52 protein-coding genes (2 of these 52 running past the window's edge) are annotated in these 57,671 nt (G+C 32.8%); 13 read left to right on the top strand and 39 right to left on the bottom strand.

Annotation, left to right across the window (positions count from 1 at the left end; all coding sequences use genetic code 11):
* From H9L18_RS07105 to hrcA, 15 genes are all read right to left on the bottom strand, one after another.
* On the bottom strand, window positions 1-159 hold the 5' portion of the coding sequence (locus H9L18_RS07105; protein WP_185847409.1) for an amidase. 1,290 nt of this gene lie to the left of the window's left edge; 159 of the gene's 1,449 nt are visible here — the first part of the coding sequence; its start codon is at window positions 157-159; the stop codon falls past the left edge of the window.
* An 81-nt stretch (window positions 160-240) separates the two neighbouring features.
* Window positions 241-774, bottom strand: coding sequence for a GNAT family N-acetyltransferase (locus H9L18_RS07100; RefSeq protein WP_185847394.1), 534 nt, complete (start codon window positions 772-774; stop codon window positions 241-243).
* 66 nt (window positions 775-840) lie between these two features.
* A complete protein-coding gene (ffh, locus tag H9L18_RS07095) occupies window positions 841-2,280 on the bottom strand; it encodes a signal recognition particle protein (RefSeq protein ID WP_126791461.1) in 1,440 nt (479 codons plus the stop codon).
* Between the two features lie 12 nt (window positions 2,281-2,292).
* Window positions 2,293-2,610: a putative DNA-binding protein gene (locus H9L18_RS07090; RefSeq protein ID WP_376765012.1), complete on the bottom strand. Its 318-nt coding sequence runs from the start codon at window positions 2,608-2,610 to the stop codon at window positions 2,293-2,295.
* A 144-nt stretch (window positions 2,611-2,754) separates the two neighbouring features.
* Window positions 2,755-4,302: a HAMP domain-containing sensor histidine kinase gene (locus H9L18_RS07085; protein ID WP_126791466.1), complete on the bottom strand. Its 1,548-nt coding sequence runs from the start codon at window positions 4,300-4,302 to the stop codon at window positions 2,755-2,757.
* On the bottom strand, window positions 4,302-4,991 hold the full coding sequence (locus tag H9L18_RS07080; protein WP_126791468.1) for a response regulator transcription factor: 690 nt from the start codon (window positions 4,989-4,991) through the stop codon (window positions 4,302-4,304). The genes H9L18_RS07085 and H9L18_RS07080 overlap by 1 nt, the downstream gene beginning before the upstream one ends.
* Window positions 4,992-5,231: 240 nt before the next feature.
* Window positions 5,232-7,016, bottom strand: a complete 1,785-nt coding sequence (locus H9L18_RS07075) for an ABC transporter ATP-binding protein (RefSeq protein ID WP_126791470.1) — start codon at window positions 7,014-7,016, stop codon at window positions 5,232-5,234.
* Window positions 7,017-7,019: 3 nt separating this feature from the next.
* Window positions 7,020-8,738, bottom strand: a complete 1,719-nt coding sequence (locus tag H9L18_RS07070) for an ABC transporter ATP-binding protein (RefSeq protein ID WP_126791472.1) — start codon at window positions 8,736-8,738, stop codon at window positions 7,020-7,022.
* Window positions 8,739-8,879: 141 nt separating this feature from the next.
* Window positions 8,880-10,307 carry an NADP-dependent phosphogluconate dehydrogenase gene (gene gndA, locus H9L18_RS07065; RefSeq protein ID WP_126791474.1) on the bottom strand — a complete coding sequence of 476 codons (1,428 nt, stop codon included), beginning with the start codon at window positions 10,305-10,307 and terminating at the stop codon, window positions 8,880-8,882.
* A gap of 101 nt (window positions 10,308-10,408) precedes the next feature.
* Entirely contained in the window at window positions 10,409-11,308 is a 900-nt protein-coding gene (locus H9L18_RS07060; protein ID WP_126791476.1) for a DMT family transporter, read from the bottom strand.
* A gap of 118 nt (window positions 11,309-11,426) precedes the next feature.
* A complete protein-coding gene (locus tag H9L18_RS07055) occupies window positions 11,427-12,365 on the bottom strand; it encodes a metal ABC transporter substrate-binding protein (RefSeq protein ID WP_126791478.1) in 939 nt (312 codons plus the stop codon).
* 124 nt (window positions 12,366-12,489) lie between these two features.
* Window positions 12,490-13,638: a molecular chaperone DnaJ gene (dnaJ, locus tag H9L18_RS07050; protein WP_126791480.1), complete on the bottom strand. Its 1,149-nt coding sequence runs from the start codon at window positions 13,636-13,638 to the stop codon at window positions 12,490-12,492.
* Window positions 13,639-13,776: 138 nt separating this feature from the next.
* Window positions 13,777-15,609 (bottom strand): molecular chaperone DnaK, encoded by a 1,833-nt coding sequence (gene dnaK / locus H9L18_RS07045; RefSeq protein ID WP_126791482.1) that lies wholly within the window; start codon window positions 15,607-15,609, stop codon window positions 13,777-13,779.
* Window positions 15,610-15,641: 32 nt separating this feature from the next.
* A complete protein-coding gene (gene grpE, locus H9L18_RS07040; protein ID WP_126791484.1) occupies window positions 15,642-16,163 on the bottom strand; it encodes a nucleotide exchange factor GrpE in 522 nt (173 codons plus the stop codon).
* Between the two features lie 21 nt (window positions 16,164-16,184).
* Complete coding sequence (hrcA, locus tag H9L18_RS07035; RefSeq protein WP_126791486.1) at window positions 16,185-17,231, bottom strand: heat-inducible transcriptional repressor HrcA; 1,047 nt, start codon at window positions 17,229-17,231, stop codon at window positions 16,185-16,187.
* A gap of 275 nt (window positions 17,232-17,506) precedes the next feature.
* Here hrcA and H9L18_RS07030 point away from each other — a divergent pair, with 275 nt between their 5' ends.
* Window positions 17,507-19,024 carry a YfcC family protein gene (locus H9L18_RS07030; RefSeq protein ID WP_126791488.1) on the top strand — a complete coding sequence of 506 codons (1,518 nt, stop codon included), beginning with the start codon at window positions 17,507-17,509 and terminating at the stop codon, window positions 19,022-19,024.
* A gap of 41 nt (window positions 19,025-19,065) precedes the next feature.
* Here H9L18_RS07030 and hemW read toward each other — a convergent pair whose 3' ends face one another.
* The 3 genes from hemW to truB are packed head-to-tail and all read right to left on the bottom strand — an operon-like array spanning window position 19,066 to window position 22,079.
* Window positions 19,066-20,199, bottom strand: a complete 1,134-nt coding sequence (gene hemW, locus H9L18_RS07025; protein WP_126791490.1) for a radical SAM family heme chaperone HemW — start codon at window positions 20,197-20,199, stop codon at window positions 19,066-19,068.
* Entirely contained in the window at window positions 20,199-21,149 is a 951-nt protein-coding gene (gene ribF, locus H9L18_RS07020) for a riboflavin biosynthesis protein RibF (protein WP_126791492.1), read from the bottom strand. The genes hemW and ribF overlap by 1 nt, the downstream gene beginning before the upstream one ends.
* Before the next feature lie 12 nt (window positions 21,150-21,161).
* Complete coding sequence (gene truB / locus H9L18_RS07015) at window positions 21,162-22,079, bottom strand: tRNA pseudouridine(55) synthase TruB (protein ID WP_126791494.1); 918 nt, start codon at window positions 22,077-22,079, stop codon at window positions 21,162-21,164.
* A gap of 238 nt (window positions 22,080-22,317) precedes the next feature.
* Between truB and H9L18_RS07010 the strand changes: the two genes are divergently transcribed.
* Window positions 22,318-23,142 carry a transporter substrate-binding domain-containing protein gene (locus H9L18_RS07010; RefSeq protein WP_126791496.1) on the top strand — a complete coding sequence of 275 codons (825 nt, stop codon included), beginning with the start codon at window positions 22,318-22,320 and terminating at the stop codon, window positions 23,140-23,142.
* 4 nt (window positions 23,143-23,146) lie between these two features.
* Window positions 23,147-23,800, top strand: a complete 654-nt coding sequence (locus H9L18_RS07005) for an amino acid ABC transporter permease (protein ID WP_126791498.1) — start codon at window positions 23,147-23,149, stop codon at window positions 23,798-23,800.
* Window positions 23,801-23,863: 63 nt separating this feature from the next.
* Here the strand turns inward: H9L18_RS07005 and H9L18_RS07000 are convergent, their stop codons facing one another.
* On the bottom strand, window positions 23,864-24,826 hold the full coding sequence (locus tag H9L18_RS07000; RefSeq protein ID WP_126791500.1) for a Gfo/Idh/MocA family protein: 963 nt from the start codon (window positions 24,824-24,826) through the stop codon (window positions 23,864-23,866).
* Between the two features lie 185 nt (window positions 24,827-25,011).
* Here H9L18_RS07000 and H9L18_RS06995 point away from each other — a divergent pair, with 185 nt between their 5' ends.
* On the top strand, window positions 25,012-26,439 hold the full coding sequence (locus H9L18_RS06995; RefSeq protein ID WP_126791502.1) for an AcpB/EbpR/MafR family transcriptional regulator: 1,428 nt from the start codon (window positions 25,012-25,014) through the stop codon (window positions 26,437-26,439).
* Window positions 26,440-26,472: 33 nt separating this feature from the next.
* Here the strand turns inward: H9L18_RS06995 and rbfA are convergent, their stop codons facing one another.
* From rbfA to rimP, 6 genes are read right to left on the bottom strand one after another with little or no spacing between them, the layout of a single operon-like run.
* Complete coding sequence (rbfA, locus tag H9L18_RS06990) at window positions 26,473-26,826, bottom strand: 30S ribosome-binding factor RbfA (RefSeq protein ID WP_126791504.1); 354 nt, start codon at window positions 26,824-26,826, stop codon at window positions 26,473-26,475.
* Window positions 26,827-26,851: 25 nt separating this feature from the next.
* Window positions 26,852-29,206, bottom strand: coding sequence for a translation initiation factor IF-2 (gene infB / locus H9L18_RS06985; RefSeq protein ID WP_126791507.1), 2,355 nt, complete (start codon window positions 29,204-29,206; stop codon window positions 26,852-26,854).
* A 12-nt stretch (window positions 29,207-29,218) separates the two neighbouring features.
* Window positions 29,219-29,527, bottom strand: coding sequence for a YlxQ-related RNA-binding protein (locus H9L18_RS06980; protein WP_126791510.1), 309 nt, complete (start codon window positions 29,525-29,527; stop codon window positions 29,219-29,221).
* On the bottom strand, window positions 29,517-29,816 hold the full coding sequence (gene rnpM / locus H9L18_RS06975) for an RNase P modulator RnpM (protein ID WP_126791512.1): 300 nt from the start codon (window positions 29,814-29,816) through the stop codon (window positions 29,517-29,519). The genes H9L18_RS06980 and rnpM overlap by 11 nt, the downstream gene beginning before the upstream one ends.
* Before the next feature lie 19 nt (window positions 29,817-29,835).
* Window positions 29,836-30,981, bottom strand: a complete 1,146-nt coding sequence (gene nusA, locus H9L18_RS06970) for a transcription termination factor NusA (RefSeq protein ID WP_126791514.1) — start codon at window positions 30,979-30,981, stop codon at window positions 29,836-29,838.
* A gap of 22 nt (window positions 30,982-31,003) precedes the next feature.
* Entirely contained in the window at window positions 31,004-31,477 is a 474-nt protein-coding gene (gene rimP / locus H9L18_RS06965) for a ribosome maturation factor RimP (protein ID WP_126791516.1), read from the bottom strand.
* A 220-nt stretch (window positions 31,478-31,697) separates the two neighbouring features.
* Between rimP and H9L18_RS06960 the strand changes: the two genes are divergently transcribed.
* Window positions 31,698-32,519 (top strand): metallophosphoesterase, encoded by an 822-nt coding sequence (locus tag H9L18_RS06960; protein ID WP_126791518.1) that lies wholly within the window; start codon window positions 31,698-31,700, stop codon window positions 32,517-32,519.
* Between the two features lie 42 nt (window positions 32,520-32,561).
* On the opposite strand, the gene H9L18_RS06955 is transcribed toward H9L18_RS06960, so the two are convergent.
* The 10 genes from H9L18_RS06955 to H9L18_RS06910 all read right to left on the bottom strand — a co-directional run bounded on the left by H9L18_RS06955 (window position 32,562) and on the right by H9L18_RS06910 (window position 45,787).
* Window positions 32,562-36,896, bottom strand: coding sequence for a PolC-type DNA polymerase III (locus H9L18_RS06955; protein ID WP_126791520.1), 4,335 nt, complete (start codon window positions 36,894-36,896; stop codon window positions 32,562-32,564).
* A gap of 79 nt (window positions 36,897-36,975) precedes the next feature.
* Window positions 36,976-38,676: a proline--tRNA ligase gene (locus H9L18_RS06950; RefSeq protein ID WP_126791522.1), complete on the bottom strand. Its 1,701-nt coding sequence runs from the start codon at window positions 38,674-38,676 to the stop codon at window positions 36,976-36,978.
* A gap of 28 nt (window positions 38,677-38,704) precedes the next feature.
* A complete protein-coding gene (gene rseP, locus H9L18_RS06945) occupies window positions 38,705-39,982 on the bottom strand; it encodes an RIP metalloprotease RseP (protein WP_126791949.1) in 1,278 nt (425 codons plus the stop codon).
* A gap of 31 nt (window positions 39,983-40,013) precedes the next feature.
* Entirely contained in the window at window positions 40,014-40,802 is a 789-nt protein-coding gene (locus H9L18_RS06940) for a phosphatidate cytidylyltransferase (RefSeq protein WP_126791524.1), read from the bottom strand.
* Between the two features lie 2 nt (window positions 40,803-40,804).
* Window positions 40,805-41,602, bottom strand: coding sequence for an undecaprenyl pyrophosphate synthase (gene uppS, locus H9L18_RS06935; protein WP_126791526.1), 798 nt, complete (start codon window positions 41,600-41,602; stop codon window positions 40,805-40,807).
* Window positions 41,603-41,808: 206 nt separating this feature from the next.
* Window positions 41,809-42,366 (bottom strand): ribosome recycling factor, encoded by a 558-nt coding sequence (frr, locus tag H9L18_RS06930; protein WP_126791528.1) that lies wholly within the window; start codon window positions 42,364-42,366, stop codon window positions 41,809-41,811.
* Between the two features lies 1 nt (window position 42,367).
* Window positions 42,368-43,090 (bottom strand): UMP kinase, encoded by a 723-nt coding sequence (gene pyrH / locus H9L18_RS06925; RefSeq protein WP_126791530.1) that lies wholly within the window; start codon window positions 43,088-43,090, stop codon window positions 42,368-42,370.
* A 132-nt stretch (window positions 43,091-43,222) separates the two neighbouring features.
* Complete coding sequence (gene tsf, locus H9L18_RS06920; RefSeq protein ID WP_126791533.1) at window positions 43,223-44,101, bottom strand: translation elongation factor Ts; 879 nt, start codon at window positions 44,099-44,101, stop codon at window positions 43,223-43,225.
* Window positions 44,102-44,217: 116 nt separating this feature from the next.
* On the bottom strand, window positions 44,218-45,000 hold the full coding sequence (gene rpsB, locus H9L18_RS06915) for a 30S ribosomal protein S2 (protein ID WP_126791535.1): 783 nt from the start codon (window positions 44,998-45,000) through the stop codon (window positions 44,218-44,220).
* A 223-nt stretch (window positions 45,001-45,223) separates the two neighbouring features.
* Window positions 45,224-45,787: a methyltransferase family protein gene (locus H9L18_RS06910; protein WP_185847395.1), complete on the bottom strand. Its 564-nt coding sequence runs from the start codon at window positions 45,785-45,787 to the stop codon at window positions 45,224-45,226.
* A 170-nt stretch (window positions 45,788-45,957) separates the two neighbouring features.
* Here H9L18_RS06910 and H9L18_RS06905 point away from each other — a divergent pair, with 170 nt between their 5' ends.
* The gene (locus H9L18_RS06905) at window positions 45,958-46,581 is read left to right on the top strand and encodes a histidine phosphatase family protein (RefSeq protein ID WP_185847396.1); all 624 of its coding nucleotides are present in this window, start codon (window positions 45,958-45,960) and stop codon (window positions 46,579-46,581) included.
* 148 nt (window positions 46,582-46,729) lie between these two features.
* Window positions 46,730-47,209, top strand: coding sequence for a DUF308 domain-containing protein (locus H9L18_RS06900; protein ID WP_187559366.1), 480 nt, complete (start codon window positions 46,730-46,732; stop codon window positions 47,207-47,209).
* A gap of 22 nt (window positions 47,210-47,231) precedes the next feature.
* Here the strand turns inward: H9L18_RS06900 and H9L18_RS06895 are convergent, their stop codons facing one another.
* Window positions 47,232-48,590, bottom strand: coding sequence for a hypothetical protein (locus H9L18_RS06895; RefSeq protein WP_126791543.1), 1,359 nt, complete (start codon window positions 48,588-48,590; stop codon window positions 47,232-47,234).
* Between the two features lie 148 nt (window positions 48,591-48,738).
* On the opposite strand from H9L18_RS06895, the gene H9L18_RS06890 reads away from it, so the two are divergent.
* Window positions 48,739-49,365: an MBL fold metallo-hydrolase gene (locus tag H9L18_RS06890; RefSeq protein WP_281391408.1), complete on the top strand. Its 627-nt coding sequence runs from the start codon at window positions 48,739-48,741 to the stop codon at window positions 49,363-49,365.
* Between the two features lie 45 nt (window positions 49,366-49,410).
* On the opposite strand, the gene H9L18_RS06885 is transcribed toward H9L18_RS06890, so the two are convergent.
* The gene (locus H9L18_RS06885; protein WP_246433322.1) at window positions 49,411-49,917 is read right to left on the bottom strand and encodes a PTS sugar transporter subunit IIA; all 507 of its coding nucleotides are present in this window, start codon (window positions 49,915-49,917) and stop codon (window positions 49,411-49,413) included.
* Between the two features lie 174 nt (window positions 49,918-50,091).
* Between H9L18_RS06885 and H9L18_RS06880 the strand changes: the two genes are divergently transcribed.
* From H9L18_RS06880 to rpsT, 5 genes are all read left to right on the top strand, one after another.
* On the top strand, window positions 50,092-50,925 hold the full coding sequence (locus H9L18_RS06880; protein ID WP_126791549.1) for an undecaprenyl-diphosphate phosphatase: 834 nt from the start codon (window positions 50,092-50,094) through the stop codon (window positions 50,923-50,925).
* Window positions 50,926-51,081: 156 nt separating this feature from the next.
* Entirely contained in the window at window positions 51,082-53,019 is a 1,938-nt protein-coding gene (locus tag H9L18_RS06875) for a heavy metal translocating P-type ATPase (RefSeq protein WP_126791551.1), read from the top strand.
* Between the two features lie 173 nt (window positions 53,020-53,192).
* Window positions 53,193-53,735 carry a DUF1836 domain-containing protein gene (locus tag H9L18_RS06870; protein WP_126791553.1) on the top strand — a complete coding sequence of 181 codons (543 nt, stop codon included), beginning with the start codon at window positions 53,193-53,195 and terminating at the stop codon, window positions 53,733-53,735.
* Between the two features lie 19 nt (window positions 53,736-53,754).
* The gene (locus H9L18_RS06865) at window positions 53,755-54,588 is read left to right on the top strand and encodes a DegV family protein (protein ID WP_126791951.1); all 834 of its coding nucleotides are present in this window, start codon (window positions 53,755-53,757) and stop codon (window positions 54,586-54,588) included.
* A 112-nt stretch (window positions 54,589-54,700) separates the two neighbouring features.
* Window positions 54,701-54,955 carry a 30S ribosomal protein S20 gene (gene rpsT / locus H9L18_RS06860; protein WP_126791555.1) on the top strand — a complete coding sequence of 85 codons (255 nt, stop codon included), beginning with the start codon at window positions 54,701-54,703 and terminating at the stop codon, window positions 54,953-54,955.
* Window positions 54,956-55,009: 54 nt separating this feature from the next.
* Here rpsT and holA read toward each other — a convergent pair whose 3' ends face one another.
* Window positions 55,010-56,026: a DNA polymerase III subunit delta gene (gene holA / locus H9L18_RS06855; protein WP_126791557.1), complete on the bottom strand. Its 1,017-nt coding sequence runs from the start codon at window positions 56,024-56,026 to the stop codon at window positions 55,010-55,012.
* 57 nt (window positions 56,027-56,083) lie between these two features.
* On the bottom strand, window positions 56,084-57,671 hold the 3' portion of the coding sequence (locus H9L18_RS06850) for a DNA internalization-related competence protein ComEC/Rec2 (RefSeq protein WP_185847397.1). 566 nt of this gene lie beyond the right edge of the window; 1,588 of the gene's 2,154 nt are visible here — the last part of the coding sequence; its start codon lies beyond the right edge, outside the window; it ends in the stop codon at window positions 56,084-56,086.

Below are 57,671 nucleotides of genomic sequence, written 5' to 3'. Positions count from 1 at the left end.
CATTTGGTTCAAATGATTTTTAGCTTTATCTAAGTCAAGTTCAACAAAAGCATTCAATTCACTATTACTTTTAGCTCTTGTATTCATTTCCTCCAAAGCCTCAATTGGTGAGATTTCTCTATTTTTTATTAAATTAGCTAAATATGTTGCGTCTTTTATCACGTAAAAGCCCTCCTTTTAATACTTCTATCTAAACAATAAACTAGATAAATAACAAGTAATTTATCTTTTTTTATTTAATCACCAAATATCACCAGCTCTAAAATCAGCTATTAGAGATAATTTATTATCTATTTCTTTTTGTTTGTTTAGAAAGAGTATAACAGGTTCAGTTGACTGCTTTATACCATCTAAATGAAATTCTTCAAGAGCACCTTCCCAAGGTAGCCAACCCAGTTTTTGATATAATTTCATTCCTTCATCTGATGGACACAGTGCTCCCATATCGAAGCTCTTTTCAATTATCTCACTCACTTTAAGCATTAATTTAGTTCCAACTCCTTGACACTGATGACTTTTTCTCACTGCCATTGCTTCAACATATCCTACATACATTGGTTTATCGCCAACTATCATAGATCGTCTGACCACTGAAACATGTCCAATTAATTCTTCTTCATGGTAAGCCAGTAAATGATACCCTCCTAAACAGTGTGACAAGTCTTCTTTAGAAAAATTTGACTCAAATGTGTCACTTAAAAAAAGCCATAATTGTTTTTTATCATCCTCAGATAATTCAAATGTTGATTTATTTAAAATAACAATTTTCTCCATTAAAATTCCTCCTAAAAAAGCTAAGCTATTCATCCAAATTGGATGAACATAGCTTAGCTTTTTTGACTATTTTTTCTTTTTATTTTTCTTGTTTTTATTTTTCTTCATTTTTTTCTTATTTTTCTTCATCATGTTATTCATAGCCATTTTTCCAAGCTTACCTTTAACACCAGTTCCCATTAAGTTTTCCATACCAGCTGGCATGTTACCTTTACTCATTTGTTGCATCATTTTTCTAGATTCATTGAACTGTTTAATCATTCGGTTAACTTCTACCACTGAATTACCAGAACCTGCTGCAATTCTTCTTCTACGGCTTGGGTTTAATAAATCTGGGTTTTCACGTTCTTGTGGTGTCATAGAGAAGACGATTGCTTTTTTACGAGCAACTTCTTTAGGGTCAACTTTGATTTGATCAAGACCTGGAACATCATTCATTCCTGGAATCATTTTAATTAAATCTTCAAGTGGTCCCATTCCCATTACTTGGTCCAATTGCTCAATAAAGTCATTGAAGTCAAAAGAATTTTCACGCATTTTTTGTGCTAATTCTTCTGCCTTATCTTCATCATATTCACGTTGAGCTTTTTCGATTAACGTTAACATATCACCCATGCCAAGAATTCTTGATGACATTCTATCTGGATGGAAGACTTCAACATCAGTTAATTTTTCACCAGTACCGATATACTTAATTGGTTTTCCTGTAATCGCACGAATAGAAAGCGCCGCACCACCACGAGTGTCCCCATCAAGTTTGGTTAAGACAACACCTGTCACATCTAATTGCTCATCGAAACTTTGAGCGACAGTGACAGCATCTTGACCTGTCATGGCATCAACAGTTAAAAGAATTTCATTTGGTTCCGCAAATTCTTTGATTCGTTTTAATTCATCCATTAATTGCTCATCAATATGTAGACGACCTGCCGTATCAATAAAAACATAATCATTTTTATTTTCTTTGGCTTGTTCTAAACCACGTCGAACGATTTCTACAGGATCAGTGTCTGTTCCCATATCAAATACAGGAATGTCAAGTTGTTGACCAATAACTTTTAACTGATCAATTGCCGCTGGACGATAAACGTCACCTGCAATTAAAAGAGGTCTTGCATTTTCATTCTGTTTTAAAAAGTTAGATAATTTACCTACAAAAGTAGTTTTACCAGCACCTTGTAAACCGACCATCATGATAATTGTTGGAATTTTTGGTGATTTATTTAATGGAGCTGCTTCAGAACCTAAAACTTTTGTTAATTCTTCATCAACAATTTTTACAATTTGTTGGGTTGGGTTTAAAGACTCTAAAATTTCAATACCAATTGAACGTTCTCCAACACGTTTAGTAAAGCCACGAACAACCTGTAAGTTAACATCGGCTTCTAAAAGAGCAAGACGTATCTCACGCATCATTTCTTTTACGTCTTCTTCTTTCACCGTACCTTTTTTCTTTAATTTACTCATCGCTACCTGTAAGCGATCTGTTAAGCTTTCAAATGCCAAATTAATTCTCTCCTAATCTTCTTCAATTTCTTGAATTTTATCTAAAATCGTTATAATTTTCTCAGTTGTTTTTTCTTCTTTTTCCAATAATTCTTTTATCTCATCAATCATTTCTTCCCTAACCACATAGTTAGAGTATAAATGAAGCTTTTTTTCATATGTCTCAAGTAATTTTTCAGTACGTTTGATATTATCATAAACTGCTTGACGGCTCACACCGTATTCATCTGCAATCTCGCCTAGTGAAAAATCATCGGCATAGTAAAGTTCAATGTAATTCATTTGTTTTTCTGTTAAAAGGGTCGAATAAAACTCAAATAAAGCGTTCATCCGGTTTGTTTTTTCAATTTCCACTTCTTTTTCCCCTCCTTTTAAACTAATTACACTCGCTTTTCGTCACCTCAACATTATAACACACTCACTTATTGTTTTTTAGTAAAATAGTTGAAAAAGAAGAAGGCTAGAGCATGATCTCTAGCCTTCTTCCATCTCTTCTTCTAAATCCTCATTTTCAGAGGTGTTTTTTTCAACAATTGGCAGTGTAAAAGTAAATGCTGCACCGTTATTGATATGACTTTTAACGCTAATTGTTCCATTATAATTATCAATTAACTGCTCAGCAATGGATAAACCTAGCCCATTTCCACCTGTATTTCTTGCTCTTGCTTTATCTACTCGGTAAAAACGATTAAAAATACGATCTAGATTCTCTTTTGAAATACCTTCACCAAAATCTTGCACCATAATTTCAATAGATTTATATGACAAAGAAGCAGAAATTAAAACTTCTTTACGGTCTGTTGAATATTTTACTGCGTTATCCAGTAAAATAATTAAAATTTGCTCTAAATGATTGCGATATATTTTAACTTCTATATCAGATGGAATATCATCATCTAGATTAAAGGTAAACTCCGGATAAAGCATTCTAAAGTTACTCACATTAGTATGAATGACTTCTCTAGCTAATGTCGTATGGTCCGAATAATGAAATTCTGATTGTTCTGCACGAGATAAGTCAAGCATCTCCTGAACCAAACTTTTCATTCTGACGATTTCTTGTAAAGAAGCTTCTAGCGATTCTTCTAAAACTTCAGGGTCATCTTTTCCCCATCGATTAAGTAAATTAATGTGTCCTTCAATAACAGCTACAGGTGTTCTTAACTCATGAGAAACATCTTCCACAAATTGTTGTTGCTGCAAGATAAATTTTTGCATTCTTTCTAACATATCATTAAATGCATTAGCCAAATCAGATATTTCATCATTTGCTTTTGGAACAGGCATCCTAACACCTGTTTTATGTGCTTCTTCAATACTATTTAATGTTTTTGACATTTTCCTTAGTGGACTAGTAAAGTAGCTCGATAGAATAAAGCCAATGACAATACTTGAAATAACACCAACAACTTCTAAAATGATCAGAGTATCCAGTAGTTTTTTACTAACTTCATAATAATTATTTAATTCGTAAAATCCTTGAGTGTAACCAACTAATTTACCCGTTTTTCCTGAATAAATTGGTTTTAATAAAACAAATCCTGTAATAAAATCAAATGTTTGTATATTCGTTGTTCGTTGTTCGTCTTCATCAAAAGGTAAGTAGGCATTTTTAGTTTCAAACAGTAAACGATGATCTGCACCATAAACTTTAGCATTTAATTCAGGTTGGGACAGTTCTGAAATAAAACTATTCAATTGCATTAAACTCGCTTCAAGTGTTTCTCTATCATAATATTGATTACCGACAAAATCTCCTGCAGACTCTTTTAAATAAAAAACAGTGCTATTTAGTGTCAACGGATCTTCTGATCGTGATAGCCGAGTTTCAATTTCATCCATCGTTCGATTAAATTTAGTTTTTTCTTGGTGAACCATAATATTAGTACTTGTTTGATAAGTCACAATAGCAAATATTGAAAATAAAATTGAAATAGCAAATGCTGTTAAAAATGTCCACTTAAAAGAAATAGAGCGCCATGAGAATTTAGATGGCAGCTCTATGTTTTGAAATGATTTCATTACGATCTCATCACATATCCTGTACCTCGAACAGTTTGGATATAACTATCTTCACCAGGTACATCAATTTTATTTCTTAAATAACGAATATAAACATCCACAACATTTGTTTCAACTTCAATTTCGTAGCCCCACACCTTATTTAATAGGACATCTCTTGATAAAACAACGTTAATGTTTTCCATAAGAATAAGTAATAATTCGTATTCTCGTTTAGTTAATTCAATAATTTCATCCGCACGACGAACCACACGATTTTCTTTTTCAATCGTTAGATCACGATAAGTAATAGTGGTTTGTTTAGTGATATTTTTATCGCCTTCAATATCAATGCGGCGAAGCAATGCTCTTAATCTTGCTAATAATTCTTCGATAGCAAATGGTTTAATAATATAATCATCTGCACCATGATCTAACCCTGAAACACGGTCAATCACAGAATCTCTTGCAGTCATCATAATAATGGGTGTGTTTTTGACTTGTCTAATTCGACGACAAACTTCTAACCCGTTTAATTCAGGTAACATTAAGTCTAGTAAAATAGCATCCCAATCTCCTGATAAAGCAGCTTCCAGACCAGTTCGCCCATTATAATGGACCTCTGTCTCGTAACCTTCATGTTTGAGTTCTAATTCTACAAAACGAGCTAAATTCTTTTCATCTTCAACAATTAAAATTTTATTGGACATAATCACACATGCCTTTCTAAGCTACTTATAATCTTCATACTTATCATTATAACGACTTTCTAAGGAAAAAGCTATTCGTTATGTTATTTTTTTTACAAAACAAGAAAACCTTTCCATTCCATGTCTTTTAATTACCTTTTCTAGTAATTATTTAACAAAAGAGTGTTTTTAATCTAATAAAAAGGACTAGAAAAAAGATTAAATCTTCTTTTCTAAGCCCTCTATTATTAAAATTGTGCCTTATTCAAAAACAAATTGATTTTCATAAAGTTCCGCATAAAAACCATGAGCTTCTAATAACTCTTCATGAGTTCCTTCTTCAATAACTTCACCTTGATTTAAAACAACAATATAATCAGCATTTAAAATTGTTTTTAATCTATGAGCAATCACAAAACTTGTACGTCCTTCAATAATATTTTCCATTGCTTTTTGGATTCTACTTTCGGTAACTGTATCAACGTTACTAGTTGCCTCATCCAAAATTAAAAGTGAAGGATCAGTCAAAATAGTACGCGCAATACTTATTAGCTGCTTTTGACCAACACTAAACACACTATTTTCATCATTAATCTCTGTATCATAGCCTTTTTCCAGAGACTGAATAAATTCATGAATATTAGCTTGTTTAGCAGCAGAAATCATATCTTCTTCTGATGCCTCTTCATTTCCAAAAACAATATTATCTCTAATCGTACCTGAAAATAGAACTGATTCTTGCAGTACTATCCCAATATGAGAACGAAGGCTAGGTAAAGAAATATCTCTAATATCTTTACCATCAATTGAAATACTTCCCCCATCAACATTGTAAAAACGATTAAGTAAGTTCATGACAGTTGTTTTACCTGAACCTGTTGGACCAACAAGAGCGACCATTTGACCTTTTCTTGCTTGAATATTAATCTTTTTCAAAATTGGTTTTCCTGGTTGATAAGAAAAATCCACATCTTTTAATGTGACATCAAATTGAATTCCTGAAATTGAGCTTGTATTTTCTCTTTCAAATTCATCGTCAACAACAAAAATTTCATTTAATCTTCTAGCTCCTGTGAAAGCAAGTTGTAGCATACTAAATTGAGATGAAATTTGTGTTAGTGGCATATAGAACTGTTGAGAATATTGAATAAACATAACAATTAGTCCCAAACCTGCAGCTTTATCCATATCTCCATTCAATACTAAAACACCACCAAAGAAGATAACGATTGCTGTATTCAAAATTGAAATACCTTGCATAGTAGGGAATAGTAATCCTGAGTATACTTGACCTTTAAAAGTAGCTTTTTTAACTTCTTGATTTAGTTCTTCAAAACCTTCGATTGTTTCTTCTTCTAAACCATTTGTTATGATTACTTTTTGACCAGATATTTTCTCATTGATATAGCCATTCAATTTTCCAATATTCTCTTGTTGAATTTCAACATTTTTTTCTGCTTGTTTAATAATATAAACAGCAATTAAAATGGCCACTGGAGAAATAGCTAAAGTTGCCCAAGTCATTTGAACATTTTCCCTAAACATCATAATCAATACACCTATCATCATTGATATGTTTGTTAACACTTGAATCAATGCTTGATTTAATGTGTTTGAGATATTGTCCAAATCACTTGTAAAACGGCTTAAAATTTCTCCATCTTGATGGTTGTCAAAATACTCTATTGTCATTTTTTCTAACTTTTTAAATAAGTCTATCCGCATATGATTTGTTGATTTACCAGTTACAGCAGACATTAAAATATTTTGAACAAACATTGAAATCCAGTTAAGTAAATATAAACCTACTAGAAGTTTAATGATACTCACAAAAGGACCTTTGTCTGCGTCATGCATAGCAAAATAAGTTCCTGCATATTTTGCTAATTCTTCAATCGCTTTACCTGTATATTGTGGTGCTTTTACTTGTAAGTAAGTTGAAAAAATAATCGCTACAGTAATAACAAAAAGCTGCCATCTGTAAACACTTAAATAACGCCAGAAAAATTGAGCTACACTTTTTTTCTTATTTGATTTTTTAGACATATTTTATTCAACCTCCTTAGCTTTTTGGGTTTCATAAATTTCTCGGTAAACATCACTTGTTTTAAGTAACTCTTTATGTGTTCCTTGAGCAACTAATTTACCATCATCTAAAACTAAAATATTATCAGCTTGAACCACTGATGAAATCTTTTGAGCAATAATAAATGTTGTTGTATCAGTTAATTCATTCGCTAGAGCTTCTTTAACTAATTTTTCAGAGCGAGCATCTAAAGCACTTGTGCTATCATCTAAAACTAAAACCTTAGGATTACCAATGACACCTCTTGAAATAGATAAACGTTGTTTTTGACCACCCGAGAAATTTGATCCCCTTTCTTCAACATGACCATAATAACCATCAACTTGCGTATCAATAAACTCAGTTGCTTGAGCGATAGTAGAGGCTCTTTTCATTGCTTTGTCATCAGCTTTTCTATTTCCTTGTCTCAAGTTATCTGCAATCGTACCTGAAAAAAGAATAGCTTTCTGTAATACCAATGCGACATTTTCTCTTAAGTCTGTTTTATCAACATCAACTAAGTTAGCTCCACCGACATGGATACTACCTTCCGTCGGGTCATACATTCTAACAATCATTTGAGCTAACGTTGATTTTCCAGCACCTGTTGCTCCAACAACACCTATTGATTGACCAGATGACACCTTAAAGTTGATATTACTTAAGGTTGGTTTATCTGCTCCATCATAAGTAAAACTAACATTTTCAAATGACACTGCTCCTGTTTCAATTGGTTGAGTGCCTTCTGTTTTAAACGTTAATGTTGGTTCTGTTTCCATGATTTCATTTAATCGCTTCAAAGAAACCATCCCACGAGAAGCCATCATCATCATCATACCTCCGATGATAATACTCATCATGATTTGCATTAAATAATTCATAAATGACACGATGGCACCAATAACTTCTAAATCTGTTTTAGCATAATCAGCCGCAAAGAAAATAGAAGTAACAATTGCTAAATTAGCAATTAACATAAATGTTGGAATCATTACTGAGAACAAGTTTCCAACCGAAATAGTGTGTTTAGCTAATTTATCTGACACACTTGTAAATTTTTTAATTTCATTCTTTTCTTGTACAAAAGATTTGACCACACGGATACCAGCTAAATTTTCTTTAGCAATACTATTAACTCTTTCAATATATCCTTGAATTTTAGTAAAGTGTTTACCCATTAATCCAAATAAAGTGCTAACCGTTAAGAATACTAATACAACTAATAGAATAATAACCCACCACAATTTAGGAAGTGTAATCATAGCTAAAATGAAGCTCCCTATAAATAAAATTGGAATTCTTAAAATAGTTTGAAAAGTCATCATAACAATATTTTGTACTTGGTTCACATCATTTGTTAAACGAACAACCAGGTTACTTGTTGAAAATTTTTCAACGTCACTAAATGAGAAAGTTTGAATTTTTTTAAAACCATCTGCTCTCATACCAGATGCAACTTCTTGAGAAACTTTTGCTGCTAGAACGGTGTTTACAATTCCTGCAAGTAAGCCGATTATCGCAACGATAATTAAGACAATTCCCACACTTTTTAATTCTTGATTGTCTTCATTCATAACCGCAGTCATTACTTTTTGCAGTAATTTTGGCTGCCACAATTGTGATGTTACCATAATAACCGTCATCAAAAACGACAGAAATACAAAGCGGCCTTGTTCTTTGATTTTCTTCATCAATAATGCCATACATTACCCTTCTTTCATAAAATAAGTCAGAACTATATGTTATACGAATAAACGTTCTTTTGCAACTGATTAACACTTGATTTCAATCAAAAAACAAAAAAACTTTTACTCTTTCATTATAAAAGAGCAAAAGCTTTCATTTTATTTATTTTCTTCTGAATACCAATCGTAATGGAACACACCATCTCTATCTTTTCTTAAATAAGTATGCGCACCAAAATAATCTCTTTGTGCTTGAATGATATTAGCTGGTAAATCTGCTGTTCGATAAGAATCAAAATAAGCAATAGCTGAAGAGAACGTTGGTGTAGGCACACCTGATTGAACTGCTAACGCTACAACATCTCTCACAGATTGTTGATATTTTTCAGTAATATCTAAGAAATACTCATCTAATAATAGATTTTTAAGCTCAGGATTACGGTCATAAGCGTCAGTAATTTCTTGTAAGAATCTAGCACGAATAATACATCCTTCACGGAATATTTTAGCAATTTCACCGTATTGTAAATCCCAACCATACTCTTCACTTGCCATTTTATACTGAGCAAATCCTTGTGCATAACTCATAATTTTACTAAAGTAAAGAGCTTGACGGATTTTTTCGATGTACTCTTTTTTGTCTCCGCTAAATTCAGCAAACGTAGGTGCTGGAATAATTTGACTAGCTTCAACACGTTCTTCTTTAAGTGCTGAAATATAGCGAGCGAAAACAGATTCTGTAATCAATGGCAATGGAGTTCCTAAATCAAGTGCATTTTGGCTTGTCCATTTACCAGTTCCTTTATTTCCAGCTGCATCTAAAATAACATCAACAATTGGTTTACCTGTTCCTAAGTCATCTTTTCTAGTTAAAATATCAGAAGTTATTTCCATTAAGTAACTATCCAATTCACCTTGGTTCCAATCAGCAAATATATCAGCTACTTCATCAACTGATAACCCTAAAACGCGTGTTAATAAATCATATGATTCAGCAATTAATTGCATATCTCCATACTCAATTCCATTATGGACCATTTTAACATAGTGTCCTGCTCCATTTGGACCAATATACGTCACACACGGCATGCCGTCATCAGCTTTAGCTGCAATTTTTTCAAAGATAGGTCTAACTAATTCATAAGCTTCTTTTTGACCACCTGGCATCATTGAAGGGCCTTTTAATGCGCCTTCTTCTCCACCTGAAACACCAGTTCCAATAAAGTTAATACCTGAGTTTGCTAACTCTTCGTTTCTTCTAATTGTATCTTGATAGAATGTGTTTCCTCCATCAATTAAAACATCTCCATTATCTAAATGAGGTAACAAGCTTTGGATCGTTAAATCTGTTGCTTTTCCGGCTTGAACCATTAACATAATACGACGTGGTTTTTCTAAAGAATCAACAAATTCTTCAACAGTATAAGTTGCTACCAATTTTTTATCAGGATGTTCTTTGACAACCTCTTCAGTTTTAGATCCTGTTCTGTTAAAGATGGAAACTGAATATCCTCTGCTTTCAATATTTAAAGCTAAATTTTTTCCCATCACGGCCATTCCTACGACACCGATTTGTTGTTTGGACATGAAACTACCTCCTAATATTCGTACCATCTTATAATAAGATTTTTTTAATCTATTTTATTATAGCTCATTTTTCATTTAAATTAAAATAATTATTACCTTTATTACATATCACTATTTCTAGAAAGTAAAAAGACTGAGAAAATAATGATAACCATACTAATTATTTCAATTGGTAAAATCACTACTCCTAAGAATAAACTCGAAAAAAGAGCAGAACTTAACGGTTCAAACGATGTTAATAAACTAGAAAATTGCGCAGGAATATATCTTGTACTTTTCAATAAGCAAATATAAGAAAGAATAGTACCAAAGACAACAATAAAACAAACTAAACCAAATGTTTGTAAGTCAAGCTCTGGAACATCCTTCCAAATTGGATGATACAATTGGAATAGCAAGCCACCAAAGAACATACCCCACCCAATAATAGTTGTTGTTCCATACTTTGCCATGATTCTTCTTGGTTGAATAATATAAAAAGCACCAAAGAAACCTGCCATTAACCCCCAGAATAAGCCTAAGACTGAAATTGATAATGTACCAAAGTCACCTTTTGTTACAAGTAATGCTGTTCCAAACAAGGATAAAGCAATACTTATCATGCTCATCACATTCGGTATCTTCTTTGATTCAAATATAAAATAAATGACAATAAAAATAGGTGATAAGTACTGTAGAATAGTTGCTGTTGCCGCGTTAGATACTTTAATAGCTGCAAAAAAAGCATACTGTAAAAAAATAACCCCAAACACACTAAAGATCAATGTGCTCAGCATATCTTTTTTATTCTTTAAAATAGTAAATAATTTATTTTTTTGTGAAAAATATAAATAGAATAAAATTAAAATACCTGCAAACAACATTCTAACGCTAACTAACCAGCCTGTTGATGCACCTTTATTTTGCATAATGTATTGAGCACAAACTCCTGAGCCTCCCCAAAAGATTGCTCCTATAATAGCTAATAAAATACCTTTTGTTTTATTTCCAACTTTGTTCATAAAAATCTAATCCCCCTAACTGTCCTCCATTATAGTGTATTTTGACTAAAATAAGCAAAAAAAATCTAAGAATATTAATTCAATTGAAAAAAGAATTAATATTCTTAGAGTTAACGTCTTATTTAATAGATAGTTTTAAAGCATCTAAATTTTGATTCATGATAGATAAGTAATCCTCACCAGCATCTCTCTTACTTTTTGAAACAGTCTCCATTGGATTTAATACAGCAAGTTCAGCACCAGTAGCATCAGAAATTGTTTTAGCAATTTTAGGTGAAGCAGAACTTTCAGTGTAGATAGTTTCTATTTTTTCGTTTTTAACAAAATCTTCTATTTTCTTTAATTCTTTAGGCGTCGGTTCTTGATCTGGTGAAATACCAGAAATTGGTCTTTGTTCTAAATTATAACGATGTGCTAAATATGAAAATGCCATATGTTGCGTTACAAATTTTCTATTAGTCACATCTTTAAAACTTTTTGCATAGTCTTGATCAAGTTTGTCTAAATCCTTTTTAAAATCATCAGCATTTTCTTTGTAAAAAGAAGCATTTTCCTTATCAACAGCTGCAACTTCTTTTGTGATTGTATCAACTTCTTGTTTTACTAAAATAGGATCTAACCATACATGAGGATCTACCGCATGAGAATGTCCTTCATGCTCATCAGACTCTTCCTCATCATCGTGAGCACCTTCTAGTAATTCAATACCTTTACTTGCTTCAATAACTTTAATTTTTGATGTATCAATATTTTTTAATACACTTTCTACCCAAGTTTCCATCTCATGAGAATTGTAAATAAATACATCAGCATTTTGAATTTTTGCCATATCTTTTGCACTTGGTTCATAATCATGTGGTTCTACTCCACCATCGATTAACATTGAAACATTAGCTTTATCTTTCGTTACTTTAGTCGCAAAATCATACATTGGATAAAAAGTCGTAACCACGTTTAATTGGTCTTTTTTTACCTCTTCTTTTTTTTCTGCTGGGGAACACGCAACAAAAGCCATTGCTGCTCCTAATATAAACGTCAAACTTAAAAATTTCTTCATCTAAACTCTCCTTCAAATCGTAATTGTTACTATTTAGATTTTTATTCTATCCTTTTTCATTCTTAATTGCAAGTATTTTTAATAAAAAAGAAGTTAATCATTTTTCAGATTAACTTCTCATTGTTTATTTACGTTTTTTTTTATTCCCTGAAGAAAAAGCATCTTTCATTTTATCAAAAAAACCTTCTTCTTGCTCAATAACAGCTTTATCTCCACTAGCAACTGCAAATTCACGGAGAGCTTTCTTTTGGTCTTCATTTAAATCAGTAGGTGTTTCAATCACAACAGTTACTCGTTGGTCACCATTACCACTTCCACGAAGTTTTGTAGCACCTTTACCTTTTAGTCTAAAGGAAGTACCTGTTTGAGTTCCTGCTGGTATTTTTAACTTAACTCTACCATGAACAGTTGGAACTTCAATTTCATCACCTAGTGCTGCTTGAACAAAAGAAACAGTCTGTTCATAATAAATTTCTGAGCCTTCACGTTCAAAGATTGGACTTTCTTCTACACGGAAAACCACATATAAATCGCCATAAGGTCCGCCATTAAATCCTGCTTCACCTTGTCCTGCTAAACGCATTTGTTGTCCGTCTTCTACACCGGCTGGTACGTTAACCTTAACAGAATGAGATTTAACCATTCGACCTTCACCATGACATGTTGTACATTTTTCCTTAATTGTTTTACCTGTTCCATTACATTCATCACAGGCTTGACGACTCATCATTCGACCAAGTGGTGTTTGTCTTTCCACATTGATTGTACCTGAGCCATGACATTTACTACATGTTTCAGGTTGAGTACCAGGTTTAGCACCTGTTCCGTTACATGTTGTACAATCATCTTCACGGTTATAACGAATATTTTTTTCCAAGCCAAAAATTGCTTCATTAAACGTTAAATCCAACGTATATTGTAAATCAGCACCTTGTCTTGGTGCATTTGGATTAGAACTTCTACCAGATCCACCACCAAAGAATGACTCAAAGATATCTTCAAACCCACCGAAGCTACCTCCGCCACCAAAGCCACCGGCCCCAAAGTTAGGGTCAGTACTTGCATGACCATACTGATCATAGGCAGCACGTTTTTGAGAATCACTCAACACTTCGAAGGCTTCGGATATCTCTTTAAACTTATCTTCTGCATCTGGCTCTTTGTTAATATCTGGATGGTATTTTTTTGATAATTTACGATAGGCTTTTTTTAATTCATCATCTGTCGCTGTTTTTTCAACACCTAAGACTTCATAATAATCTCTTTTGGCCATTTTACGTAACCCTCCATCTTTTCTACTATCAGAATCCACTAAATCATAACACAAATCAGATGTCTCTGAAACCTAATTTTTATTATGAAGAGAAAAAGCCTAAAGCTCAACGCTTTGGCTTTTTCTAAAGTTCATTCTTTATTTGTTTTCGTCGTCGTTGATTTCTTCAAAATCTGCATCAACAACATCATCAGCGCCACCAGCTGCTGCTTCTGGGTTTTCAGCTTGAGCTTGTTGAGCTGCTTGTTCATATAATTTAACAGTTAAAGCTTGAACGATTTCGTTTAATTCATCGCGCTTAGCTTTCATGTCTTCTAAGTTATTAGCTTCAACAGCTGCTTTTAATTCATCACGAGCTACTTCTGCTTTTTTAACTTCTTCTTCGTCTACTTTACCTTCTAATTCTCCTAAAGTTTTATCAACTGAGAATAATAAAGCATCGATATCATTTCTTAAATCTACTTCTTCTTTACGTTCTTTATCCGCTTCTGCATTTGCTTCTGCATCTTTAACCATTTTTTCAATTTCTTCATCAGTTAAACCTGAAGATGATTTGATTGTAATAGTTTGTTCTTTTTGAGTACCTAAATCTTTAGCACTTACGTTTACAATACCATTTTTATCAATATCAAATGTTACTTCGATTTGAGGAATTCCACGTGGTGCTGCTGGAATATCAGTTAATTGGAAACGACCTAATGTTTTGTTGTCTGTTGCCATTGGGCGTTCACCTTGTAATACGTGAATGTCTACTGCTGGTTGGTTATCAGCTGCAGTTGAGAATACTTGTGATTTACTTGTAGGAATTGTTGTATTACGATCAATTAATTTAGTAAATACTGATCCCATAGTTTCAATACCTAATGATAATGGTGTTACGTCTAAAAGAACAACGTCTTTAACATCTCCAGTGATAACTCCACCTTGGATTGCTGCTCCCATTGCTACTACTTCATCAGGGTTTACTGATTTGTTTGGTTCTTTACTAGTTTCTTTTCTTACAGCTTCAACAACTGCAGGAATACGAGTAGATCCACCAACTAAGATAACTTCATCAATTTCTGAAATTGAAATGCCAGCATCTTTGATTGCTTGACGTACTGGAATTTTAGTTCTTTCAACTAAGTCTGAAGTTAATTCGTCAAATTTCGCACGAGTTAAGTTCATTTCTAAGTGAAGAGGTCCAGCTTCTCCAGCAGTGATAAATGGTAAGCTTATTTGAGTACTTGTTACACCTGATAAATCTTTTTTAGCTTTTTCAGCTGCATCTTTCAAACGTTGAACAGCCATTTTATCTTGAGATAAGTCAATACCATTTTCTTTCTTGAATGCTTCTACTAAATGAGCGATGATTTTTTCGTCAAAGTCATCCCCACCTAAGTTGTTATCTCCAGCTGTAGATAATACATCGAATACCCCATCGCCCAATTCAAGGATAGAAACGTCAAATGTACCACCACCAAGGTCAAATACTAAAACTTTTTCTTCTTTGTCTGTTTTGTCTAAACCATATGCTAAAGCAGCTGCAGTTGGTTCGTTAACAATACGTTCTACTTCAAGACCAGCAATTTTACCAGCATCTTTTGTTGCTTGACGTTGTGCATCATTGAAGTAAGCAGGTACAGTAATAACTGCTTTATCTACTTTTTCGCCTAAGTAATCTTCAGCAAAACCTTTTAAGTATTGTAAAATCATTGCTGAAATTTCTTGAGGTGTATATGATTTTCCTTCGATTTCTTCTTTAAAGCCAACTTCACCAATATGACGTTTAATTGATCCGATTGTATTTGGGTTTGTTACTGCTTGACGTTTAGCAACTTCCCCTACTTGGATTTCGCCATTTTTAAATGATACAACAGATGGTGTTGTTCTATTACCTTCTGGGTTTGTAATAATTTTTGCTTCTCCACCTTCTAATACTGATACAGCAGAGTTTGTAGTTCCTAAGTCAATACCGATAATTTTACTCATATTTATGATCCCCTTTGATTTTAATTTTTAATTTATTGTGCAACAATTACCATTGCTGGTCTTAAAATTCTATCATGTAGAATGTAGCCTTTTTGTAAGACTTGAACAATCTCATCTGACTCTTGACCTTCTGACAACGGAATTGTTTGAACCGCTTGATGTTTGTTTGGATCGAATGTTTGTCCAAGAGAGTCAATTTCTTCAACTCCTGCTTCTTTAAATGCATGAAGCATGCCTTCTCTAACCATTTCGATTCCTTTTTTCATACTTTCGCCATGCTCATCATTTGTTTCAATTTCCAAAGCACGGTCTAAGTTATCTAATGCTGTTAACAAGTCTTTTGCTAAATTTTGTGCACGATACTTAGCAGAGTCCTCGCGTTCTTTATTATGGCGATTTCTCATGTTAACAATTTCAGCTTGAGCACGTAAGAATTTATCTTCCATCTCACTCAACTCTTGTTTTAATGTTTCTTCAACTGAAATTTCTTCTACAGCTTCTTCTGTTGTTTCTTCTAATTCTTCGATTTCTTCAATCTCTTCGTTTTTACTCAAATCATCCGTCTCCTTCCAACACTATTTTTCTAATGGACTTTCTAAACTTCTATAATAAGAATCTAGATGTCCCGATAATTCGTCTTTAAATACATTTACTAAACCTAGTAGTTTCGAATAGGACATACTGGTTGGTCCTAAAAGAGCAATAACACCTTTACCATGCTCAGGTACCTCATAAGAAGCTGTAATTAAGCTCATGTTCAACAGTAATTCATTTTCAATTTCATCACCTATTTTAATATCGATACCTGTTGTATCAGGTAATAAAATCTCAGTTAATTTGTCTGAATCACTTATTAAAGAGTAAATTGATTTAAATTCAGCTACATCCGTTAAGACTTCTGAATTTAATAAATTCATCCCCCCGCTAATATAGATTTGATCATCAAAAGCTTGATTAAAGACTTCCTCAAACAAGTATAATACATTAGACGAATTTGAGAAATACTTCTGAAGGACTAAAGGTATTTCCGTCCTTAGTTTATGATAGACCGTTAAAAGATTTTCTCCAACGAGTCGATCATTGATAATTCGAATCATTTTTTCGATGTCCTCTGATGAAATGTCATTAGGAATAGAAAAGACTTGGCTTTCTACATAACCTTGATCCGTTACAATAATGGCAATCAATTGATTTCTATTTAATGGAACAATTCTAAAACCTGTTAACTTTCTTTCCTTAACTTCTGGACCTAATGAAAAGGCCGTATAACTAGTTAAGTCAGATAAAATCTTGGCAGATTGTTCAATGATTTCATTGGTTGCATTGTAGCGTTGATTTAGCATTTGCCTAATCTTAATCACTTCATGATTGGTCATTTCAACTGGTGTCATCAAATGATCCACATAAAAACGATATCCTTTAATAGAAGGAACACGCCCTGATGATGAATGCATCTTTTGAATCAACTCGAATTCTTCCAGTTTTGCTAAGTCATTTCTTATTGTAGCTGAGCTGGCATTGATACCATGATTCATCAGAGTTTTAGAACTGACTGGTACACCCGTTTCAGTATAAATTTTGACTAACATATGCAATATATTCAGTTGTCTTTCACTTAACACAATCATCACCTTCTTTTTTAGCACTCTTAACAAGCAAGTGCTAACTACATGTATTAATATATCAAGTTACTAAAAAATTGTCAACAATAAACCTTTAAATTTTTAGCACTCTTTACACTCGAGTGCTAACCTTTGTTTTCATTAAATCTTTATGATGTTTTAGTTTCATATGATTAACAAACTCACATGTTATTCTAAATATATTCTTTCTTTCCACCAGTTGTTTCTTAGAATCCGATATAATAGAAGATATCAAACAAAGGAGATGGAAAACGATGAAAAAAAAGTTTAGCTTTCCCAGTGCGTACACGGTTATTTTGATTGTTCTTTTTTTGGTACTTGTATTAACTTATTTTATTCCCGCCGGTAAGTACGCCACATTAGGTTATGAAGCAGAGAATCAAGAGTTTGTTATTACTCAGCCCGATGGAGAATCATCTAAAGAACCTGCTACACAAAAAACATTGGACAAATACAAAGTAAACACAAACCTTGAAAAGTTTACAAACGGTGATGTTTACAAACCCGTTGCTATCCCTGGTTCTTATGAAGAGTTACAGCGTGAAAAAAGAACACTTTTTAGTGCGCTAAAAGAATTCTTGAGCGCTCCCGTTCAAGGTTTAGCTCAATCCATTGATATCATTACCTTCGTTTTAATTCTTGGAGGAATTATTGGTGTTATCAATAAAACTGGAGCCTTTAACGCTGGTATGAATTCCCTATCCAGGAAGCTTCAAGGAAAGGAGAAATGGCTAATTATCTTAACCTTGACCCTAATCGCCATTGGAGGAACAACTTTTGGATTTGCTGAAGAAACAATTGCTTTCTATCCAATACTAATTCCAATTTTCATGGCAGCTGGTTATGATGCGTTAGTTGCCATAGCCACGATTTATCTTGGTAGTTCTATAGGTACCTTGGCTTCTACAATTAATCCTTTTTCAATTGTAATTGCTAGTAATACAGCAGGTATCAACTTTACGGACGGTATTGGTTTGAGACTTGCTATGTTAATCATTGGTACTATCATGAGTATTTGGTATACAGTTCGTTATGCTGAGAGAGTTAGAAAAAATCCAGCTGAATCATTAGTATATGATCAAAAAGATGAACTTGAAGAAAAATACTTAAAATCTAACAGTGATGAAGAAATCCCTGTTTTTGATTTACGTAAAAAATTAATGCTTATTATCTTTGCTGCTGGCTTTGGTGTAATGGTATACGGTGTAAAAGAATTAGGTTGGTTATTTGTTGAAATTTCTTCTTTATTCTTATTAATCACTTTTATCATTGCTGCACTTTCTGGCTTAAAAGAAAAAGAATTTGTTAGTGAGTTTGTTACAGGAGCAAGTGATTTACTAGGTGTTGCTTTAATCATCGGTTTAGCTCGTGGTGTAACAATCATCATGGAAAACGGAATGATCAGTGATACATTAATGTATTGGTTAAGTAACAGTGTGTCAGGTATGCATGGCCCTGTCTTCACAACGATGATGTACTTCATCTATATTTTATTAGGATTCTTTATTCCTTCTTCATCTGGTTTAGCGGTTCTTTCTATGCCTATCATGGCACCTCTAGCAGATGTTGTGAATGTAGATCGTGCTTTAGTAATTGATGCTTATAACTGGGGACAAGGAATCATCTCTTACGTTGCTCCAACTGGTTTAGTTTTAGCTTCTCTTGAAATGGTTGATGTAACCTTTGATAAGTGGTTAAAATTCGTTTGGAAACTGATGGTAGCGACAATTATCGTCTCAATTGTTCTTCTTGCAATTGGTGTATTCTTATAAATAAAAAAACAAAAGCGACTGGAAAAAAATCCAGTCGCTTTTTAATTGATTAAAAATTCTTTGAATACTTCATTACCAAGAATTAATCCTTTACTTGTTAAAGAAACATAACCATTTTCTTTTTTAATCAGTTTTTCTTCTATTAATTGTTGTATTATTTTTCCATAAACTGCGTCTAAAGAACGGTTAAATTTTTGTTCAAACTTTTTGATTGAAACGCCTTCTGTTTTTCTTAAACCTAAAAACATTTCTTCTTCCATCTGATTTTCTATAGATAATTCTTCAATCGTAATAGTTGGCAATTCATCGTTTTCAAGAGGTTTTAAATAGTGTTGAATAGGCCCATGATTTTTATAGCGTATATTTCCTAAATAGCCACTAGCACCAGCACCAAGTCCATAATAATGTTCATTGTTCCAGTAAATTAAATTATGTTGACTTTCTTTTCCTGGTTTAGCAAAATTACTGACTTCATATTGATGTCTTCCTGCTTTTGTCATCTTATCAATAGCCAGCTCAAACATATCACCTTCCACATCAATGCCAGGCAAATGCAGTCTCCCTTGTCTTGCCCAATTATAAAACATGGTTTTATTCTCAAGTATTAAAGAATACATGGAATAATGCGGTAAATCTAAAGACAAAGCTTGATTTAGCGTATCTTCAAAATCCTCAATTGTTTGGTTAGGCAAAGCGAAAATTAGATCAATACTAATATTATCAAAATTAGCTGCTTCAAAAATTTTCATAGTGTCGTAAACATCTTTTGCAGAATGTTTTCGCCCAATTTTTTTTAAAAGTCTATCATTAAAAGATTGAACGCCCATTGATACTCGGTTTACACCGTAATTCTGTAACACATTTAATTTTTCTAAAGTCAAATCTCCAGGATTAGCTTCTACTGTAAATTCATCACCATCTTTAAAAGGTAACTCCTCACGAACCCCTTTTAATAATACATCCAATTGATTCGCAGAAAGAGAAGTTGGTGTGCCTCCTCCAATATAAATGGTTTCCGTGTTATCTGATGGAAATTTAGCCTTGGTCAATCTAATTTCTTTTATTAAAGATTCTATATAGTCATCTACTGGTTGCCCTTCAATAAATACTTTATTGAAGTCACAATAAAAACAGATGTGTTCACAAAAAGGGATGTGAATGTAAGCTGAAGTCATTATAAGACTCCTTTATAAGTAAAATACTCTCTTGTATCTTCTTCATCTTTTTTCAATTGGGCAATTAAGCCTTCTACACCATCAAATTTCATTTCTTTTCGTAAGTAATGACACCACTGAACTGAAACATGTTCGCCATAGATGTCTTCATCAAAATCTAAAATATTCACTTCGATTGTCATTGGACGATTTTTTTCAAATGTTATATTATAACCGATTTGAGACATTCCCATGTACCATTGATTGGCTACTTTAATTTTAACAGCGTAAACACCACCAACTGGTAATAAAGATTGATTAGATATTTTAATGTTTGCAGTTGGAAAACCAAGAGTTCTACCACGCTTATCCCCATGAACTACCATTCCGGATAACTCATACGTGTAACCTAAAAATTCATTAGCACCTTCCATATTACCTTCTGCCATCATTTTTCTGATGTTAGTTGAGCTAATTTTTTCGTCACCTTGTTTTTGTTTAGGTACTTCAATAATACTAAAACGGTCTTTACTATAAGTTGGAAGTAAATCCATACTCGCAATATCTGCTTTACCGTATGTATAATCAAATCCTGCAACTGCAGTGACCGCATTTAAGCCAACAATATACTGGTCCACAAAATCTTGTGGTTCTAAACCAGCAAAAGCTGAAGTAAATTCAACAACATAAAGAATATCTACACCGTTTTCTTCCATGCGTTTTATTTTTTGATCTACTGTAGTAATGTATTTCATTTTTTTATGATCTATCTTTTTAAAAACAACTGAAGGATGATGATTAAACGTCATGACTGCTAATTTTTTTCCTTTTTCAATTGCTTCTTTTTTTCCTGCTTCAATTACTTTTTGATGACCTAAATGCACACCATCAAAAAAGCCTAGTACTAATACCACCTCTTCTTTTGGTATCTGTGACTTTTTATATGGATGATGTATTCTTATGACTTCCATGTGCTTTCCCCTTTAATCATTTCGTAAGACTTTAATTGGTTTTAACATACCCTCTTTATAAGGATGCTCCCCATAAATACTAACAACTTTTTCCTGATAAAACAAAGCAATTGGCTCAGTAACCACAATATTTTCAAAAAAAGACGTTGGAACGACTGAACCGTTTCGAATGACTTGGTACATTTCCTTTGTTAATTCAACTTTTGGAAAATCCTTAACGCCTCTTTCAACTGGATATAAAAATTCTGACTCTCTTTCTAAATCCATTAACAAAGCTATTTCCTCAAGAGTGAAGCACTCTTCTTTTGTAAATCCACCACTTTTAATTCGTGTTAGATTTGACATATGTGATGCAACATTTAAATTTTTGCCTGTATCAACTGCTAAAGTTCTAACATAAGTTCCTTTACCACAGTCCACTGTGAACTCCCACTTCATCAATTGATTTTCTTTATCATATTCTGGTAAAGTTGTTCTCTCATATGAATAAATCATAGCTTTTCTTTGTGGTCGCTCAACTTCTTCATCATTTCTAGCATATTCATACAATCTCTTACCATTAACTTTTACAGCAGAATACATTGGTGGTATTTGAGTGATTTCTCCAACCAATTGCCTCATCGCCTCATCAACCATTTCTGTTTCAATCTCTGAAGTAATAGGTGTTCTTTCTACAATTTCTCCACTAGCGTCTTCTGTTTCAGTTGAGAAGCCTAGTGTTATTTCTCCCATATAGATTTTATTTGAATCCTGGATGTATTCTATTACTTTAGTTCCTTTACCAATACAAATAGGTAAAACACCATCTACATCAGGATCTAATGTACCACTATGTCCTACTTTTTTCATTTTCAAAATTTTTCTTAATTTAAATACGCAGTCATGACTTGTCATACCACGCGGTTTCCAAACAGGAATAATTCCTTCCATATTCATGCTCCAATCTTTAAATATACTTTGATATTATAACATATTTTCAGTCATTCATAGAACTACAATAAAACTCTTAAAAAACAATTTTGTCTGTATTTTCAATTAAACAAAGAGCAAAATCAAGCTTTTACCTTGCTCACTCATTTACTTGTTATCAAAAAGTTTCTAAACAACCTAAATTTGACTATAATCGAAGCGGATTAAAAATTATTGTTTCGAAAGGAAAGAAATAGAGATGAAGAAAAAAGGATTTTTAGGGACTTTACTAGCAGTTGGATTGATTGCTTTAATGGGATGTACATCAAAGAATGAGCAGTCAGTAGATGATAAAAAGGAATGGGTTGTAGCTACATCTGGTACACTATTTCCATCATCTTATTATAATGATGACAATAAGTTAACTGGCTATGATATTGAAGTTGTTAAAGAGATTGCCAATCGAATGGATAAAAAAGTGACTTTTAAAGAACTAAACGTTGATGGAATGCTTGCTTCTATCCAAAATAATTCTGTTGATTTTGCAGCAAATGATTTTTCTTTAAGTGATAGTCGAAAAGATAAGTTTCTAATATCTGAACCTATTAAATATTCATTTGGTAGTATGATTGTCAGAAAATCAGACCAATCAGGAATTAAAAAATTGGAAGATTTGAAAGATAAAAAGGCAGCTGGTGAAGCGACGACAAGTTATATGAAAATAGCAGAAAAGTACGGAGCTGAGTTAATCAGTTATGATAATGCCACCAACGATCAATATTTAACTGATGTCGCTAATGGAAGAACTGATGTGATTCTAAATGACTATTACTTACAAAAAATGTCAGTAAACGCTCTACCCGATATTCCTGTTATGATTTTAAAAGATGTTTACTTTAATCCATCAGAAAGTGGCTTACTATTCAACAAAAAAAATCAAGAGTTAAAAGAAGAGATAGATAAAACAATTAAAGAAATGAAAAAAGACGGCACAATGAAAAAAATATCTGAAGATTTCTTTGGCGAAGATGTATCAAAAAAAGTTGATATTCCGACAGTCGAGTCTGTTTCTGTAGAAGAGTAAGTTTATGTACTTTCCAACAATTGATATTTCATTAATCATTGAATCCTTTCCTTTTGTTTTAAAAGGACTTCCTTTTACATTAGTGATTAGCATTGCTTCATTCATTATTGGCAATGTCCTAGGGATTCTACTCACGTCTATTGGTTTACTTGACATTCCGATTATTAAATATGTCATTCAATTTTATTTATCTTTTTTAAGAGGAACACCGGCTCTTGTTTTACTTTTTATTTTGTATTTTGGACTTCCTATTCAACTAGATCCTGTACATGCTGCTATCATTTGTTTCTCACTAACCAGCAGTGCTTTTTTAGCAGAAATTTATCGCGGAGCTATTTTAGGAATCGACTTCGGTCAGTGGGAGGCGTCAAAAGCTCTAGGTTTATCTTACTGGGCAACCATGAAAGATATTGTTTTACCCCAAGCTTTTCGAATTGCCATCCCTTCATTAAGTAACGTTGCTATGGATATTGTAAAAGGTTCTTCTTTAGCCGCAATGATTACTGTACCAGATATTTTTCAAAAAGCTAAAATAGTTGGTGGTCGAGAATTTGATTATATGACGATGTATGTATTAGTTGCTTTTATTTACTGGGGAATTTGTTTAGTCATTAATTTTTTACAAAAACGCCTAGAAGAAAAATTGACTTATTATTAAAAAGAATAGATTCTTTTGCTAAAAAAGGCTTGTGATCATTGTAATCACAAGCCTTTTTTTCTATTAATCTTGTAAGTAATCCCAAGACTCTCGCATCTCATCCATTAAGCAAATAACTCGCTCAGTGACCTCTCTTAAATCTTCTGTATCAATTTCACCCTTAGCATATTGATTAACTCGGTCCATCTCGTAAGTGAACACATCATGTCCTGTTCCTTGATCAATGATTTCAACTTGTCCATCATTGTAAAAAATTTGCCCCTTTTCAGCTCTTGGAAAATCATCAATCAAAAGATAGCCTTTATCTCCAGTTAAAATAATTTGTTTTGGCATTTTTCCTCTAAAAGAAATCATAACACTCGCTTGAACATCATCTGCATTTTTTAATAGCGTCATCGACTTTTCATCAACGCCAGATTCACTCAAAGAAACATCTGTAGCAATCAATTCTAAGCTAGTATTAAGAAGGTATACAGCCGCTGATAAAGCATATGTTCCAATGTCAAAAAGAGCTCCGCCACCTTTCTCAAGAGAAAAGAAACGATTATTAGGATCATATTCTTTACAACTACCAAATGTTATATTCGCATTGCTCAATTTACCTAGCTTGTTATTTTTTAATAATTGTTGAACTGTCGAGTACATCGGCATATAAAATAAAGTTACTGCCTCTAATAGCACTAAGTTCTTTTCTTTAGCAACAGCAAATAATTTCTTTGCTTCTTCACCCTTCATCACCATAACTTTCTCACATAGAACATGTTTTCCGGCCTGAAGTGCTTTTAAAGCAAACTCATAATGAGTTTGGTTAGGAGTTGCTATGTAGACACAGTCGATTTTATCATTTGCTAAAAACTCTTCATAATTAGTTGTCTTATGAGGGATTTTATGAGTTTCAGTAAACGTTTTAAGTGATGACTCTCTATGATTAAAAACAGAAACAATTTGATATTTGTCTTGATTAATTTGAGAGACAAACTGACCTGCAATGTCTCCAGTTCCTACTACACCAATTTTGTTTATCATTTGAATCCTCCTAACTTTTGCTTTTATTTTAACACAATGATTGAGTCGTATCGATTTTTAAGGTCTCAATCTCTTTCACTGTCTAAAAAAAGTTAAATATGTTATTTTAAATGTAGCAAATTAACGAATTATTGTCACTTGATTGACAATCATAATATATTCACATAGAAAGAAGCGTGAAATGGGTGATATCGATTATTGATATTTCTTCCAAAAGAATCATTAAAATCCTACAATTATTTTTGCAAAATCAAGATTGGTTAACAGTGAAACAGATTGCTAGTGAACTTAATGTTTCAGAAAAAACAATTAATGATGACCTGAAATTGATCAAAGATAATTGGGAATCTACTATCAGTTTGACATCTTCCTTTACTCAAGGGATGAAAGCAACTAATTTGTCAGTTAGTAACCTAATTGACATCCAATCTGAAATTCTATTATCTTCTGTTTCAATCAAATTTATTAAAGCTTTATTTTATTATCCAAACGAACATTTAAATGTTTACGCTGATAAGTTGCATGTCAGCAGATCCACTCTTTATCGCTATTTGCCACATATCAATCAGTATCTTAATCAATACTCTATTGATATTAAATCTGATCATTCATCTTATCAAGTTGTTGCTAAAGATGAATTAAAACTCAGACGCTTTTTTTCGATTTTTCTATTTGAATTATCTGGCTACAATCTGAAACGATTTATTCCTAAAGAAGAGCTAGATTTCTTTCATCATCGAGTGAAGAAAATCTATCTTGATCATAATGAACCTCTAGCAGACATTCAATTACCAGTCTATGCTTCTTATTATTTTGTTTCATTAAAACGGGAAGAACAAGGATTTCACCATCATAGAAAAAATTATTTTATTGGCCAAACAACAAGCTTTGATGAAGAAGAAAAAGAATTTATCTCTCAACATTTTAACCACTTAACTTTAAAAAATTTAATAGAAGTTGAAAAAGCCATTTTGTCTTTTAGAAGCTCTCTAAATAGTCATTACGATGAGAAAATAACTGAAACAATTTCTTTTAAAATAAATGAATTCCTCTCAGAATTTTACTTAGATATAGACAACTTAGAAGAAAATTATTTAGCCGTTTCATTAAGCGATTTGTACATTAATGAAAAATATATCAATATTCCTTATTATTTATTTACGAATCGTTTTACTTATTTTGCTCATCAAACTTCTATACAAAATAGAGCAACTTATGACAAAATTCTGCGGTTTACTGAAGAATTATCCAAGGAAATAAATGTCGATTTTAATAAGCATTTGGATTTCATTATTTATCTCCTAATTACTAGTCAACCAGAACTGATTCAAACACAATTTCAGAAAAAAACTTTAGTTATAAGTAATAACTCGCAAAAGCATGCTGAATTCTTAAGTAGCATTATCCAAACAAAAATGAATATTGCACCACATTACTTTAATGATATTAACAGCATTGCAAAAAGAGATATGCCTCTTTATGACCTTGATTCTTTCGATTTGGTCATTACCAATTCAGTAGAGGTTAATCAACAAGTAGACTCACTTTTAATGAATGATTTTCCAACTGAACAAAATATTCAAGAATTAGAAATTCTAATAAAAAAAGGCTAGAAATTGGATTTACTCAATTTCTAGCCTTTTTATTTAATAGTCGTTTTTATTTAACCCTCTGATCAAATCATCGATATGATTACCATATGCGACTGAGCTGTCTAGTTCAAATAACAACTCAGGGGTTTTATAAATTTGCAAACGATGTCCTAATTCACGACGAATTAGACCACTTGCTTTTTCTAAGCCTTGTTGCACTTTTTCTTTTTCTGAAGCCTTATCTCCTAAAGAACTATAATAAATAGTTGCTTGTTGTAAATCTCCCGTCACTCTTACCTCAGTAATTGTCACGTTTTCAACACGAGGATCTCTTACTTTTTTTTGTAAGATATCATTAACTTCTCTTAGTATTTCTTGAGCTACTCGGCGGTCACGATAGTTTGCCATCGTACACACTCCTCTTTTGTGATGTTTATTTTCTTTCTAATTCTTCCATAACGAAGCCTTCAATAACGTCATCAACTTTCACATCGTTATATCCTTCAATGGTTGCACCACATTCAAATCCCATTTTAACTTCTTTAGCATCATCTTTGAAACGTTTTAAGCTTGCTAAAGTACCTTCATGAATAACAATACCATCTCTGATTAAACGAATGCCACTTTCACGACGGATAAATCCTTCTGTTACATAACAACCAGCAATTGTTCCAACTTTAGAAACATTGATTGTTTCACGAACAGTCATTTGACCAGTAATTTTTTCAACAAATTCAGGATCTAACATACCTTTCATTGCTGTTTCAATTTCTTCGATCACTTTATAAATAATTCTATGTAAACGAATATCTACTTCTTCTTGTTCAGCTTGAACTCTTGCTTGAGTAGTTGGTCGAACGTTAAATCCAATAATAATCGCATTACTTGCTGAAGCTAAAGTAATATCACTTTCACTAATTGCACCTACTGCAGAATGGACGATTTTAACACGTACACCTTCTACATCGATTTTGTTCAAACTAGCTGCTAATGCTTCTGCAGAACCTTGAACGTCAGCTTTAATAATAACGTTAACTTCTTTCATTTCGCCATCTTTAAGACTTTCGAATAAGTTATCTAAAGTCACACGAGAGCTAACTTGACGTTGTTCTAATAAAGCACGCTTAGCTCTTTCTTCACCAGCTGAACGAGCAGTTTTTTCGTCTTCAAAAGTTACAAAACGATCCCCTGCTTGAGGGACATCATTTAAACCAGTGATTTCTACTGGAGATGCTGGTCCTGCTTCTTTATCACGACGACCAATATCATTTGTCATAACACGTACACGACCGTGTGTATTACCAACAACGATTGGATCTCCTACATGTAGAGTTCCTTGTTGTACTAATAATGTTACAATAGGTCCTTTGCTCTTATCTAAACGAGCTTCAATAACCGTACCAATCGCGCGTTGCGTTGGGTCAGCTTTTAAATCTTCTACTTCAGAAACAAGTAAGACCATTTCTAATAATTCATCAATATTGTCACCAAATTTAGCTGAGATTGGAACGAAAATAGTATCGCCACCCCAAGCTTCTGGAATTAGTCCATGTTCACTTAATTCTTGCATTACGCGATCAGGATTTGCAGTTGGTTTATCAATTTTGTTAACAGCTACGATAATTGGTACTTCAGCCGCTTTGGCATGGTTAATTGCTTCAACTGTTTGAGGCATAACACCATCATCAGCAGCAACCACTAAAATAGTGATATCTGTAATACTAGCTCCACGAGCACGCATACTTGTAAACGCCGCATGTCCTGGTGTATCCAAGAAAGTGATTGGTTTGCCATCAGCTTGAATTTGGTAAGCACCAATATGTTGCGTAATTCCACCGGCTTCACCTAATGATACTTTTGTATTTCTTAAAGTATCTAAAAGTGTTGTTTTACCATGGTCAACGTGTCCCATGATTGTAACAACTGGCGGTCTTGTTACTAAATTATCTTCATTTACAGCATCACCTTCGAAGAATTTATCAATATCAGCCACATCTTCTTGAACTTTTTCTTCTGGTGTAATACCATAATCTGTTGCAAGAATTTCAATTGTATCTTTGTCTAATGGTTGATTTTGGTTAACCATTACACCTAACATGAATAATTTTTTGATAATTTCAGCTGGTTCACGATAGATTTTTTTAGCAATGTCAGCCACGTTCATTCCTTCAGTGTATACTAACACTTCTGGTAATTCTTTAAACTTACGTGCTGGTACAGCAGGCTTAGTTGATGGTTGATATTTCCCTTTTTTACCTTTTCTATTTTTCTTGTTGAAACGGTTATTAGGGTTTTGGTAACCACCTTGATTACGACCTCTGTTACCACCTTTGTTAAAGTTGTTGTTGTTTCCTTGGCCTTGATTTTGAGTTTTATTTTGGTCATTCTTTTGATTTGAATGTTGTTGTGATTGGTTGTTACTTGTTTTTTGTTGCGGTTTATTGCTTGGTTTGTTAGTCGAATTATTATTCGGCTTATTACCTGAGTTATTATTTGGGCGATTTTGTTGTCCTTGTTTATTCACACGATTTTCCTTACTATTTGGTTTATTTTCTACTTTTGTAGAATGAGTCTTCTCCTGTTTTTTTGCTTCTGGTTTTGGAGAGATTTTTTCTTTTACTTCTTTTTGTTTATTCGAAATAGATTGTTTAAGTTTAGAAATATCTGAGTCTGTTAAACTACTCATATGATTTTTTACATCCATTCCCATTGAATGAGCTTTCTCGACGATATTTTTACTTGAAATATCAAGTTCTTTTGCAAGTTCATATACACGTTTCTTACTCATCAAATCACCATCCTATTCTACTGTCATTAGTTCACGCATCTTCCTAGAAAAACCATTATCAGACACACCAATAATCGCTCGGCTCTTACCAATTGCATGGCTTAACTCTGCTTTGGTACATGAAACAAGAATGGGTGTTTCATAATAGTTACATTTATCTTTCATTTTTTTTATCGTTGCTTCACTAGCATCAGTTGCGACAATAACAAGACTAACACTATTTTTTCTAACAGCATTAACAGTCGTTTCATCACCTGATACTAATTTACCTGCTTTGGTCGCTAGACCCAGTAAATTTAAAAATTTATCTTTATTTGTCATTAGAAAATAACTCTCTTCTCGCTTTTTGGTGAGTTACATAATCCAATAACTCTTGGTAAAAGTCATCAGTTAAGCTAGTATTTAAAATCCGATCTAAGGTTTTATTGTCCCAACTCAACTGAACCACTTCAGGCTCAATAGAGAGATAGGCACCTCTTCCAGCTAGCTTACCTGTTGGATCGATTGAAACTTCCCCTTCTTTAGAACGAACAATTCTTATCATTTCCTTTTTAGGTTTCATCTCATTGGATACAACACATTTTCTCATTGGAATTTTTCTTGTTTTCATCTATTTTCGCCTCCCAATCTTACTCTTTTGTTTCTTCTACTTCTTCAGTTATAACAGCTTCTTCGATAACTTCTTCAAGAATATCATTTCCTTCAGTCTCTAAATCAGCTACGTCTTCTTCAGTTTCTAAAGCTTCCATTTCTGATTCAGGTTTAATATCGATTTTGAAACCTGTTAATTTTGCTGCTAAACGAGCATTTTGTCCACGTTTACCAATCGCTAATGATAGTTGGAAATCAGGTACAACTACCGTACAAGCTCTTTGTGTTTCATCAAAGATAACATCAACAACTTGTGCTGGATTTAATGCGTTTGAAATAAAGACAGCTGGGTCTTCATCCCATTCAACAATATCCATATTTTCCCCTTTTAATTCATTAACAATGGCTTGAACACGTTGTCCTTTAGGTCCAACACATGTTCCAACTGGATCAATATCTTTGTTTTCTGAACGTACCGCTACTTTAGCTCTATCTCCTGCTTCACGAGCGATACTAACAATTTCTACTTCTCCATCATAAACTTCTGGAATTTCTTGTTCAAACAAACGTTTTAATAAATCTGGATGGCTACGACTTACATAAACTTGAGGACCTTTTGATGTGTTTTCAACTTTATGAATGTATACTTTGATACGATCGTGTGGTTGATATACTTCATTAGGGATTTGGTCATGTTTTGATAATACCGCTTCAATTTTACCTAAATTAACGTAAATATAGCGGTTATCTTGTCTTTCTACGATTCCTTGCATGATTTCATTTTCATAGGCACTAAATTCGTTATAAATAATTGAGCGCTCAGCTTCTCTAACACGTTGTAAAATAACTTGTTTAGCTGTTTGAGCTGCAATTCTACCAAAATCTTTTGGTGTTACTTCAAAACGAATCATATCGCCAATTTCGTAAGCTTGATTAACTTTTTGAGCTTCTTTCAAACTAACTTCTAATTGTGAGTCCATTACTTCCTCAGTTACTTCTTTAACTGAAAAAATATGCACATCACCTTTTTTTTCATTGAATTCTACTTCAACGTTTTGAGCTTGTCCGTAGTGACGTTTATATGCTGAAATCATTGCTGCTTCTAAAGCTTCGATTACGATTGCTTTAGAAATGCCTTTTTCTCGTTCAAGAGCGTCTAATGCGCCTAACATTTCCTTGTTCATGATTCTTTCTTAACCTCCGTTATTAAAATTGAATGGCCAATCTTGCTTTGGCTATATTTTTACGTTCAAATTCCATTGTTTTTTCTTGTGTTTTTATTTTTACACGTAATGTTAATGTTTCTTTATCAAGTTTTTCTAAGAAACCTTGGTATTGTTTCTCACCATTAACAGCCTGATAAAAAGAAATATTAATATATTCACCGATGGCTTGTTCGTAATCTGCTTCTTTCTTTAAAGGGCGCTCTGCTCCAGGAGAAGAGACTTCTAAAAAATACGCTTGTGGAATCGGGTCTGGTTCAACTGTATCAAGTTTTTCACCTAATTTTTCACTGACAAGGGCACACTCATTTATATCAATGCCACCTTCTTTATCAATAAATACACGTAAAAACCAATTTTTCCCTTCTTTTACATACTCAATATCAACTAATTCAAATGTTAATTCATCAAGAATTGGATTTACTAAGTCTGTAACGATATCAACAACGTTTGCCAATTAATATTCGCCTCCTTTAAAGTTTTTAAGAATTTCATCAAAAAGAGTGAGCGCCTAGACGCTCACTCCTCCACACTTATCTTACAGGACTATTCTATCATGTTTTTCTAAAAAAAACAAATACACGACTATTGTTATTTAAGGTTTCATTAAGAATGTTATTTTTTAATTTTCCTTAACTTTTATTTGATATGCTTATTGCCATTGAGAGGTGTAATGAATGAAAGTAATAAAATCAGTATCAATCATGACTTTACTATTAGGTAGTGCCTTTGTTTTAGAAGGCTACCGAGAAAACAGACAATTAGACAAAGACTATTTTACTATTAAAAGCTCCAAAATAAATAATGCGAATGATTTCATTCGTGTCGGACATATTTCCGATACTCAATTTCCAAGGTTACGAGTTCCCATGAAAAAATTATTAACGTCTATTTCAAATGAAAAACCAGATATTCTTTTTTTCACAGGAGATACGATTGATCGAACTGAAAAATTAGATGAATCTGATTTACGTTTTTTCTTAAGTAAATTAACAAAAATCGCTCCCACTTACATTGTGACAGGAAATCATGAAGAAACAAATCCTGAATATGATAAATGGTTAGAGATCGTCAAACAAAGTGATGCTATTCTTTTAAAAAATGATTTTTTAGAAACGACTGTCAACCAACAAAAGATCAATATTGTTGGCTTAAGTAATAAACACGTTTCTATTTCAAAAGAAAAGATGACAAAAATGAATCAATCTTTAGAAACACTAATATTAGCTCATCATCCTGAAAAAATGGAAACTTATATGGAAAACTTTCCTAATACCAAAATTTCTGTTTTTAGTGGACATGCTCACGGAGGACAAGTTATCCTGCCCGTAGTTGGAGGACTCTATGCACCTGATCAAGGATTTTTACCTGAACATACAGATGGTCACTATGAAATGGATGGTAATCATCTATTTGTCAGTAGAGGACTTGCTAATAGTTCATTTCCAGCTAGAATTAACAACTATCCTCATTTGATATTTGTTGATATAAAAAAATAAAAGAATGATAGGCTGACTTGGAGGTTAGCCTATCATTCTTTTTTAAAGCATATCAAATAGTGACAATTGGTTTTCATCAGGTAAGTCTTTTAAAACACCATTTTCTGTCATATATTCAATCAATGTTTTCGAAACTTTACCACGATTTTGTAAGTCTTCTTTAGATAGAAATTTACTTTCCTCACGAGCAATTACAATTTGTTTAGCCACGTTTGTTCCCAAACTTGGAACAGATCGAAACGGTGCAATTAATGTATCACCTTCAATAATAAAGTTCTCAGCATCCGACTTATACAAATCAATCATGCTAAATTTAAATCCTCGCTCTAACATCTCATTAGCAAGTTCTAAAACAGTCAAAAGATTTTTTTCTTTTGTTGAGGCTTCCATTCCCTTATCCATAATTTCCTTCATTCGAGCTTTCGTCGCTTCTTTTCCTTGTGACATTGCCACAATATCAAAGTCATCTGCTCGAACACTGAAATACGCTGCATAATAAAGAATTGGGAAATGAACTTTAAAATAGGCTACCCGAAGTGCCATTAATACATAAGCTGCGGCATGGGCTTTAGGGAACATGTATTTAATTTTCAAACAAGAATCAATATACCATTCAGGTACATTATTATCTCTCATCTCTTTTTGCCAATCATCTGGAATTCCTTTACCCTTACGCACACTTTCCATAATCTTAAAGGCAATCCCATCTTCAAGTCCTGCATGCATTAAATAAACCATAATATCATCACGACAACCAATAACTTTAGCAAGTGTTGCCTCACCACGTTTGATTAATTCATCTGCATTTCCTAACCAAACATCAGTCCCATGAGATAAACCTGAAATTTGAAGTAACTCAGAAAATGTAGTCGGATGAGTTTGTTCCAACATGCCTCGTACAAATTTCGTTCCAAATTCTGGAATGCCAAGAGTCCCAGTTTTAGAGAAGATTTGATCTGGTTCAACACCTAAGACTTGTGGTCCTGCAAAAATTTTCATCACTTCTGGATCATCTGTCGGGATAGTCTTTGGATCGATTCCCGATAAATCTTGTAACATCCTAATAACGGTAGGATCATCGTGTCCAAGAATATCAAGTTTCAAGACATTATCATGAATTGAATGGAAGTCAAAGTGAGTTGTACGCCACTCTGCATTTTGATCATCTGCTGGGTACTGGATTGGTGTAAAATCATAAACATCCATATAATCAGGAATAACAATAATCCCGCCCGGATGCTGACCTGTTGTTCGTTTAACTCCTGTTGACCCTTTGGCTAGTCGATCAATCTCAGCTGCTCTAAAGTTATAATTATTATCGCGTTCATATCCTTTTACAAACCCGTAAGCTGTCTTATCTGCAACAGTACCAATCGTTCCCGCTTTATAGACATAATCCTCACCAAAAAGAACTTTAGTATAGTTATGTGCTGTAGATTGGTAAACACCTGAGAAGTTTAAATCGATATCGGGTACTTTATCTCCGTGGAAACCAAGGAAAGTCTCAAAAGGAATATCGTGCCCATCTTTAAACAATCGCTCTCCACAAGTTGGACATTCTTTTTCTGGTAAGTCAAACCCAGAACCATATGAACCATCCTCAAAAAACTCAGAATATTTACATTTAGGACAACGATAATGTGGAGGCAAAGGATTTACCTCAGTAATTCCTGTCATCGTCGCAACAAAGCTTGAACCAACAGATCCACGAGACCCTACTAAATAACCATCTTGAAGACTTTTATGCACTAGTTTTTGAGAAATTAAGTAAATAACCGAGAAACCATTCCCGTTGATACTCTTTAATTCTTTTTCAATTCGCTTCACAACGATATCTGGTAATTCTTCACCATATAACCTATGAGCTTCTGTGTAACTTAAGTTAGTAATTTCATCTTCAGAACCATCAATTTTAGGTGTGAATAAATCTTGTTTAACTGGAACAACTTCTTCAATCATATCAGCAATAAGTTGCGTATTTTCAACAACCACTTTTTGTGCCACATCTTTACCTAAAAATGAAAATTCATCTAACATTTCATTAGTTGTTCTAAATTGAACTTCTGGTAAAGAATAGCGATTTAAGGGATTAGCTCCTCCCATAGAATTAACTAAAATCTTACGATAAATACTATCTTCCTCATTAATGTAGTGAACATTACCTGTTGCAACAACTGGTTTATCCAAATCATTTCCGATTTTAACTAAATTTTGAATAATATCTTCCATATCTTCATTATTTTTTACTAATTCTGCTTCAATAAGAGGTGCATAAACTGGTTTAGGCATAATTTCAATGTAATCATAAAATTTTGCTCTTTTTTTAGCTTCATCTACCCCTTTTTGCATCATCGCTTCAAATATTTCACCTTTACTACAAGCTGACCCAATTAATAATCCTTCTCGATACTCAGACAACTTAGAACGAGGGATCCTTGGAACTCGGTAATAATAGTTAACATTGGCCATCGAAATTAATTTAAAAAGATTTTTTAACCCTTCTTGCGTTTGAGCTAAAATAGTTACATGGAATGGACGTGCTCGTTTATAAGCATCTCCTTCACCGATATGCTGGTTAAATTCATCGTGATATTCGACACCAAAATCTTCTTTTGCTTTTTTGACAAAAATCCAACATAAATGCCCAGTTGCTTCGGAATCGTATACCGCACGGTGATGTTGTTCTAAATTAATGTTATATTTTTTGGACAACGTATTTAATCGGTGGGATTTCATTTCTGGATGTAGCAAACGAGATAGCTCTAATGTATCAATAACTGGATTAGGAGCTTCTGGCATATCATATTTTTCATAACTCGTATTTAAGAATCCCATATCAAAACTGGCATTATGGGCTACTAAAATATCATCTCCGCAGAATTCTCTAAATAAATTCAATACTTCTTTTTCTGACTTAGAGCCTCTTACCATTTCATCAGTAATACCTGTTAAATTAATGGTTGTTTGTGACAGCGGATGACCTGGATCAATAAACTCTTCAAAGGTTTCGACAACGTTTCCTTTATGCATTTTTACTGCGGCTAATTCAATGATTGTATCATAAACAGCTGAGAGTCCTGTTGTCTCAACGTCAAAAACAATGTAATGAGCATCTGATAAAGAAACATGTTTAGGGTTGTAAGCAATCGGAACACCATCATCAACCACATTAGCTTCAAGACCAAATATGACTTTCACACCATTTTTTTGCCCTGCATGATACGCGTCTGGAAAAGCCTGTGCTCCGGCATGATCCGTAATAGCAATGGCAGGCATTCCCCACTGACCAGCTTGAGCAACAAGTGCATCTGCACTAGCGACCGCATCCATCATACTCATATTGGTATGAGTATGTAGCTCAACTCTCTTTTGGCCATCTTCTGATTTATCCTTACGAGGAGCATGTTTAACCTCCACTAAATCTTGACAATTCATCACTAAATCTCTCATGAAAGTATCTTCCTGAATACTACCTCTTACCTTTACCCAAGAGCCTTCCTTGATTGCTTCAAAGACTGCTACATCTTTTTCATTATTCGAAAACTTTTTAACTGAAAAAGATGACGTATAATCTGTCATTTTGATAATTAATATCTTTCTTCCGGAACGTAAATCACGAACTTCTTTAGAAAATACATAACCTTCTAAAGTGACGCGTCTTTCTTCTTCAAAAATATGTCCCATAGGTGTAATAACTTCATCGGCTGGAATAGATCTGCCTAATTGAATTGGCCCTGATAAAGGAGCCACATCTTTTTTAACTTTTTGTTGTTGTTCATTTTTTTCAATTGCTTGAGCTGCTTGTTTCATTAGTTGCTCTGTCTGCTCTTGTTGTCTCATATCAAAAGCTTGCTTGATTTCCTCTGCTTTTTTCTCATCCATTTTTGGCTGAAATTGGAACTTAGAAAAACCAAATTTTTGATAACTTGAGACAATAAAAGAAGCATATTGCTGATTAATGTAATCAATCATTCCTTCATTTTCAACTAATAATGTTACTCGGTTATCTTCAATAAAAGGAACTTGTTTAGTCAACCGTTGTGCTACAACTGGCGACACACAGTTTTCATCCTTTAAAACTTCTAACCAATAATCTTGAACTAATTTCTCATCATAAGTACTATCTACTGATGAAATATTTAATTTAACTTTTGCAATATCTTGAAAAGCAAGCGTTAGCCTATTTGAAAAATCTTGATATAAAGAAAAGGGTAAGATGGTTGAAAATAGAAAATGAAATTCCCAAATTCTACTTTTTTTATGTACAGTTACTTCTTTAATTTCACCTGTACTCAAGACGTCTGACGTTGATTCATCAGGTGTCATCTCAATTTGTTTTAATAATTGTTGAAACAATTCTGTTGGATTTATTGGCATACCTTACTCCTCACTTTCTACACCATTTTACATTAAAAAGGGCCTTAGCACAAAACTTCGTGCTAAGAATCCCTTGTCATTATTTATTCAAAATATTTAACGTTTCAAATAACTCTTCACGTCTAATTTCAAGCATTTCATCTGTACGTTTGATTTTAACTTCAACAATACCTTCTTCTGCTTTTTTACCAACTGTAATTCTAAATGGTGCGCCTACTAAGTCAGCATCTTTAAATTTAACACCAGGACGTTCTTTTCGATCATCTAATAAACAATCTAAACCGCGACTTTCCATTTCTTTTTCAATATCAATCGCTAAATTCCATTGTGTTTCATCTTTTGGATTGATTGGAATAATATGAACATCAAATGGCGCAATGCCTTTTGGCCAATTGATGCCATCTTCATCAGCGTTTTGTTCAGCGATAGCTGCTAATAATCGACTTACACCAATTCCGTAACTTCCCATTTGAACTGGAATTTCACGTCCGTTTTCATCTAAAACATTAGCATCCATTTTTTCACTATAGAATGTTCCTAGTTTAAAGATATGACCTAACTCAATTCCTTTAGCAAATTTTAGAGCTCCTTGTCCATCTGGTGATGGTTCTCCTTCTTTTACTAAAATAAAGTCTTGGTAAGTTTCCGGTTCAAAATCACGACCAGGTGTTACGTTAATATAATGGTAACCAGTCTCGTTTGCACCTACACCACTATTAGTAACATCTTCAACATGTCTATCAGCCAATAGTCTTACTTTTTCTGAAAGGCCAATTGGTCCTAATGAGCCAAAGTTAGCTCCTAAATATTTAACTGAATCTTCTTCAGTTGCTGGTTCTAAGAAATCAACATTTAGGAAGTTCTTCAATTTAATATCATTTAATTCATGGTCACCACGAACTAGTACCATAACAGGTTCATCATCAGCAATATAGAATAATGATTTAATTGTCTTAGTAGCATCGATATCTAAGAAATCACATAACTCTTGGATAGTTCCAATGTTTGGTGTTTCAATTTTTTCAACTTCTAACAAAGGTTCATGAGATTTTTTAGCTGTATATAAGCTAGTTGCCATCTCTAAGTTAGCAGAATAGTCACTGCTATCTGAATAAACGATTGTGTCTTCTCCAATTTCTGACACAGCCATGAATTCTTTTGAATCATTACTTCCCATAGCTCCGCCATCACCGATAATAATTCTAAAGTCTAATCCACAACGTTCAAATATATTCGTATACGCACGTTCAAAATCTCTAAAACCATCATCCAAACTTTCCTTAGTTGAATGGAAAGAATAAGCATCTTTCATAATAAATTCTCTACCTCTTAAAAGACCAAAACGAGGACGTTTTTCATCTCTATATTTAGGTTGAATTTGATACAAGTACATTGGTAATTTTTTATATGAACTAATCTCATTTCTAATTAAATCAGTAAATGTTTCCTCATGAGTTGGACCTAGAATAAAATCTTTTCCATTTGAATCTTGTAATTTCATTAGAGCATCGCCGTAAGTTGAATAACGACCTGATTCTTTCCAAAAATCCGCTGGAATAACAGCTGGTAACAGCATTTCATTGGCATCAATTGCTTCAAATTCCTCACGCATAATCGCTTCTAATTTTTTTAAAACACGATAAGCTAGTGGTAAGTAGCTATAGTAACCACTTGATACCTGACGAATATATCCACCTCTTAACAACATTTTATGACTGATTACTTCTGCATCACTTGGTACCTCACGTAAAGTTGGCATAAAAAATTTCGATTGTTTCATTTAAAAAACTCCTTTTTAAAAACTTTTTTTATTGAATAAAGAATCTTTGAATATCATTCCATGTAACAGCAACCATTAATAATAGTAAGATACCAATTCCTACCATTGTAATCATTACTTCTTTTTCTTGGCTTAGTGGTTTACCACGAACACCTTCAAATAGGTTTAGGGCTAACTTTCCACCATCAAGTCCAGGAATTGGAACTAAGTTCATGATTCCTAAGTTAACAGATAACATAGCTGTAAATGAAATAATTGAAGCAAGTCCACTATTTGAAACAGCTTCTGATGCTTTAAAGATCATTACAGGTCCACCTAATTTGTTTAAACTAAAATCTGTTACTAAATTTCCTAATGCTTTAAATATTAGTAACGAATCACTGAATGTTTTCATCATACCATACTTAAATTTTCCAACAAAGCTTAGCTCTTTGAATTCACTATCTGGAGCGATACCAATCATTCCTTGTTTGGTTTCATCACTTTTATATGGTTTGACTGTTAGTTTTTTTTCTTTTCCTTTTTCGCTTTTAACAACTAATTTTACTTCTTTTCCTGCATTTGGGCCGATTTCTTCGGACAATGCTTGGAAAGTCTCTGTTTTCTTTCCATTAACTTCCAAAATTCTGTCCCCTGGTTTAATACCTGCCTTAGCTGCAACACTGTCCTCCATAACCCCACCAACAAGATTTGATTTATCTGGTTCATAGATTCCACCTACCATAAAAGCAAATATAGTAAATAGTATGAAAGACAAAATAAAATTATTCATAGGTCCAGCAAAGTTCGTCATCATTCGACGTCCTAAAGAAGCAGACTGAAATTGTACATCTCTTGGTGCTATTTGTGTCTCAATTCCATCCTCTTCAATAATTGTTGCATCATGAGAAACAGCAAATCGTTTTTCTTGCGATTCGTCACCATTTTCATAACCTAAAATAAACAATTCATCTTCTAAATCATAAGAAATAAGTTCTACTGGAATACTATTTGGTAGTTGAACCTTTTTATTAGGATTAATTTTAACAACATTTTCGTTATCATCAAGCACTAAAGATAATGGCATACCTGGGGCTAATTCAATATCATCATCCCCATCTCCAGCCATTCGTACATAACCTCCAATTGGAAGCATTCGAATCGTATAAGTCGTCCCATCTTTTCGGTGATGAAACAGCTTCGGACCCATTCCAATAGCAAATTCTCTAACCAAAATGCCACCGCGTTTTGCAAAATAAAAATGACCAAATTCATGAACTAAAACAATTAAACCAAATACAAATATAAATGTTACGATTGTTCCTATCATATGAAATTCCTTTCCTTACCAAACCAGATTAAAACAAACCTACTAAGTGCATTAACGGAAATACAAATAACAAACTATCAAAACGATCTAAAATCCCGCCATGCCCTGGTAATATTTTTCCTGAGTCTTTAACGCCGTAATGACGTTTATAAGCAGACTGAACCAAATCTCCCATTTGCCCCGCAATAGAAAAAATAGCCGTCAGAATAAGCATAACTCCTATATTATAAGGTAAAGGCCAGAATACCATATAAATACCTGCCACGACAACTGCAGAAAGTACTCCACCTATAGCTCCTTCTATTGTTTTATTCGGTGATACGTGTGGAGCTAATTTGTTTTTGCCAAACTTCATTCCACAAAAATAAGCACCTATATCTGTTGACCAAACAACTAACAATGCAAACATCAGCACTTTAAAACCAGCTTCTCTCGCTGAAACAAAATTTTGAAAGCCAATACCAACATATAAACTAACTAACACTGGAAAAGCAACATCATCAAATGTATATGTATTTTTCGAAAACACGGGTACTACTAACATAATCATAACAATGGAATAATATAAGGTAACATCATCAATGTTGGAAGGTAAAAATTTAAACCATGTTGCGATTGGTAAAACTAATAAAACTACTGCTATGATTGTTAGGATTCCTTCGAAACTCTTAATTTCTAATCCTTTCATATTAAATAGTTCATAAACACCAATAGCTGCCAAAACTGCTGCTAATGCGTGCAGTGGCATACCGCCTAAAATAATTAAGGGTATAAAAAATATCAATGCGACAACTGCTGTAATAATGCGTTGTTTCATTTTTAAGCATCTCCTTCTGTTGTTTCTTTTAATCCACCAAAACGTCGACTTCTTAACTGATAAGAGCCGATTGCTTCTTCTAAATGATAAGTTGTAAAATCAGGCCAAAACATATCAGTAAAGAATAGCTCACTATAAGCTATTTGCCATAATAGAAAATTACTAATTCTTTCTTCTCCACTTGTTCTGATTAAAAGATCTGGATCTTGTAATTCTTTTCCTAAGCTAGCAGTCATTAAATAACTAGAAAATTGTTCTTCATCAACTTCTTCTGTTATTTTCCCTTCCTTAGCTAAATCAACAATTTCATTAACTGCTGTTAACATTTCTGCACGACTACCATAATTCAAAGCAAAATTTAAAATCATACCAGTATTATCTTTTGTTTGTTCAATGGCATTTTCAACAGCCTCTTGTGTATGAGCTGGTAAATACTCTTTGTATCCCATAACATTCACTTTCACATTTTCTTTAATCAACTCAGGAACAAAGACATCAAAAAAGTCTACAGGCAGCTTCATTAAAAAGTTCACTTCGTCTGTCGGTCTTTTCCAATTTTCAGTTGAAAAAGCATAAAGAGTTAACACTTTAACACCTAATTGACTAGCATGTTTTGTAATCGTCTTAACATTATTCATGCCTTCTTTATGACCAGCTATACGTGGCAACATTCTTTTTTGAGCCCAACGTCCATTTCCATCCATAATAATTGCTATATGACTAGGAATTGGTTTTTCTGGATCAAATGAATCAGCTATGTTTGTTTCTGGTTTACTATTCTTCTTAAATATTTTTAACATATAAAAGCCCCCTAAAAAGACTTGAGTTACTTAAACTACCTTTTCTATTGTAGCAAAACCTTATTAAAAAGCCCACATAAAAAGAAAATTATGACACAATTTAATAAAAACATAACTCTAAATAATAAAAATCGTGGAAAATTAAGCTAATCTCTTATTAGTTGACACTAATAAGGATTACGATAACATTCCACGACTTTGATTATCTAAACTTCTAAAAGTTCCTCTTCTTTTTGAGCAACAATATTATCAATATTTTTTGTGCTACCATCTGTAATGTTTTGTACATCTTTTTCTAGAGTATGTAACTCATCTTCTGTGATGTCTTTTGATTTTTCAAGTTTTTTCAATTCATCTAAAGCGTCACGACGAATGTTTCTAATAGCCACTTTAGCATTTTCACCATATTTGCTTACTTCTTTAGCTAATTCTTTACGACGTTCTTCTGTTAATTGAGGAATAACCAAACGAATTACTGATCCATCATTCGTTGGGCTAATTCCGATATCACTTGCCATCAACGCTTTTTCAATATTTTCTAAAGCTGTTTTATCAAATGGTGTGATCATTAAAATACGTGCTTCTGGAATTGAAATTCCTGCAATTTGATTCAATGGTGTTTGAGCACCATAATAATCCACAGTAATTCTATCTAAAAGACTAGCATTAGCACGTCCTGCTCTGATTTGACCAAGTTCACGTTGTAAACTCTCTTCAGATTTTGTCATTTTTTGTTTTGCATCATTCAATACTTCTTTATGCATGTTATTTCCCCCTCACTGTTGTTCCGATTTGTTCTCCTAAACAAACTCGTTTTATATTTCCTGGTTCGTTGATATTAAACACAACTAATGGAATATCATTATCCATGCTTAAGCTACTTGCTGTTGAGTCCATAACTGATAAACCTTTTGAGATAACATCTAAATGTGTCAACTCTTCAAATTTAGTTGCTGATGCATCTAATTTTGGATCTGCTGAGTAAACTCCATCTACGTTATTTTTAGCCATTAAAATAACATCTGCTTCAATTTCAACTGCTCTTAAAGCTGCTGTTGTATCAGTCGTGAAATAAGGATTACCTGTTCCACCAGCAAAGATAACAACACGTCCTTTTTCTAAGTGACGAACAGCGCGACGTCTAATATAAGGCTCTGCAATTTGTCTCATTTCAATTGATGTCTGAACTCTTGTTGGAACACCTTGATTTTCTAACGTATCTTGCAATGCAAGTCCGTTCATTACTGTCGCAAGCATTCCCATATAATCAGCTTGAGCTCTTTCCATGCCCATTTCAGCGCCAATGTTTCCACGCCAAATATTACCACCGCCAACAACAATAGCGACTTCTACGCCTAAGCTATGAACTTCTTTAATTTCTTTAATTAGTTCGTTTACTACTGGCGGGTTAATTCCGAAGCCTTTTTCTCCTGCAAGAGCTTCTCCACTCACCTTAAGTAATATTCTGCGGTATTTTGGTTCTGTCATAATAATTCCCTCCGTTTAATATCCATACCTCAATTTTATCATAACTAAAACGAATTATTAATACGTTTTTGTCTAAAAAAAGGGAGCGCATATATCATTATTAATAATAGATGCGTTCCCAATCAATTACTGTTATTTCATTTGGCTTGCAACTTCAGCAGCGAAATCTTCTTCACGTTTTTCGATTCCTTCGCCAACTTCAAAACGGATGAATCCTTTAACAGTTCCACCTTTTGAAGCTACAAATTTTTCAACAGTCATGTCTGGATCTTTAACGAATGGTTGATCTACTAAACATACTTCTGCTAAGAATTTGTTCATACGACCAATAACCATTTTTTCAACAATGTTAGCTGGTTTACCTTCATTTAATGCTTGTTCAGTTAAAACTTTTTTCTCATGTTCTAACTCTTCAGCTGATACTTGGTCTTTTGTTACATAACGAGGGTTGATAGCTGCAACGTGCATAGCAACGTCTTTAGCCGCATCTTCGTCAGTAGTTCCTTCTAAAGTAACAAGAACTGCGATTTTACCACCCATATGTAAGTATCCACCAAATGCACCATTGTCATCTTTTTCGACAATTTCAAAACGGCGGAAGCTAATTTTTTCACCGATAACTGTTTGAGCTTCGATTAAATCTGTTTCGATTGTTCCTTTTTCAGTTTTAATTGCTAAAGCTTCTTCCATGCTAGCTGGTTTGTTAGCAGCGATTAATTCTGCAACTTCTTTAACTAGGTTTTGGAATAATTCATTTTTAGCAACGAAATCTGTTTCAGAGTTAATTTCTACGATTGCAGCTGTGTTTCCAGAAACAGCAACGTTTGCTAATCCTTCTGCAGCAATACGATCATTTTTCTTACCAGCTTTAGCCATTCCTTTTTCTCTTAATAAGTCAATAGCTTTTTCTAATTCTCCCTCAACTTCAACTAATGCACGTTTAGCATCCATCATACCAACACCAGTTAAGTCGCGTAATTCTTTAACCATTGCAGCTGTAATTTTAGACATTTAGATTTCCTCCAGTTTGTTTTTAAGTTAACTAAAAACTGCCCTAAGCAAACAGAACATAGGCTACTTTGTTCACCTTGACTCCGCAGCCTAAGACAGCCAATTATAATTGATTATTAAGCGTTATTTCCTTCAACAGCTTCAACGATTTCTTCGATTGAAGGTGCTTGTTCGCTAGTTTCTTCTGAAGCGAAGCTTTCTTCTGTTACTTCATCTTCACCTTGACGGCCTTCGATAAATGCATCAGCCATTTTAGCTGAGATTAATTTTACGGCGCGGATAGCGTCATCGTTAGATGGGATAACTACATCGATCTCATCTGGATCACAGTTAGTATCAACCATAGCTACGATAGGAATGTTTAATTTATGAGCTTCTTGAACAGCAATGCGTTCTTTACGAGGGTCAACGATAAACATAACATCAGGAATTCTAGGCATATCAGCGATACCGCCTAAGAATTTTTCTAAACGTTCACGTTCTTTGTTTAAACCAGCAACTTCTTTTTTAGGAAGTAATTCGAATGTTCCTTCTTCTTCCATTTTGTTGATGTGTTTTAAACGAGCGATACGTTTTTGAATTGTATCCCAGTTAGTTAAAGTTCCACCTAACCATCTGTGGTTTACATAGTATTGACCAGAGCGGATAGCTTCATCTTTAATAGCTTCTTGAGCTTGTTTTTTAGTACCTACGAATAAAGCAACTCCGCCTTCTTCAGCGATGTTTCTCATGTAGTTATATGCATCGTCTACTAAACGTACTGTTTTTTGTAGGTCGATGATATAGATACCATTTCTTTCTGTGAAGATATATTTCTTCATTTTAGGGTTCCAGCGACGTGTTTGGTGACCAAAATGTACACCGGCTTCTAGCAATTGTTTCATTGAAATTACTGCCATTTTTGTTTCCTCCAATTGGTTTTTATTTTTCCCTCTCAAACTGTATCATCTCTTAATAGAACTAAATAAATTTAGCACCACTATTAAAATCACAGCTGATGTGGATTTAGCTAAGTGTCAACATTACTGTTTACACTCAACCTTTAACATTATACAATAGGTAAATTTGGAATGCAACATAAAATCACACGAAGCTATCTTTTATACAAAAAGATGCTAACTTTCAAATATATCTTCGAACTTTTCTTTTATAAACTACATATGATTCTCCAAAGACATCAATCAAATACTTCTCTTCCTCTAAAATCTGTAAATGCAAACAAATGACAGTAATTAAAGAACTACCAAATAACACAATATTAGGTAACATTAACACTACTCCAAGATAGAATAAATCAAAGCCAACAAAAGCAGGATTTCTACTATATTGATAAATACCCGTTGTAATTAAATCAGTTGTTTGATCTTTGTCAATTCCAGCACGCCAACTTTCTTTCATATGCGTCGTCGCAAGAAAAAATATTAAAACTCCACTTAAAGTCACCAAAATTCCAGTACCTTTTAAAATAGATAAATTTGATACTTGTCCCATAAAGTCAAACTTAAAAAGGCTCAAATATTGAAATAAAGCAGTTAAATAAGTAAATGCTAATAAAAAACGTTCTAGCTTGACGACATTTTTCGGTTTATTACCTTTAGCTAATCTGTTAGTATCTACGTTTTTCTTTTTTAAGCTAATCTGTTTAAAAAAATAAATAGCGTAGAATGAAGTAATCAAATAAATCATCATTAATCTCCTTTTACACATGAATATAAAATCATATGTAATTTTACCATGTCTACGATTCAATTTAAATCTTTTTATACATGGTGTTTCTTCATTATCCTTTTTGCATTAAAATTTATTTCTTCTATAATAGAACTATCAACTCATTTAAAGAAGGAGCTAATTACTTTATGACAACATTTTATTGTGTGAGACACGGAAAAACAGAATTTAATCAACATAAAATTTTTCAAGGTGGCTTAGTAGATTCTCCTCTTCTACCTGAAGGAATTGAAAATGCTAAAAAAGTTGGCCTTTACTTAGAAGATATTTCTTTTCAACATGCTTTTAGTAGTCCACAGAAAAGAGCACAAGATACTGCCTTAATTTTATTATCCCAGCATCCTTCAGCTATCGAATTACAAACAATTAATGATTTAAGAGAAATGGAATTTGGTAGTTGGGACGGTTTACCAGAAAAGGATTTTTATCATTTAAAAGAATTTCAACATCTTGTAGAATCTCCGCACCTCTATGATCCTAATTCTTTTGACGGTGAATCATTTCAAAGTGTTATTGACCGAAGTTTAAATGTGTTCAATCATTTAACTAAACAATACCCTAATGACACTATATTAATCGTTTCTCACGGATTAACGCTCCAAACCATTTTAAAACACTTAGATGGTTCTCCTATTTCTGACATCAGAAAAGGACGATTACTAGACAATACAAGTATTACAACTGTTGAAAGTAATCCTGAAACACTTTCCTATAAAATTTTAAATTGGAATGACACTAGCTATTTAGATTAATTTTTATGGTTTCAATCATTCTTTTTTCATGTTAGAATAGCTAAGTTCGATTTAAATAAGGAGTGAGTAGTTTTATGCCTGAAAAGGTTAAATCAGTTGTCTATTTCTTAGATAACCATGAGTGGATTAATACAATTATGGGGCACTCATGTTAGTGACTGGCATTGGCTTGTTTATCAATTATTCAGCAAGTATAAATCAACTAATGATTATTATTGGATTATTTTCAATCTTAAAAGGATTTTTAAATTTCAATAATTTCTTTATTGTTGATTCTAGATTAAGACACTACAAGCACAAAAATATTTTTATTACGGGAGCTATTTTAAATATCATCATAGGAGTTATTTTAATATTAAATATTTACACAAGTTCATTATTTTTAATCACATTAACTTCTGTTTGGATGATTTTGGATTCAATTCCCTATATTTTTTATGTTGTAACAAGAAGATTAGGTACGCAGTACAAACATAATCCTTTCTTCTTAACTTATGGTCTTATTATCTTATGTGCCATCCTAAATTTTGCAACCTATTACACTCACATTTGGGGTCCTGCGATAACATTAGGTATGTTTCTAATTATCGCCACTGTAAATATTTTTCTTTTTCTTAAAGAACATTAAAAAAAACACTTTAGACGTTATTCTAAAGTGTTTTTTTTCTTTGGTATTGTTTTTCTAAAATGGAAATAAACAGGACAAAAAATGTAACAAGAATCCATTTAGTAACATCCAATGTAAAAAAAGCTGATTTATCGACTTGTTTATAGCTATACGACATGAATATTTCATCAACTGTTACGGTTTTGAATGCAACAGTTACTAAATAAATGATTAACATCATTATTATTTGATGGAAGATACTTCCTAAATTATTTAAACGAAACTTAGCCATTAATCTAAAATCCTTTGGCAACTCAGCGTTCAAATAAACATATTGATTTAATTGCTGATTAAGCTGCGAACTAAACAGGCTAATAAGAAAAACACCAAGATAATAACTAGTAGGCCACAATACTAAAATCAGACCACTAATAACTCCCCATTTTATTATTTTGATTTGACTTGGTTCAGTATATTTTTTAGACAACATTTTTTTTATTATTGGTGAAATGATTATAGCGAGTAAATACAAACTATAAATGACATAAAGAGATTTACCGCCCACTCTGATTAACTGATTAAATGTTGTAAAAACTAAAATAAAATTAGTTAGCATCCCTTTAAAAATTATGGTTTGAGTAAGAAATGGCGATAATCTTCTCTCTGGTTTTATTTTCATAAGATAAACAAGGTAAATTATTACCATTACTACTAAAAATAAAAAGAAAACTGGTAAAAGATTGGCAACCCCTAATTTTTTTTCACCTTTTATAATAAATATTGAAAAAAATCCAACTGAAAATAGGAACAAAGATTCAATCACTGGGTAATTTGGGTATTCTATCTCTTCTTCTATTTCATAATGAGGATAGACTGAAACAATGATTAAAAGTAACATTAAGTTTAAACCTAAAAAAGCAAAAGTTAAGGGAATTGAATAATTAATCAAGTGAAAAAGAATCACTGAAAAAATAAGAGCAAATCCAATCGAATAAAATTGATCATTTTTACTAGTCCCAAAATTATTCATTGTTTTTTCATGTAGCTGAACCGTGAGAAAACTTGGATACAATAGACCCGAACAAATGCCTAGCATTGCACCAGCTATCAGTCCAAAATAAAAATTTCCTTCATAAAAAATACCTAGAAACGAACCAATTATTCCAATTAGGATAGAGAGTTGAAGCAGACGGCTTGCTCTAATCGGTTTTATTCTCACTAAAAAAAGAATCGTTGTTTTAAAACTATAGTAAAGAATCAAAGGTAACACATAATGACTGATATCACGATGTGTTAAAAATAAATGAGCAAATATTAGAATAGGGAATAAGTTCATCCCATTAGTTAAGACAAAAGGAATAAATTGAAGAGATAATAACATTCTCTTATTACGTTTATTCATAAAACACCTCTAGTACAGATAAATTTTTCACTACTTCTATTATACTTCTTTTAAATAATTTTTAAAGCTAACTTCTTTTAAACGGGATAAGAGATATTTTAATACGTTTACGCTATAATAGAATCATTACCAAGGAGGTTTTTTTATGATTCAAGTTAAACAAATAATTACAGGACCTATCGAAGAAAATTGTTATTTAATTTATAATGATCAACATATTCTTATTGTTGACCCAGGCAACGATGCTGAAACTATCAAAAAAGAAATCGAAAGTTTATCATTAAACGTTGCTGCGATTTTAATTACTCACGCTCACTATGATCATATTGGAGCTCTTGAAGAAATCAGAGAATTCTATCATGTTCCTGTTTATATCAGTCCCATCGAACAAAGCTGGCTATCTGATCCAGAATTAAACCTATCTGGCTTAATGAGACATGATGACATTCCTGATGTTCGTTGTCAACCAGCAGAATTTGAATTTGAAAACTATCAATCTTACACTTTAGGTGATATGACTTTTAAAGTTGTCCCAACTCCAGGGCATTCTCCAGGTAGCCTTAGCTTTATTTTTGATGATTTTGTGATTACAGGAGATGCACTATTCAGCGGAAGTATTGGAAGAACCGATTTACCATTTGGTAGTAGTGAAGACTTATTAAATGCTGTTAAAAATGAATTATTCACTTTACCTGATGAATTCAGAGCTTATCCTGGCCACAGAGAACCTACCACAATTGGAAAAGAAAAAAGAACAAATCCTTTTTTTAACTAACTAAAAACAGTAAAAGAGATTGACATTTAACCATGTCAATCTCTTTTATTTGGCTATAGCTGTCGCAACAAACTCACCTTTATCAATATTTCCTAAAGTAGATAAAGTAAACTCTTCTAGTTGATCAGCTGAATTAGTAATCACTACAACTAGTTCACTACATTTACCAGCTTCAGCTAGTTTATTTAAATCCATAATAGCTATTAAAGTTTCTGGTGTTACCTTGTCTCCTTCTTTGATTTTAATATCAAAAGGAGCACCTTTTAATTCAACTGTATCGATTCCAAGATGTAATAAAATAGATAGCCCACATGCTGTTTTCAATCCAATCGCATGTTTAGTTGGGAAAATACTCATAACAACTCCTGAAACTGGAGAATAGACATTTGATGACATCGGTCTCACTCCGTAGCCTTCTCCCATCATCTTTTTTGAAAAAACTGGGTCATTCACCTCATCCATCGAAATAACTTCACCTTTTGCCACTGAGTAAAAGTTTAACTCTTTTACTGGCTCTTTTTTCTTTTTCAAAAAATGAAACAATTTGACCACACTCCATTCGATTAATAACGCATTATTTTAACATAAATCAAAAAGTAAATAAAACAAAATCATCCTCTTACAATAATGTTAGTCTTTTTTTATAAATTTAACTGGTTTTATTCACTAAATTCATCTAAACTAGTAACATTGAGAAATATTTTTTAAAATGAAAGGAATGAAAAAATGGATTTTATTAATATTTTAAAAGTAATTTTTCTTGGGGTTGTAGAAGGTATTACCGAATGGCTCCCTATTAGTAGTACTGGCCATTTAATTTTAGTAGATGAATTTATCAAGTTGAATGCCTCTGCTGATTTTAAAGAGATGTTTAATGTTGTTATTCAATTAGGCGCAATCATGGCAGTTGTTGTTCTTTACTTCAGTAAACTAAACCCATTCTCATCAACGAAGACAGCTGGTCAAAAGAAAGCTACTTGGGTACTTTGGTTTAAAGTTGCTCTTGCTTCAATTCCTGCTGGTGTTTTAGGTTTACTTTTTGATGATTTTTTAGAAGAGCATTTCCATAGTTTTTTACCCGTTGCTATTATGCTCATTCTTTACGGTGTCCTATTCATTATCGTTGAGAACAGAAATAAAGGAAAAGAACCTACTACGTTTACTTTAGGAACACTAAGCTACCAAACAGCTTTTATTATTGGACTATTCCAAGTACTTTCTTTAATTCCAGGTACATCTCGTTCAGGTGCAACTATTATCGGAGCCATTTTAATTGGCTGTTCTAGATACGTGGCTGCTGAATTCACCTTCTTTTTAGGAATTCCAGTTATGTTTGGAGCTAGCGGTTATAAAATCTATAAGTTTTTAAAAATTGGAAATTCATTTGATATGACACAAACCGTTCTCCTACTATTAGGAAGCATTGTTGCCTTTGTTGTTTCAATTATCGCTATTAAATTCTTAATGAATTACATTAAGAAAAATGACTTTAAGGTATTCGGTTGGTATCGAATTGCGCTTGGAGTTATCATCATAGCTTACTGGCTTATTGTTAAATAAAGAAAACTGGCATTACTTAATGCCAGTTTTTTTGTGTCTTGATACCCGCTCAATTTAGAATCATTATCATTGATAATGACTATCATTACTATCTAGATTATAATTATTCCAATCTAGAAGTTTTTATGTTAGACTTCATTTGTAGGAGGAGATAACATGAGACTATTAAAAGAGAAAAGCAGTATGATCTCAACCATTATTTGTGGACTATTAATGATTGCAGGTCTTTACAACCAAAAAACCGGTGGTACTATTTACCCTTATTTGTTTATCATCGGTATGATCATCGGAGGTTTCCATCAAACAAAAGATGGTATTATTGATACCATTGAGGACAAACATTTGAATGTCGATTTATTGATGGCTCTTGCAGCTATCGGAGCTAGCATGATTCAATACTATTTTGAAGGAATCATGTTAACGTTTATCTTCTCATTAAGTGGATCTTTAGAAGAATTCACAACCAATAAAAGTAAAAAAGAAATTGAAAGTTTAATGGAGATTCAACCTGAAAATGCTTTTTTATTAAATGAGAATGGTCAAACAACTGAAGTACCTGTTAAAGATTTAAAAATTGGTGACACATTACTTGTTCCCAAAGGTGCTAGTGTCCCTATTGACGGCCAGTTACTAACAAATTATGCTTCTATTGATGAAGCTGCTATAACAGGTGAATCAATTCCCAGAGATAAAAATCTAAATGATAATCTCTTTGCAGGTACAATTAACATTGGAAATTCATTGAAAATGACTGTTTCTAAAGAATCAAAAGACACTCTTTTCAGTAAAATCATTCAGTTAGTTGATGACGCTCAAAATACCCCTTCAAAAACTGCTAGTTTCCTGACAAACTTTGAGAATATTTATGTTAAAGCAGTTTTAGTTTTAGTTCCTTTAGCAATTCTAATTCCTTATTTCTTTTTTGGATGGACATGGAGTGAAAGTTTTTACCGAGGAATGGTTCTACTCGTTGTAGCTTCCCCTTGTGCTTTGGTTGCATCAGCTACACCAGCAACCTTAGCCGCTATATCTCACGGTGCTAAAAATGGTGTTTTATTTAAAGGCGGTATTTATCTTGAAGCTTTAGCTGATTTAAAAGCAATTACTTTTGACAAAACAGGAACAATCACTAAAGGAGTACCTGTTGTGACGGATGAATTCTTTATTACAGATGAGAAAGAGCTTGCAATTGACATGCTGACAGCTATTGAAACAGAATCAACCCATCCTTTAGCAAATGCAATCACTTCTAAATACGCTCCCTTAATTTCTGAAAAGAGAAGCTTAGAAGTTAACGATATTACTGGATCTGGTATGTTAGGTAGAGAACAAGAAAACGAATGGAAAGTTGGAAATGTTGAGTTTGTTACTACTGAACCAATGACTTCTGACTTAGTTGCTCAAACAGAAAAATGGCAAGAAGAAGGAAAAACTGTTATTTATTTCAGTAAGAATAATAAAATTATTGCTTTCTTTGGTTTACTTGATGTTCCTAAACAAGACGCAGTTGAAACGATTAAATATTTTGAAGACAACGGGATCGAAACAACTATGTTAACTGGGGATCATTCGAGAACTGCCAACGCTGTTGCTAAAATGATCGATATCGATCATGTGATTGCTGATTGTTTACCTGAAGACAAAACGACTTTTATTAAAGAACAAAAAGAAAAATTGGGAACAAATGCTATGATTGGTGATGGCGTTAATGATGCTCCGGCTCTTGCTAATGCTTCAATAGGTATTGCAATGGGACAAGGAACTGACATCGCAATTGATGTTGCTGATATTGTTTTAATGAAAGATGACTTAGAAAAATTAGCAGTCAGCCATCAGCTATCATTAAAACTAAAACGAATTGTCACTCAAAATATTGTATTCTCTCTTTCAGTCATCGCTATCTTAATAATCTCAAACTTTTTCCAAGTTATTAATTTACCTCTAGGTGTTATTGGGCATGAAGGTAGTACAATTTTAGTTATTCTAAATGGACTGAGAATGCTTAGAAAATTACCTATCGAAAGAAAAATGGAAAAACAAAAATTAGAAAAATCTGAATCATATAGTTCTTTTCAAGAACAACTAAGCCACTAAACAAATAAAATAAAACAGGTTCCAATTAATTAGAAAAATTGATTGGAACCTATTTTTGTACCTAAAATAAGATGAATTTTGATTATTAAAATCTGATAAATATTAATTGTAATTCTAACAACCTCATGATATAGTTTTGATAACCAGATAACCTTTCTAAGGAGATTAGATGAATGAATAATATTCTAGAAGATGGCAATTGGGAATTAGAGCTGCTAGCTTTCACTCTTCCCAGATGGGATGAATTACCTGATATTGAGATTTACATGGATCAATTAGTTAAGATTGTCGATAAATACACTCAACCACTACTTCTTGATCATACTAAAGCTCTAACACCATCAATGATTAATAACTATGTCAAACTAAAACTAGTTCCAAAACCATATAAAAAAAAATATGGAAAAAATCATTTAGCACGAGTGCTTGTCATCACCATTTTAAAGCAAGCCTTCGAAATTCCTGCCATCAGAAATGGTATTGAATTAAAAATTGATGCTACTAACGCTAAAGAGGCCTATAACCTTTTCTGCGAACATTTGGAAAGTACGATTGAATGTTTTCTTGTTGAGGAAAATAAATCAGTAACGATTAATGACATCAAACGAGACTATGATCCAATTCAAATGGCCTGCACAACTTTTATCGCTAAATTAATTACTGAGAAACATTTGGATGATATTTTAAAAGAAACTATTACAACGGGGGAAAAATAAATTGACTGAAAAAATTGCAATGCTTGTAGATTCTGGAATGGATACACCACCAGAATTAATTGAAAAAGGTGGTATTTTTGTTGCACCTCTTAATATTATCTACTCTGATGGTATTTACATGGATAAAATTGAAATTACAGCTAACGAAATTTACGAACGACTAGATGAAGAAGTGCCTAAAACATCTCTTCCAAGTATCTCTTATGTACAACAATTAATAGAAGAAATTAAAGCTGCTGGTTATGAAAAAATAGTCTGTGTCACAATCTCAAGCGGTTTAAGTGGTACTCATAACGCTCTACGTTTAACACTTGAAGAACATCCTGAAATCGAAAGCTTCATTGTAGATACTAAAAGTATTGGGATTGGTGCAGGTATTCAAGCAGCATACCTTAAACATGAAATTGAAAATGGTAAAACCTTTGAAGAACTAAAAAAAATAGCTATTCATCTTCCAGAAAAAGGACATGTTTTCTTTAGTTTTCCAACTTTAGAGTATTTGAAAAAAGGTGGAAGAATCGGTTTAGTCAGCTCTGTTTTAGGAACAGCTTTAAACCTAAATCCTATTATCACTTGTAATGAAGATGGCATTTACTATACTTTTAGTAAAGCTCGCGGAAGAAGAAAAAGCTTAAAGAAGATGGTCGATGCTATTGAAAAGAGTGTAAACCATGTTTCTTCTTACGACCTTGCTGTAACTTACGGAACAGATAAAGAAGAAGCTTTAAAAATGGTTGAAGAAATGAAATCAAAATTTCCAAATTATCGTCATTTCTATATGGTTGAAGTCAGCCCTGTTCTAGGTGCCCACTCAGGCCCTGGAGCCATCGGTGTGTCAATGTTAGCAATTTAATCAATAACTTTTTACATTAATTATTGCAAACTTTATTGGCTTTCTGTATAATGAGAATGTTGAATTATATTTGTTTAATCAAATATAAACTCTATTTCGGAGGTGAAATTTAATGCCAAACATCGAATCTGCTATCAAACGCGTTCGCACTAGTGAAAAATCAAATGAAGCTAACTCTGCAAAAATGAGTAAAATGCGTACTGCTATGAAAAATTTTGAAAAAGCTGTAGAAGCTAATGCTGATAACCAACAAGAATTATTAGTTGCTGCTACTAGAGAAATTGATATAGTCTCTGCAAAAGGACTTATTCATCAAAATAAAGCTAACCGTGAAAAATCTCGTTTAGCCAAAAAATTAGCTAAATAATAAAAACTTGATGGACTGATCTCATTTCGATTTCAAGTCATCAAGTTTTTTATTTTATCTTTTTTTCAATAAGAATAACTCGAAAGCAAGTTCTTTTTCGATTTTTCCGGTTTTAATATTAAAATCCATTTCAATTAATTCATCAAACATCTCACCTAATTGTTTAAAGGATAGACTCTTACATTGCTGAACCGCTAATTTAACACGGTATGGATGAATTTTCAGTGTATCAGTAATATTACTTTGCTGGTAATTCATATCTAGCAATATTTTGACTTGTAATAACAACCTAATTTGGCCTAAAAGTATTGATATTATTTTAATGGTCTCTTCTCCACTCACTAATAAATCATGATATAGATTAAGAGCTTCATCTGTCCTATTACCAATAACATATTGATTTAAATCAAAAATATTATGTTCTAAAGATTTAGGAATTAATGATTCAACATCGTTTTTAGTAATACTCTTTGATGATAGAGTTAATAAGAAGAGTTTCTCTAACTCATTCATAATTCTTGTTAAATCCATATCTGTTAAATAAGTTAATCTTTCAAAAGCTTGTTTATCAATAGAATAACCTTCATTTTCTATGTGCTGTTTCACATAAGGAATCAGTGTTTTATCCGTCATTTTGCTAACATCAACAAGCTGACTTTCCTTCTTCAACAACTTAACCACTTTTTTTCGTTCATCCAATTTTTCGTAGCTAGCAACAAAGACTATTATGCTTGTTGATAATGGATTCTCCAAATAAGCTAGTAATAAAGATAAATCATGATTTAATTCATTTTTCTTTTTTTCTCCTGTTAAAAAATAAGGATTTTCAACAAAAATAACTTTATAATCCCCAAAAAAAGGAACTGTCTCAGCTTCATAAATAACTGATGATAATTCTACCTCTGTCATATCAAAAGTAATAATATTAAATTCATCTTCAGCTTCACTTGATATCGAGCTTTTCAATTGCTTTTTAAAAGTTTCAATTAAGAAAGTTTCTGTTCCTATCACAGTATAGATAGGCTTAAACTGTTGTTTCTTTATTTTTACTAGTTCATCTTGTAACGACATTAAATCACACCATCCATTCCTATCTATACTATCATAACTTTCAGATTTAATTCTATTTTATTTCATTACAAAAGCTTCAGAAAAGTAATTTGAAAATAGTGACCATTTAAAATAAATCATCCCGTTTAAATCAGTACGATAAACCTTCGTTGATATCTCACCAAAATTATCTAACGTTTCTTTTGAAGGATGATTGTATCTATTATTCTTTCCGCATGAAATAATCGCTATTTTTGGCGAAATTTTTTCTAAAAAATCAGGTTGACTGGATGTATTACTTCCATGATGACCTGCTTTTAAAATATCTGCTTTCAAGTTTATATCCTCTTGATTCATCAGATCATTTTCCCCTTCTTTTTCTAAATCTCCTGTTAGAAGTATTCTTTTCTCTTTAATCGTTAACATCATAACAAGTGAATCATTATTTTGACCATCTCCTGTTTCAGTAGGATATAAACAATTTAAATTAATTCCATGTTTCTGCCACCTATCTTGATTCGTAATTGCCTTTTTCCGAGTTCTTTTAAACTGAGAAAGTGCCAAACATTTCCTAAAATTAGATTGTTCATAACTACCAGGACCATAACAAATTGATTTAACATCGATTGATTCGCCTATTCGGTCTAAGTCACCAAAATGATCTTCATGAGCATGAGAAATAAAAACAGTATCCAACTCTTTAACTCCCATGCTCTTTAAATAAGGAATAACTGTGTAGTCAGCACTTCTTTTATCAGAGCGTTTCTGCCATTCTTCAACTTCAAAACCTAGCACTCCACCTGTATCAAGAAGATAATTACCTTGATGAAATGGTAACTGAAGAAAGATACTATCTCCCTGACCTATGTCAACTATTGCAAGTGTCCCAAAAGGATTTAAATACTTAGAAAAAGGAACTAATAATGTGAGACTTCCTAATACTATAATTTTACGGTTTAGCCAACTATTTCTTTTCTCCCATTCAATCAATATAAATATCTGAGAAAGTATCAGCATAATCAATAACCAAAAAGGTAATTTGCCAACAACTTGTTTAAATAAAGTTAATTCATTGGTTTTATTTCCAATTGATTGAAAAAGTATTAATATCTTTTCTAACCAAATAAAATGATTATTAATCAAAACAAAAGAGGTTAGAAAAGATAATAAAAGAAGCGGCATAATAACTATAAACAGAACTGGTCCAAGTATTAGATTAACGATAAAGCTAAGTAAATTCCATTCATAAAAATAGTACCAAATTAAAGGAAGAGACAAAGTAGACAGCAACATATTAAAAAAGATTCCTTGATAAAAAACATTTTCAATTTTTTCAATAATCGGTAAAATAACTATAATTAAAAAAGTTAAATAATAGGTTAATTGTCCACCAACAGTAAGTAAAACGTAGGGTGAAAATAAACAATTGATAAATAGAGCCAGCGACCAACAGTCAAGAGGACTTAGAATCCATTCAAAGCGTTGATTTAATCTTTTAATCACATGTTGTAAACCAGCTCGCACCATTCCAGGACCCATTCCTGTTAAACTAACTAAAATGAAAGTAAAGAGCAAATTAAGTTTAAAAACTTTATCACGACAAATTGATAGTCTTAACAAGATATAATCAAAGAGTGTTAAAAAGAAATAAATATGCATACCAGAT

The organism is Vagococcus carniphilus (assembly GCF_014397115.1).
Lineage (GTDB): Bacteria > Bacillota > Bacilli > Lactobacillales > Vagococcaceae > Vagococcus > Vagococcus carniphilus.
The sequence above is the reverse complement of the archived record's forward strand: the minus strand, read 5'-3'. Positions and strand labels throughout refer to the sequence as shown.

What these genes read in the sequence shown, in the direction of transcription:
- dnaK (WP_126791482.1), bottom strand. Translation starts at nt 15,609, where the DNA reads ATGAGTAAAATTATCGGTATTGACTTAGGAACTACAAACTCTGCTGTA.
- H9L18_RS07000 (WP_126791500.1), bottom strand. Translation starts at nt 24,826, where the DNA reads ATGATAAACAAAATTGGTGTAGTAGGAACTGGAGACATTGCAGGTCAG.
- H9L18_RS07080 (WP_126791468.1), bottom strand. Translation starts at nt 4,991, where the DNA reads ATGTCCAATAAAATTTTAATTGTTGAAGATGAAAAGAATTTAGCTCGT.
- H9L18_RS07090 (WP_376765012.1), bottom strand. Translation starts at nt 2,610, where the DNA reads ATGAACGCTTTATTTGAGTTTTATTCGACCCTTTTAACAGAAAAACAA.
- gndA (WP_126791474.1), bottom strand. Translation starts at nt 10,307, where the DNA reads ATGTCCAAACAACAAATCGGTGTCGTAGGAATGGCCGTGATGGGAAAA.
- holA (WP_126791557.1), bottom strand. Translation starts at nt 56,026, where the DNA reads ATGTCGTTACAAGATGAACTAGTAAAAATAAAGAAACAACAGTTTAAG.
- pyrH (WP_126791530.1), bottom strand. Translation starts at nt 43,090, where the DNA reads ATGACAGAACCAAAATACCGCAGAATATTACTTAAGGTGAGTGGAGAA.
- H9L18_RS06905 (WP_185847396.1), top strand. Translation starts at nt 45,958, where the DNA reads ATGACAACATTTTATTGTGTGAGACACGGAAAAACAGAATTTAATCAA.
- rpsT (WP_126791555.1), top strand. Translation starts at nt 54,701, where the DNA reads ATGCCAAACATCGAATCTGCTATCAAACGCGTTCGCACTAGTGAAAAA.
- H9L18_RS07070 (WP_126791472.1), bottom strand. Translation starts at nt 8,738, where the DNA reads ATGGCATTATTGATGAAGAAAATCAAAGAACAAGGCCGCTTTGTATTT.
- H9L18_RS06880 (WP_126791549.1), top strand. Translation starts at nt 50,092, where the DNA reads ATGGATTTTATTAATATTTTAAAAGTAATTTTTCTTGGGGTTGTAGAA.
- H9L18_RS07005 (WP_126791498.1), top strand. Translation starts at nt 23,147, where the DNA reads ATGTACTTTCCAACAATTGATATTTCATTAATCATTGAATCCTTTCCT.
- H9L18_RS06875 (WP_126791551.1), top strand. Translation starts at nt 51,082, where the DNA reads ATGAGACTATTAAAAGAGAAAAGCAGTATGATCTCAACCATTATTTGT.
- nusA (WP_126791514.1), bottom strand. Translation starts at nt 30,981, where the DNA reads ATGAACAAGGAAATGTTAGGCGCATTAGACGCTCTTGAACGAGAAAAA.
- H9L18_RS06865 (WP_126791951.1), top strand. Translation starts at nt 53,755, where the DNA reads ATGCTTGTAGATTCTGGAATGGATACACCACCAGAATTAATTGAAAAA.
- rbfA (WP_126791504.1), bottom strand. Translation starts at nt 26,826, where the DNA reads ATGGCAAACTATCGTGACCGCCGAGTAGCTCAAGAAATACTAAGAGAA.
- H9L18_RS07075 (WP_126791470.1), bottom strand. Translation starts at nt 7,016, where the DNA reads ATGTCTAAAAAATCAAATAAGAAAAAAAGTGTAGCTCAATTTTTCTGG.
- H9L18_RS06960 (WP_126791518.1), top strand. Translation starts at nt 31,698, where the DNA reads ATGAAAGTAATAAAATCAGTATCAATCATGACTTTACTATTAGGTAGT.
- ribF (WP_126791492.1), bottom strand. Translation starts at nt 21,149, where the DNA reads ATGGAAGTCATAAGAATACATCATCCATATAAAAAGTCACAGATACCA.
- H9L18_RS07100 (WP_185847394.1), bottom strand. Translation starts at nt 774, where the DNA reads ATGGAGAAAATTGTTATTTTAAATAAATCAACATTTGAATTATCTGAG.
- H9L18_RS07085 (WP_126791466.1), bottom strand. Translation starts at nt 4,302, where the DNA reads ATGAAATCATTTCAAAACATAGAGCTGCCATCTAAATTCTCATGGCGC.
- H9L18_RS06870 (WP_126791553.1), top strand. Translation starts at nt 53,193, where the DNA reads ATGAATAATATTCTAGAAGATGGCAATTGGGAATTAGAGCTGCTAGCT.
- dnaJ (WP_126791480.1), bottom strand. Translation starts at nt 13,638, where the DNA reads ATGGCCAAAAGAGATTATTATGAAGTCTTAGGTGTTGAAAAAACAGCG.
- hemW (WP_126791490.1), bottom strand. Translation starts at nt 20,199, where the DNA reads ATGACTTCAGCTTACATTCACATCCCTTTTTGTGAACACATCTGTTTT.
- H9L18_RS06900 (WP_187559366.1), top strand. Translation starts at nt 46,730, where the DNA reads ATGTTAGTGACTGGCATTGGCTTGTTTATCAATTATTCAGCAAGTATA.
- rnpM (WP_126791512.1), bottom strand. Translation starts at nt 29,816, where the DNA reads ATGAAAACAAGAAAAATTCCAATGAGAAAATGTGTTGTATCCAATGAG.
- H9L18_RS06955 (WP_126791520.1), bottom strand. Translation starts at nt 36,896, where the DNA reads ATGCCAATAAATCCAACAGAATTGTTTCAACAATTATTAAAACAAATT.
- H9L18_RS06895 (WP_126791543.1), bottom strand. Translation starts at nt 48,590, where the DNA reads ATGAATAAACGTAATAAGAGAATGTTATTATCTCTTCAATTTATTCCT.
- H9L18_RS06980 (WP_126791510.1), bottom strand. Translation starts at nt 29,527, where the DNA reads ATGACAAATAAAGATAAATTTTTAAATTTACTGGGTCTAGCGACCAAA.
- H9L18_RS07030 (WP_126791488.1), top strand. Translation starts at nt 17,507, where the DNA reads ATGAAAAAAAAGTTTAGCTTTCCCAGTGCGTACACGGTTATTTTGATT.
- rpsB (WP_126791535.1), bottom strand. Translation starts at nt 45,000, where the DNA reads ATGGCAGTAATTTCAATGAAACAATTGCTAGAAGCCGGTGTACATTTT.
- H9L18_RS06940 (WP_126791524.1), bottom strand. Translation starts at nt 40,802, where the DNA reads ATGAAACAACGCATTATTACAGCAGTTGTCGCATTGATATTTTTTATA.
- truB (WP_126791494.1), bottom strand. Translation starts at nt 22,079, where the DNA reads ATGGAAGGAATTATTCCTGTTTGGAAACCGCGTGGTATGACAAGTCAT.
- infB (WP_126791507.1), bottom strand. Translation starts at nt 29,206, where the DNA reads ATGAGTAAGAAACGTGTATATGAACTTGCAAAAGAACTTGATATTTCA.
- H9L18_RS06950 (WP_126791522.1), bottom strand. Translation starts at nt 38,676, where the DNA reads ATGAAACAATCGAAATTTTTTATGCCAACTTTACGTGAGGTACCAAGT.
- H9L18_RS06910 (WP_185847395.1), bottom strand. Translation starts at nt 45,787, where the DNA reads ATGATTTATTTGATTACTTCATTCTACGCTATTTATTTTTTTAAACAG.
- H9L18_RS07010 (WP_126791496.1), top strand. Translation starts at nt 22,318, where the DNA reads ATGAAGAAAAAAGGATTTTTAGGGACTTTACTAGCAGTTGGATTGATT.
- tsf (WP_126791533.1), bottom strand. Translation starts at nt 44,101, where the DNA reads ATGTCTAAAATTACAGCTGCAATGGTTAAAGAATTACGCGACTTAACT.
- frr (WP_126791528.1), bottom strand. Translation starts at nt 42,366, where the DNA reads ATGCATAAAGAAGTATTGAATGATGCAAAACAAAAAATGACAAAATCT.
- H9L18_RS07055 (WP_126791478.1), bottom strand. Translation starts at nt 12,365, where the DNA reads ATGAAGAAATTTTTAAGTTTGACGTTTATATTAGGAGCAGCAATGGCT.
- H9L18_RS07060 (WP_126791476.1), bottom strand. Translation starts at nt 11,308, where the DNA reads ATGAACAAAGTTGGAAATAAAACAAAAGGTATTTTATTAGCTATTATA.
- uppS (WP_126791526.1), bottom strand. Translation starts at nt 41,602, where the DNA reads ATGTTAAAAATATTTAAGAAGAATAGTAAACCAGAAACAAACATAGCT.